Source organism: Bradyrhizobium sp. T-1 (assembly GCF_053592855.1).
Genome location: NZ_CM132115.1, coordinates 393002 through 449864, shown reverse-complemented (window position 1 = coordinate 449864; position 56863 = coordinate 393002). Strand labels below are relative to the sequence as shown.

The 56863-nt window shown below is 64.5% G+C and carries 52 protein-coding genes (1 of these 52 only partly in view); 24 read left to right on the top strand and 28 right to left on the bottom strand.

Annotated features, from left to right (window positions below; translation table 11 throughout):
* Nucleotides 1-1130, bottom strand: the 5' portion of a protein-coding gene (locus tag ACWAT4_RS02170) for an ROK family protein (RefSeq protein ID WP_212424063.1). 34 nt of this gene lie to the left of the window's left edge; only the first 1130 of its 1164 coding nucleotides appear in the window; its start codon is at nt 1128-1130; its stop codon lies off the left edge, out of view.
* A 331-nt stretch (nt 1131-1461) separates the two neighbouring features.
* On the opposite strand from ACWAT4_RS02170, the gene rplU reads away from it, so the two are divergent.
* The 3 genes from rplU (at nt 1462) to ACWAT4_RS02155 (ending at nt 2957) form a co-directional block, all read left to right on the top strand.
* Nucleotides 1462-1836 carry a 50S ribosomal protein L21 gene (rplU, locus tag ACWAT4_RS02165; RefSeq protein WP_212303127.1) on the top strand — a complete coding sequence of 125 codons (375 nt, stop codon included), beginning with the start codon at nt 1462-1464 and terminating at the stop codon, nt 1834-1836.
* Between the two features lie 102 nt (nt 1837-1938).
* Nucleotides 1939-2208 carry a 50S ribosomal protein L27 gene (rpmA, locus tag ACWAT4_RS02160; RefSeq protein ID WP_092234086.1) on the top strand — a complete coding sequence of 90 codons (270 nt, stop codon included), beginning with the start codon at nt 1939-1941 and terminating at the stop codon, nt 2206-2208.
* Nucleotides 2209-2363: 155 nt separating this feature from the next.
* Nucleotides 2364-2957 (top strand): GNAT family N-acetyltransferase, encoded by a 594-nt coding sequence (locus ACWAT4_RS02155; protein WP_212424064.1) that lies wholly within the window; start codon nt 2364-2366, stop codon nt 2955-2957.
* 65 nt (nt 2958-3022) lie between these two features.
* On the opposite strand, the gene ACWAT4_RS02150 is transcribed toward ACWAT4_RS02155, so the two are convergent.
* Nucleotides 3023-3937, bottom strand: coding sequence for a DMT family transporter (locus tag ACWAT4_RS02150; protein ID WP_212303129.1), 915 nt, complete (start codon nt 3935-3937; stop codon nt 3023-3025).
* A gap of 119 nt (nt 3938-4056) precedes the next feature.
* Between ACWAT4_RS02150 and ACWAT4_RS02145 the strand changes: the two genes are divergently transcribed.
* From ACWAT4_RS02145 to ACWAT4_RS02135, 3 genes are all read left to right on the top strand, one after another.
* A complete protein-coding gene (locus ACWAT4_RS02145; protein ID WP_212303130.1) occupies nt 4057-4539 on the top strand; it encodes a MaoC family dehydratase in 483 nt (160 codons plus the stop codon).
* Between the two features lie 85 nt (nt 4540-4624).
* Nucleotides 4625-5665, top strand: coding sequence for a GTPase ObgE (gene obgE, locus ACWAT4_RS02140; protein ID WP_212303131.1), 1041 nt, complete (start codon nt 4625-4627; stop codon nt 5663-5665).
* A gap of 235 nt (nt 5666-5900) precedes the next feature.
* On the top strand, nt 5901-7535 hold the full coding sequence (locus ACWAT4_RS02135; RefSeq protein ID WP_449729694.1) for an alkaline phosphatase family protein: 1635 nt from the start codon (nt 5901-5903) through the stop codon (nt 7533-7535).
* A gap of 130 nt (nt 7536-7665) precedes the next feature.
* On the opposite strand, the gene ACWAT4_RS02130 is transcribed toward ACWAT4_RS02135, so the two are convergent.
* Together ACWAT4_RS02130 and ACWAT4_RS02125 are read right to left on the bottom strand one after the other, a co-directional pair.
* Nucleotides 7666-8061: a hypothetical protein gene (locus tag ACWAT4_RS02130; RefSeq protein WP_212303133.1), complete on the bottom strand. Its 396-nt coding sequence runs from the start codon at nt 8059-8061 to the stop codon at nt 7666-7668.
* Nucleotides 8062-8088: 27 nt separating this feature from the next.
* Nucleotides 8089-9066 carry a Bug family tripartite tricarboxylate transporter substrate binding protein gene (locus tag ACWAT4_RS02125; protein ID WP_449729693.1) on the bottom strand — a complete coding sequence of 326 codons (978 nt, stop codon included), beginning with the start codon at nt 9064-9066 and terminating at the stop codon, nt 8089-8091.
* A 200-nt stretch (nt 9067-9266) separates the two neighbouring features.
* On the opposite strand from ACWAT4_RS02125, the gene proB reads away from it, so the two are divergent.
* Nucleotides 9267-10388, top strand: a complete 1122-nt coding sequence (gene proB / locus ACWAT4_RS02120; protein ID WP_212303135.1) for a glutamate 5-kinase — start codon at nt 9267-9269, stop codon at nt 10386-10388.
* Between the two features lie 6 nt (nt 10389-10394).
* On the opposite strand, the gene ACWAT4_RS02115 is transcribed toward proB, so the two are convergent.
* Together ACWAT4_RS02115 and ACWAT4_RS02110 are read right to left on the bottom strand one after the other, a co-directional pair.
* Nucleotides 10395-10691: a type II toxin-antitoxin system RelE/ParE family toxin gene (locus ACWAT4_RS02115; RefSeq protein ID WP_212303136.1), complete on the bottom strand. Its 297-nt coding sequence runs from the start codon at nt 10689-10691 to the stop codon at nt 10395-10397.
* A complete protein-coding gene (locus tag ACWAT4_RS02110) occupies nt 10681-10959 on the bottom strand; it encodes a type II toxin-antitoxin system ParD family antitoxin (RefSeq protein WP_212303137.1) in 279 nt (92 codons plus the stop codon). Before ACWAT4_RS02110 ends, ACWAT4_RS02115 begins: the two co-directional genes overlap by 11 nt.
* A 193-nt stretch (nt 10960-11152) precedes the next feature.
* Between ACWAT4_RS02110 and ACWAT4_RS02105 the strand changes: the two genes are divergently transcribed.
* From ACWAT4_RS02105 to ACWAT4_RS02065, 9 genes are all read left to right on the top strand, one after another.
* Nucleotides 11153-12448, top strand: coding sequence for a glutamate-5-semialdehyde dehydrogenase (locus tag ACWAT4_RS02105; RefSeq protein ID WP_449729692.1), 1296 nt, complete (start codon nt 11153-11155; stop codon nt 12446-12448).
* Between the two features lie 23 nt (nt 12449-12471).
* Nucleotides 12472-13116 (top strand): nicotinate-nucleotide adenylyltransferase, encoded by a 645-nt coding sequence (locus ACWAT4_RS02100; RefSeq protein WP_449729691.1) that lies wholly within the window; start codon nt 12472-12474, stop codon nt 13114-13116.
* A 205-nt stretch (nt 13117-13321) separates the two neighbouring features.
* Nucleotides 13322-13678, top strand: coding sequence for a ribosome silencing factor (rsfS, locus tag ACWAT4_RS02095; RefSeq protein ID WP_027515020.1), 357 nt, complete (start codon nt 13322-13324; stop codon nt 13676-13678).
* Between the two features lie 95 nt (nt 13679-13773).
* Complete coding sequence (gene rlmH / locus ACWAT4_RS02090) at nt 13774-14256, top strand: 23S rRNA (pseudouridine(1915)-N(3))-methyltransferase RlmH (protein ID WP_212424068.1); 483 nt, start codon at nt 13774-13776, stop codon at nt 14254-14256.
* A 59-nt stretch (nt 14257-14315) separates the two neighbouring features.
* Complete coding sequence (locus ACWAT4_RS02085) at nt 14316-15659, top strand: murein hydrolase activator EnvC family protein (protein WP_449729690.1); 1344 nt, start codon at nt 14316-14318, stop codon at nt 15657-15659.
* The gene (locus ACWAT4_RS02080) at nt 15656-17017 is read left to right on the top strand and encodes a S41 family peptidase (protein ID WP_212303142.1); all 1362 of its coding nucleotides are present in this window, start codon (nt 15656-15658) and stop codon (nt 17015-17017) included. Before ACWAT4_RS02085 ends, ACWAT4_RS02080 begins: the two co-directional genes overlap by 4 nt.
* Before the next feature lie 140 nt (nt 17018-17157).
* On the top strand, nt 17158-18390 hold the full coding sequence (locus ACWAT4_RS02075; RefSeq protein ID WP_449729689.1) for a divergent polysaccharide deacetylase family protein: 1233 nt from the start codon (nt 17158-17160) through the stop codon (nt 18388-18390).
* 72 nt (nt 18391-18462) lie between these two features.
* A complete protein-coding gene (locus ACWAT4_RS02070; protein ID WP_212424070.1) occupies nt 18463-18969 on the top strand; it encodes an RNA pyrophosphohydrolase in 507 nt (168 codons plus the stop codon).
* 123 nt (nt 18970-19092) lie between these two features.
* Nucleotides 19093-19593 carry an RNA pyrophosphohydrolase gene (locus ACWAT4_RS02065; protein WP_212424071.1) on the top strand — a complete coding sequence of 167 codons (501 nt, stop codon included), beginning with the start codon at nt 19093-19095 and terminating at the stop codon, nt 19591-19593.
* 116 nt (nt 19594-19709) lie between these two features.
* Here the strand turns inward: ACWAT4_RS02065 and ACWAT4_RS02060 are convergent, their stop codons facing one another.
* From ACWAT4_RS02060 to ACWAT4_RS02035, 6 genes are all read right to left on the bottom strand, one after another.
* The gene (locus ACWAT4_RS02060) at nt 19710-21368 is read right to left on the bottom strand and encodes an adenylate/guanylate cyclase domain-containing protein (RefSeq protein ID WP_449729688.1); all 1659 of its coding nucleotides are present in this window, start codon (nt 21366-21368) and stop codon (nt 19710-19712) included.
* A 151-nt stretch (nt 21369-21519) separates the two neighbouring features.
* The gene (locus ACWAT4_RS02055; RefSeq protein WP_212303147.1) at nt 21520-21927 is read right to left on the bottom strand and encodes a F0F1 ATP synthase subunit epsilon; all 408 of its coding nucleotides are present in this window, start codon (nt 21925-21927) and stop codon (nt 21520-21522) included.
* Between the two features lie 89 nt (nt 21928-22016).
* On the bottom strand, nt 22017-23450 hold the full coding sequence (atpD, locus tag ACWAT4_RS02050) for a F0F1 ATP synthase subunit beta (RefSeq protein ID WP_212303148.1): 1434 nt from the start codon (nt 23448-23450) through the stop codon (nt 22017-22019).
* An 83-nt stretch (nt 23451-23533) separates the two neighbouring features.
* A complete protein-coding gene (locus ACWAT4_RS02045) occupies nt 23534-24406 on the bottom strand; it encodes a F0F1 ATP synthase subunit gamma (RefSeq protein ID WP_212444447.1) in 873 nt (290 codons plus the stop codon).
* 174 nt (nt 24407-24580) lie between these two features.
* The gene (atpA, locus tag ACWAT4_RS02040; protein WP_212303150.1) at nt 24581-26110 is read right to left on the bottom strand and encodes a F0F1 ATP synthase subunit alpha; all 1530 of its coding nucleotides are present in this window, start codon (nt 26108-26110) and stop codon (nt 24581-24583) included.
* Nucleotides 26110-26670, bottom strand: coding sequence for a F0F1 ATP synthase subunit delta (locus ACWAT4_RS02035; protein ID WP_449729687.1), 561 nt, complete (start codon nt 26668-26670; stop codon nt 26110-26112). The genes atpA and ACWAT4_RS02035 overlap by 1 nt, the downstream gene beginning before the upstream one ends.
* Before the next feature lie 648 nt (nt 26671-27318).
* Here ACWAT4_RS02035 and ACWAT4_RS02030 point away from each other — a divergent pair.
* A complete protein-coding gene (locus ACWAT4_RS02030; RefSeq protein ID WP_212303152.1) occupies nt 27319-27825 on the top strand; it encodes a septal ring lytic transglycosylase RlpA family protein in 507 nt (168 codons plus the stop codon).
* 187 nt (nt 27826-28012) lie between these two features.
* On the opposite strand, the gene ACWAT4_RS02025 is transcribed toward ACWAT4_RS02030, so the two are convergent.
* Nucleotides 28013-30223 (bottom strand): primosomal protein N', encoded by a 2211-nt coding sequence (locus ACWAT4_RS02025; protein WP_212444446.1) that lies wholly within the window; start codon nt 30221-30223, stop codon nt 28013-28015.
* A gap of 112 nt (nt 30224-30335) precedes the next feature.
* Here ACWAT4_RS02025 and ACWAT4_RS02020 point away from each other — a divergent pair, with 112 nt between their 5' ends.
* Together ACWAT4_RS02020 and ACWAT4_RS02015 are read left to right on the top strand one after the other, a co-directional pair.
* Nucleotides 30336-31301 carry a tyrosine recombinase XerC gene (locus ACWAT4_RS02020; RefSeq protein ID WP_449729686.1) on the top strand — a complete coding sequence of 322 codons (966 nt, stop codon included), beginning with the start codon at nt 30336-30338 and terminating at the stop codon, nt 31299-31301.
* Between the two features lie 103 nt (nt 31302-31404).
* Complete coding sequence (locus ACWAT4_RS02015) at nt 31405-31998, top strand: DUF4337 domain-containing protein (RefSeq protein WP_212303155.1); 594 nt, start codon at nt 31405-31407, stop codon at nt 31996-31998.
* 79 nt (nt 31999-32077) lie between these two features.
* On the opposite strand, the gene ACWAT4_RS02010 is transcribed toward ACWAT4_RS02015, so the two are convergent.
* The 12 genes from ACWAT4_RS02010 to ACWAT4_RS01955 all read right to left on the bottom strand — a co-directional run bounded on the left by ACWAT4_RS02010 (nt 32078) and on the right by ACWAT4_RS01955 (nt 46195).
* Entirely contained in the window at nt 32078-32608 is a 531-nt protein-coding gene (locus ACWAT4_RS02010) for a hypothetical protein (RefSeq protein ID WP_212303156.1), read from the bottom strand.
* Between the two features lie 34 nt (nt 32609-32642).
* Nucleotides 32643-34043 (bottom strand): dihydrolipoyl dehydrogenase, encoded by a 1401-nt coding sequence (gene lpdA, locus ACWAT4_RS02005; RefSeq protein ID WP_212303157.1) that lies wholly within the window; start codon nt 34041-34043, stop codon nt 32643-32645.
* Nucleotides 34044-34099: 56 nt separating this feature from the next.
* Entirely contained in the window at nt 34100-34861 is a 762-nt protein-coding gene (locus ACWAT4_RS02000) for an SDR family oxidoreductase (RefSeq protein ID WP_449729685.1), read from the bottom strand.
* Nucleotides 34862-34916: 55 nt separating this feature from the next.
* Nucleotides 34917-36152, bottom strand: coding sequence for a 2-oxoglutarate dehydrogenase complex dihydrolipoyllysine-residue succinyltransferase (odhB, locus tag ACWAT4_RS01995; protein ID WP_212444441.1), 1236 nt, complete (start codon nt 36150-36152; stop codon nt 34917-34919).
* 164 nt (nt 36153-36316) lie between these two features.
* Nucleotides 36317-39274, bottom strand: a complete 2958-nt coding sequence (locus tag ACWAT4_RS01990) for a 2-oxoglutarate dehydrogenase E1 component (protein ID WP_449729684.1) — start codon at nt 39272-39274, stop codon at nt 36317-36319.
* Between the two features lie 135 nt (nt 39275-39409).
* Entirely contained in the window at nt 39410-40294 is an 885-nt protein-coding gene (sucD, locus tag ACWAT4_RS01985; protein WP_212303161.1) for a succinate--CoA ligase subunit alpha, read from the bottom strand.
* A gap of 35 nt (nt 40295-40329) precedes the next feature.
* Nucleotides 40330-40809, bottom strand: a complete 480-nt coding sequence (locus tag ACWAT4_RS01980; RefSeq protein WP_212303162.1) for a DUF1579 family protein — start codon at nt 40807-40809, stop codon at nt 40330-40332.
* A gap of 4 nt (nt 40810-40813) precedes the next feature.
* Nucleotides 40814-42010 carry an ADP-forming succinate--CoA ligase subunit beta gene (gene sucC / locus ACWAT4_RS01975; RefSeq protein WP_212303163.1) on the bottom strand — a complete coding sequence of 399 codons (1197 nt, stop codon included), beginning with the start codon at nt 42008-42010 and terminating at the stop codon, nt 40814-40816.
* A gap of 221 nt (nt 42011-42231) precedes the next feature.
* On the bottom strand, nt 42232-43200 hold the full coding sequence (gene mdh, locus ACWAT4_RS01970) for a malate dehydrogenase (RefSeq protein ID WP_091893088.1): 969 nt from the start codon (nt 43198-43200) through the stop codon (nt 42232-42234).
* Nucleotides 43201-43445: 245 nt separating this feature from the next.
* Entirely contained in the window at nt 43446-44633 is a 1188-nt protein-coding gene (zapE, locus tag ACWAT4_RS01965; RefSeq protein WP_212303164.1) for a cell division protein ZapE, read from the bottom strand.
* A gap of 215 nt (nt 44634-44848) precedes the next feature.
* Entirely contained in the window at nt 44849-45385 is a 537-nt protein-coding gene (gene thpR, locus ACWAT4_RS01960; protein WP_212303165.1) for an RNA 2',3'-cyclic phosphodiesterase, read from the bottom strand.
* 174 nt (nt 45386-45559) lie between these two features.
* Nucleotides 45560-46195, bottom strand: coding sequence for an arylesterase (locus ACWAT4_RS01955; protein ID WP_449729683.1), 636 nt, complete (start codon nt 46193-46195; stop codon nt 45560-45562).
* Between the two features lie 55 nt (nt 46196-46250).
* Between ACWAT4_RS01955 and ACWAT4_RS01950 the strand changes: the two genes are divergently transcribed.
* The 4 genes from ACWAT4_RS01950 (at nt 46251) to ACWAT4_RS01935 (ending at nt 51296) form a co-directional block, all read left to right on the top strand.
* Nucleotides 46251-46973 carry an ABC transporter ATP-binding protein gene (locus tag ACWAT4_RS01950; protein ID WP_212303167.1) on the top strand — a complete coding sequence of 241 codons (723 nt, stop codon included), beginning with the start codon at nt 46251-46253 and terminating at the stop codon, nt 46971-46973.
* Nucleotides 46970-49540 (top strand): ABC transporter permease, encoded by a 2571-nt coding sequence (locus tag ACWAT4_RS01945; protein WP_449729682.1) that lies wholly within the window; start codon nt 46970-46972, stop codon nt 49538-49540. The genes ACWAT4_RS01950 and ACWAT4_RS01945 overlap by 4 nt, the downstream gene beginning before the upstream one ends.
* 285 nt (nt 49541-49825) lie before the next feature.
* On the top strand, nt 49826-50617 hold the full coding sequence (locus ACWAT4_RS01940) for a Bax inhibitor-1/YccA family protein (RefSeq protein WP_188104580.1): 792 nt from the start codon (nt 49826-49828) through the stop codon (nt 50615-50617).
* Nucleotides 50618-50765: 148 nt separating this feature from the next.
* Entirely contained in the window at nt 50766-51296 is a 531-nt protein-coding gene (locus ACWAT4_RS01935) for a GNAT family N-acetyltransferase (protein WP_212424079.1), read from the top strand.
* 123 nt (nt 51297-51419) lie between these two features.
* Here ACWAT4_RS01935 and ACWAT4_RS01930 read toward each other — a convergent pair whose 3' ends face one another.
* From ACWAT4_RS01930 to acnA, 3 genes are all read right to left on the bottom strand, one after another.
* Nucleotides 51420-51791 (bottom strand): DUF2794 domain-containing protein, encoded by a 372-nt coding sequence (locus ACWAT4_RS01930; protein ID WP_212303170.1) that lies wholly within the window; start codon nt 51789-51791, stop codon nt 51420-51422.
* Between the two features lie 490 nt (nt 51792-52281).
* Complete coding sequence (locus ACWAT4_RS01925; RefSeq protein ID WP_449729681.1) at nt 52282-53061, bottom strand: DUF1223 domain-containing protein; 780 nt, start codon at nt 53059-53061, stop codon at nt 52282-52284.
* A gap of 217 nt (nt 53062-53278) precedes the next feature.
* A complete protein-coding gene (acnA, locus tag ACWAT4_RS01920) occupies nt 53279-55999 on the bottom strand; it encodes an aconitate hydratase AcnA (protein ID WP_212424081.1) in 2721 nt (906 codons plus the stop codon).
* A gap of 242 nt (nt 56000-56241) precedes the next feature.
* Between acnA and ccmA the strand changes: the two genes are divergently transcribed.
* Complete coding sequence (gene ccmA, locus ACWAT4_RS01915; protein WP_449729680.1) at nt 56242-56844, top strand: heme ABC exporter ATP-binding protein CcmA; 603 nt, start codon at nt 56242-56244, stop codon at nt 56842-56844.
* Nucleotides 56845-56863 lie beyond the last annotated feature (19 nt).

The following is a 56863-nucleotide window of genomic DNA, read 5'->3' as shown; positions in this document are numbered from 1 at the left end:
TTTTCCTTGTTGTTTTCCTTGGCCTTTTTCTTTCCCTCCGCAGAATCCCGGTCTTTGCCGTTGCTGCCCTCCTTGCGGCGATTGGTGAAGCGCGCATTGCCGAGGCCGGTCCCGATGGTGAGCACGCCCCAACGATCGACATCCTGCATGAACGGCACCTCGGAGAGGCCCTGAACCACGCCGTCATTGTGCATCAGGATCGCGGTGTCGTGCTCGCCGATCTGCGGAATGCCCTCGATCAGGCTCGCCGGGAGGTTGAATTTGCTGCTCTCCCAATTGCCCGGCAGGTTCTGCGCGCCTTTTTCGATCGACCCATCCGCATTGATCACGCCGGGACAGGCGATGCCGATGAAGGGCGCGAGCCTGAAGCCTTCCTTTTCAGCCTCAGCGATCAGCCCCTTCAGCATCTTGGTCAGCCGCTTCACGGCGCCCTCGCGCGTCGGCTCGTCGTCGGCATGACGCCAAAGCTCGGACTTCACGACCTTGGCCTTCGACAGGTCGTTGGCCTTCTTCCAGTTGGTCTCGACCAGGCCGCAGCGGATATTGGTGCCGCCGATGTCGACCGCGAGGATGCTGTCATGGGCCTCGAAAATCCAGGACGGCGCCAGATGCAGCGTGCCGATCAGGCCGGCGTCGTCCGGATGATGCCGGATCGGCACCATGTCGATCTTGAAGTCCTCGGCCTTGAGGATGATGTCGGTGCGCGCGATCGCGAGCTCGCCGAGCCGTGAATCGCGAAAACCACCGCCGACCACGATGCGCTCGGTCTTGGCCCAGGCCTTTGTCTTCAGGAAACGTCGCGTGACGTAAGCGAGCTCCTGGGCAAATTCCTCGATCGCACTGTGGACCACGGCAGAGGCCTCGGTGTCGTCGCCGACCAGCATCGCATCCAGCGTCTTCTTGCTGATGCTCTCCGACGGCTCCTTGCCAAACGGATCCTCGCCGGTCTTGCGCAACGGCTTGCGCCAGCGGTCGAGGATTTCGCGGAATGCGCCCTTGCTGGCGCGGTCGCCCAGGAAGCCGTCCTCGTCCTTGATCTCGATGTTGAAACTGTCGACGTTCACCGACGGCAGCCGCTCGGCGCCGTGGTGGGCGATGCCCGTCGTCTTGACCAATTCGTCCGTTGCCATGGAAGCCCTTGCCCGAATGCCAATTCGCAGAGAACAACGGTGCGGGAACCCATTGGTTGCTGGGCGGGCCGAGATTCAGTAGGGGGCGAGGAAATGGCCCAAATCCTTCAAATCCGGGCGCTTTTCGGCAGTTTTCCTTGACTCTTCGGGCCCGGCGGCTATAAGTCCGCACACCCGGCGCGGGGCGTTTCTCGCGCCGCTTGTTTTTGCGTGGGTTTTCAAAGGGATAACTCCCACCCGCGCAAAACGCAGTAAACCCATAGCGACTGACCAAAAAGCCGACCCGGACGATGTTCGTCCCGAGGCCGGGATTGAACACGGAGAAAAAACGATGTTCGCAGTCATCAAAACCGGCGGCAAGCAATACCGCGTCGTGCCGGATGATGTTCTCGAAGTAGGCAAGATCGAAGGCGAAGTTGGCACGATCATCCAGCTGAGCGAAGTTCTGGTGGTCGGCGGCGACACGCCGGTCCTGGGCGTCCCGACGGTGGCCGGCGCCTCCGTTGCGGTCGAGGTGCTCGACCACAAGCGCGGGCCCAAGGTCATCGCGTTCAAGAAGCGCCGCCGCAAGAATTCGCGCCGCAAGCGCGGCTATCGCGACGAGATTACGGTTCTGCGCGTCACCGAGATCCTGACGGACAACGCCAAGCCCACCAAGGGCCCGCGTCCGAAGAAGGAAAAGGTGGCGAAAGAAGCCGCCGAGTAACGAAAGCCGATCACGCCAATTCACGAATTGATGCGTGCGACGTTTTGAAATGATTCCGTCAAGGAATTGACCTAGAACTACGCAGGATTTCGGAGACGAGCCATGGCTCACAAAAAAGCAGGCGGTTCATCGCGCAACGGCCGCGATTCCAAGGGTAAGCGCCTCGGCATCAAGGTGTTCGGCGGGGAGCGCGTGATTCCCGGCAACATCATTGCGCGTCAGCGCGGCACCACCTGGCATCCCGGCCTCAATGTCGGCATGGGCACGGACCACACTCTGTTCGCCAAGATCGAGGGCCGTGTTGAATTCCAGGCCAAAGCCAACGGCCGCACCTTCGTAGCGGTACTCCCGCTCGCAGAGGCTGCTGAATAGACGGTGGATCTAATTTGGAGTCCGCCGGGTCCTTGACCGAACCGGCGGAGTTCCAGAGATCGTAGAGATCGAAGGCTCCAGGGGAGGCAGGGAAACCGGCCTCCCCTTTCGTTTGTCGTGTTCACTTTCACTTAGTGACTTTGACGGAGCCGGACATGTTGCAGGATTTCTCGAGCGCGACCTTGCAGGAGGCGAGACCGAGCGTCGTCGCCACCGAACGGCTGACCTTGCGGCGGCCGACCCTCGCCGACGTCAAGACCATCGCCCGCCTCGCCAACGATCGCCGTGTCGCGGAAAACACCCGTCGCCTCCCCCATCCCTATTCGCAGGACGACGCCGTCGAATTCGTCCGCGCCACCGCCGCGCTCGGCAGCGAGACCGTGTTCCTGATCGAGCACGACAGCGGGCCGGTCGGCATGGTCGGCATCGACTGCTCCGCACCCGGCAATGCCGAGCTCGGCTACTGGCTCGGTGTCGAGCATTGGGGCCGGGGCTTTGCCACCGAGGCCGCACGCGGCGCGATCGACTTCTTCTTCGAGGAGTTCGAGGACGACCATCTCTATGCCGGCGCGCGCGTCACCAACCCGGCCTCGCGCAACGTGCTGGAGAAGTGCGGCTTCCAATGGAGCGGCGTGCAGCTGCATCGTTTCCTGGCGCTGGGCTCGTCGACGCCGGTCGACTGCTTCCGCCTCTCGCGCGGGGTGTGGTCGTCGCTGAAAAGCTGGAGCAGCGCGAGAAGGATGAGGTAGGGCGGAGAGCCTGCTCCATTCACAATGTCGTCCCGGCGAAGGCCGGGACGACCGCTCGGACGCGGCTACACCGGCGGACTCACCTCTTCGCTCGGGCGCCCGAGATCACGTTCCCGCAAGTAGATGTAGAACCCGGCTCCGATGATGATCGCCGCACCGACGATCGTGGCGATGGACGGCACGTCGCCGAACACGACGAAGCCGAAGATCACGGCCCAGACGATCATCGAATACTGATAGGGCACCACGACACTCGCCGGCGCGAGCTTGAGCGAGCGGTTGACGCAGAACAACGCGGTCACTGAAATGAGACCCGCCAGTGCGAAGAACACGAGGCTGCGAGGGGTCGGCGGCACCCAGTGGAATGCCGACAGTACCGCGCCCAGCGAGAACGTGCCGATGAATTGCGAGGACGCCATCACGATGTCGGGCGTCTTGCGCAGGCTGCGAGTGATCAGCATCAGCGTCGCGAAGGACAGGCTGCCGCCGAGCGCGATCAGCGCCGGCAGGCTCACCGTCTGCGCCGACGGCCGCAGCGCGATCAACACACCACAGAAGCCGATCAGAATCGCGGTCCAGCGCCGCCAGCCGACCTTCTCGCCCAGAAAGATCGCCGACATCGCGGTGACGAAGATGGGACCGGCGAGATAATAGGTGATGACATCCGCGAGCGGCAGATAGACGGTGGCGAGGAAGAACGCGGCCACCTCCAGCGTCGACAGCACGACGCGAAACAGCTGCAGGCGCGGCCGCTCCAGATGCAGGAACAGGTCGCGCTGTTTCCAGATCAGCGGCGACAGCAGCAGCAAGGCCGCGCAGGCGCGCAGAAACAGGAGCTGCCCCACCGAATATGTCCCGACCAGGAACTTGCCCATGGCGTCGCCGAACGAGAACATGAAGATCGACAGCACCATGAGGGCGATGCCGGCCAGCCGTGCCGAGCGCTCGTCATAGGCGGAGAGATTTTTGAAGAAAGGCATTGAGCGCCGTTTTAATGAAGCAGGCGGCCGCGACAAGCCCGCGCAAGCCGAATTGAACGCATTGTCGCACTCTTCGGGCCCCGGTAGCGATAGGCCGCCTACACACAGAGAGCTTGGACATGACCGACTTCGACCCGGCCCAGCACCGCATGATCACCGCGCAACGCTGGTTTGAGGATTTCGTGGCCGGCGAACGCTTCGTGCTGCCCAGCCGCACCCAGACCACGGCGGTGTTCGCGGCATTCCAGACCGCGAGCGGCGACACCCATCCGGTGCACTACGATGTGGAATATTGCCGCGCCCGCGGCATGCCGCATCTGCTCGCGCATGGTTTCCAGACCCTGATCCACACCGCGCCCGGCGCGGGCCTGTTTCCGTTCATGGTCGAGGAGTCCCTGGTCGGCTTCCTCGAGCAGTCGAGCCGGTTCCTTAAACCCGTGTTCGCCGACGACACGATCTATCCCGCGCTCGAAGTCACCGAGCTCGTGCCCGGACGGACCACCGGCGCGGTCACGCTCAAGAGCACCGTGTTCAACCAGCGCAAGGAGCTGGTGCTTGAAGGCATGCAGAAATTCCTGATTCGGCGGCGGCCGACTGGTTAAGCAAGGGACGAAAATCGCGGAAATTCGGCCGATTTGCGGGTAAGTCCGGGTTGCCGCGGGGGACCGGCTGGCCTACCTATGGCCCATGAAATTCCTCGACGAAGCAAAGGTCTATATCCGCTCCGGTGACGGCGGGAACGGCTGCGTGGCGTTCCGCCGCGAGAAGTTCATTGAGTTCGGCGGCCCGTCCGGCGGCAATGGCGGCCGTGGCGGCAATGTCATCATCGAGGTCGCCGACGGCCTCAACACGCTGATCGACTACCGCTACCAGCAGCATTTCAAGGCCCAGAAGGGCGAGAACGGCGCAGGCTCGGACCGCCACGGCGCCAACGGCAAGAACATCGTGCTGAAGGTGCCGATCGGCACGCAGATCTTCGACGAAGACCGCGAGACGCTGATCCACGACTTCACCAATGTCGGCGAAAAGTTCGTGCTGGCCGAGGGCGGCAATGGCGGCTTCGGCAACGCGCATTTCAAGTCGTCGACCAACCGCGCGCCGCGCAACGCCAATCCCGGCCAGCCCGGCGAGGAGCGCTGGATCTGGCTGCGGCTGAAGCTGATCGCGGATGCCGGTCTCGTCGGCATGCCCAACGCGGGCAAGTCGACTTTCCTTTCCAAGGTGAGCGCGGCCAAGCCGAAGATCGCCGACTATCCCTTCACTACGCTGCACCCGCAGCTTGGCGTCGTGAACGCCGACGGCCGCGAATTCGTGCTCGCCGACATTCCCGGCCTGATCGAAGGCGCGCATGAAGGCACCGGCCTCGGCGACCGCTTCCTCGGCCATGTCGAGCGCTGTCGCGTGCTGCTGCATCTGATCGACGCCACCTGTGAGCACGCCGGCAAGGCGTACAAGACCGTGCGCAAGGAGCTCGACGCCTATGGCGGGCTGCTCACCGACAAGATCGAGATCGTCGCCCTGAACAAGATCGACGCGGTCGAGCCGGACGAACTCAAGAAGCAGAAGGACCGGCTGAAGCGCGCCGCCAAGAAGACGCCGCTGTTGCTCTCCGGCGTTACCGGTCAGGGCGTCAAGGAAGCGCTCCGCGCGCTCGTGGATGTGATCGGCGAGGCTCCGGTCTCGGCCAAGGCCAAGAGCGCAGCTGAAGCGGAGCCGTGGTCGGCTTGATTTGGCGGCCTGAACTCTCTCCCCCACGTCGTCCCGGCGAAGGCCAGGACCCATAGCCACAGGGCGCGGTTTGGCGAAGACTCGTCGTTCGGTACTGCGACCGTTCACAACAGATGGGTCACGCGGTGGGTCCCGGCCTTCGCCGGGACGACAACTGAATGTACGGCCGGGAGCTGGTTGCCATCGCGATCTCGATAGCGCAGCATCCAACAATCAAGACACGACGGGATGATGCATGGCGCGCGCAAAGAACGTTCTCTGGATCATGTGCGACCAGCTTCGCTATGATTATCTCGGCTGCACCGGCCATCCCACGCTGAAGACGCCGAACATCGACGCCATGGCCAAGCGCGGCGTGCTGTTCTCCAAGGCCTATGTGCAGTCGCCAATCTGCGGTCCGTCGCGGATGTCGTTCTACACCGGCCGCTATATGCGCTCGCACGGCTCGCACTGGAATGGCTGGCCACTTCGTGTCGGCGAGCCCACGCTCGGCGATCACCTCAAAAAGATCGGCGTGCGTAACGTGCTGGTCGGCAAGACCCACATGGCACCCGACCTGGAGGGCATGAAGGCGCTCGGCATCCCGCCGGAATCGATGATCGGCGTCCATGTCGCCGAATGCGGCTTCGAGCCCTATGAGCGCGACGACGGCCTGCATCCGACCGGACGGCCGCGCCCGAAATACGACGAGTATCTGCGCCAGCAGGGTTTTGACGCGACCAACCCCTGGGAGCATTGGGCCAATTCAGGCGCGGCGGAAGACGGCTCATTGCAGAACGGCTGGCTGCTGGTGCACGCCGACAAGGCCGCGCGCGTGCCGGACGAGCATTCCGAAACGCCCTACATGACGCGCCGCGCGATGGATTTCATCAGCAAGGCCGAGACCGACGGCCGACCCTGGTGCCTGCATCTGTCCTATATCAAGCCGCACTGGCCCTACATCGCGCCGGAGCCCTACGCGAGCATGTATTCGACCGATGACATGATCCCGGCGATCCGCTCGGAGCGCGAGCGGCAGAATCCGCATCCGGTGTTCGGCGCCTACATGGACATGCGCTACTCCCGCAACATGGCGCGTGACGAGGCCCGCGAGAAGGTGATCCCGACCTATATGGGCCTGATCACCCAGATCGACGACCAGATGGGCGTGTTGATGAAGTTCCTGGAGGAGCGCGGCCTTCTGGACACGACCATGATCGTGTTCACCTCCGATCACGGCGACTATCTCGGCGATCACTGGATGGGCGAGAAGGACCTGTTCCACGAGCAGTCGGCCAAGATTCCGCTGATCATCATCGATCCCTCGCAGGAGGCCGACGCCACGCGCGGCAGGCACAGCGACGCGCTGGTGGAAGGCATCGATCTGGCGCCGACCTTCGTCGATTATTTCGGCGGCAAGGTGCCGGGCCACATTCTCGAAGGACGCTCGCTGCTGCCGCTGCTACGCGGCCCCACGCCGGGCGATTGGCGCAAGGTGGCGTTCTCCGAATATGACTACGCCATGCAGGACGTACGGCTGAAGCTGAACCAGCCGATCGAGCGCTGCCGCCTGTTCATGGTGTTCGACGGCCGCTGGAAATACATCCACGCCTCCGGTTTCCGTCCGATGCTGTACGATCTAGAAACCGATCCGGACGAGTACGTCGATCGTGGCGACGATCCCGAATGCGCCGGCATCATCGCGCGGCTCCAGGCCGAGCTGTTCGACTGGGCGCTGCATCCGAACGACCACATCACCACGCCGCGCGAGAAGATCGCGGCCTATGCCGACAACCAGCTCCAGGTGAAGGGCGGCGTCTTGATCGGCATCTGGGACGAAGCCGAGCTCGCCGCGATCAGGGACGGCATCGCCCAGCGCGCGAAGATGTAGGCTTCATGGTGAGGAGGCGCGACAGCGCCGTCTCGAACCGTGCAGACCCTGCTGGCACAGCCGGGCCTTCCATTCTTCGAGACGCGCGCAGGAGCGCGCTCCTCAGGATAAGGGATAGAGCACCGGCTAGCTAGCAATCAAGCACGCGCCCTTCAAATTCCGGCTTACCTCGCACCAGAAAGAGTCGGTACCACTCGATATCCGCCGTGATTGCCGCATGATTGTCGGTCACCGACATGACGTGGATCCGTCCGCTTCCGGAATGAAAATGCACGCAGGTAATCCGCTGCCATTCGTCCGGCGAAGGCGGCTGATCGCTTGATATCAGCTCAATCCAATGATCGTTGAGGTCCGCTTCCGTGCCGATCATCCGGAACGCGGGAACGCCGGCAAAGCCGCGTTTGGATTTCGCAGCATCCCAGTTCCAGTCATCCTCGCTGCCAAGCGAGCTCAATGGATCGTCGCACACGACGATCTGATAATTGCTGGCAAATAATCGGGCAGCACCGAGCAAGCGCTGAGTCATGTCCAGCACCTCAGTTAAAATCGGGCTCTAATTCTCGATCTTGTATCCCGTCGCCTTCACGATCGGCTGCCAGAAGGCCGTGTTCGCGGCGAGCTCCTTGGCGAGCCCATCCGCGCTGCTCCCGACCGGGATCAGCCCGATCGTCGTGAGCTTCTCCTTCACCTCGGGCTTGGCGAGCGCGGCGCTTGCGGCCGCGCCAAGCTTGCTCGCAAACTCCGGCGGGCTGCCGGCTGGAAGCCACATGCCGTACCAGGCGTCCGCGACCAGATCGATGCCACTCTCCTTCAACGTCGGAACATCGGGCGCGAACGGCGAACGCTCCGCGCTCGACACGGCGATGATCTTCAAACTCTTGGCGCGATGCTGCGGCAGCGCGTCCGCCAACGTCGTGATGCCGAACGAGATGTGGCCGCCGATGATATCGTTGAGGATCGGCGCGCTGCCCCGATAGGGCACGCGGGTCAGCGGGATGCCGAGATCCTTCTCGAGCTTGGAGCCCATGAAGTGCGGAATGGTGCCGTTGCTCGGCACGCCGAACGAGGTCTTGTCGGGATGCGCCTTCAGCCAGGCGACGAATCCCTTGAAGTCCGCAACATCCATGGCCGGGCCAACCACCAGCGCGAACTCGAACCGCGCGAGCAGCGACACCGGCACGAAATCCTTGGCCGTATCGAAGCTCGGCGTCGTCTCGACCATCGGCAGCAGGTACATGGTGGGACCCGTCGTCACCAGCACCATGCTGCCGTCGGGGCTCGCACCCTTCACCGATTTGATGCCGATCAGGCCGTCACCGCCGGTGCGGTTCTCGACCACGATGGTTCGTTGCAGCACCGGGGAGATTTCCTGCGCGATCAGCCGGCACAGCGTGTCGCCGCCGGCCCCCGCCGCGAACGGAAAGATGATCTTGCTCAGCCCGGTCTGCGCTTGCGCTTCACCTGCCTGCGGCAGCAGCGGCAGCCCAAGATATCCCCCAAGACATCCGGCCATGAATTTGCGGCGATCCATTCGCTTCCTCTTTCAGCCCATTGTTGGTTGGCGGCATTAGAGCCGGACCGGCGTTCAAGACAAGGCCGACCTTCGCCGTTTACCGTTCCCGCCGCCTTGCGCCGGCCATCGTCCTGCTGCAAAAGCAGGCCTCGACCGGCGCCGCCTCACGCTCCGCCGTTTCCAGAGCAACTCGCAGCAACACGCCAAAACATACACACATGGCCAGCCCCGAACTCAGTCAATTCCGCCGCATCGTCGTCAAGGTCGGCTCCGCCCTGCTGGTGGATTCCGACAGGGGCGAGGTGCGCGCGTCCTGGCTCGCGGCGCTTGCGGACGACATGGCCAAACTGCACAAGGAGGGCCGCGATGTCCTCGTGGTATCCTCCGGCTCGATCGCGCTCGGCCGCAGCCGGCTCAAATTGCCGCGCGGCCCGCTGAAGCTGGAAGAGAGCCAGGCCGCCGCTGCCGTGGGCCAGATCGCGCTGGCGCGGATCTGGTCGGAGGTGCTCGGGGCGCACGACATCGGCGCCGGGCAGATTTTGGTCACGCTGCAGGACACCGAGGAGCGCCGCCGCTATCTCAACGCGCGCTCCACCATCGGCAAGCTTTTGGAGTGGCGCGCCATCCCCGTGATCAACGAGAACGACACGGTCGCCACCACCGAGATCCGCTACGGCGACAATGACCGCCTCGCCGCGCGCGTCGCGACCATGGCGAGCGCCGACCTGCTGGTTCTGCTCTCCGACATCGACGGGCTCTACGACGCGCCACCGAAGAACAACCCGAACGCCAAACTGATTCCGGTGGTCGAGAGCATCTCCTCCGAGATCGAGGCCGTGGCGGGAGACGCCGAGTCCGAGTTGTCGCGCGGCGGCATGCGCACCAAGGTCGAGGCGGCAAAGATCGCAACCACCGGCGGTACGCATATGCTGATTGCGTCCGGCAAGATCGAGCATCCCCTGCAGGCGATCGCCAATGGCGGTCGCTGCACCTGGTTCCTGACCCCGGCCAATCCCATCACGTCGCGCAAGCGTTGGATCGCGGGCACGCTGGAGCCGAAGGGGACGCTGACCATCGACGCCGGCGCCGTGACGGCACTGCGTGCCGGCGCCAGCCTGCTGCCGGCCGGCGTGATCAAGGTCGAGGGCCAGTTCGCCCGCGGTGACGCCGTGATCGTCCGCGGCCCCGACACCAGCGAGGTCGGCCGCGGCCTGATCGCCTATGATGCCGAGGTCGCCGAGCGGATCAAGGGTCGCTCGTCTCCGGAGGTGATGACCATCCTCGGCATCAGCGGCCGCTCCGAGATGATCCATCGCGACGATCTGGTGGTGGGCGGCTAAGGCCGGCTATTGCATGTCGGCGGCATCCATATCCTGCCGGCCGTGCATCACACGAATAATCTCCACCCCATCGGGCAACGGAACATAGAAGATCACGTAGTTGCCGACTGGAAAGCTACGCAAGCCTGCGCGCAATTCCCGTCGCTCTCGTCCGGCCAACGGGTTCTCCACCAGCATCTCGAAAATCTCGCCGATGCGCCCGATCTGCTTCTCGGCGGCCCGCACGCTGTCCGAAGCAATGAAGTCCCAGATCGAATCGAGATCGAGGTCTGCTTGCGGAGCCTTGCGAAATCTATTCGCCACGTTTGCGCGCTGCCAACCGCTGCCGTCCCCGCGTCTTGATGTCGTTCATCCATTCATGGATATCGACTTCTTCCATCGGTCCGCTGTCAAACCCCTTCTGGATTTCCTCGCGCAACGCCTCCAGCTTGAGCTTGCGGCGCTCCTCGCGTTCCTCGACGAGGCGAAGGCCTTCGCGCATGACCTCGCTGGCGGTGGCGTAGCGGCCACTCTCGACCAGATTGTCGATCAAGTTCTCGAAATGCTTGCCTATGCTGTAGCTGCTCGCCATGGGAGGCTCCGTTATCAAGTAATGATACTTATTGATATTCCGGCCACCTGCAAGGCTTCGCCAGGCCTCCAGCCAACCCCGGCCGTTGGCCGACCCGGGGGCGCAACCGGGAGTACCTGCCATACCCTCCCCGCCCTTCGCAGACGCGGGAATTCCGTGCTAGGACACCGCCTTAGCAGAAGGTTTTGACCCCATGGCCACCCCCCTCAAAGCCGTCGACGGCAATGCCGATCTTCAGGCTCTGATGTCCGATCTCGCAGCCAAAGCTCGCGCCGCTGCGCGCGTGCTGGCGCTGGCGCCGCCGGAGCAGAAGAACCGGGCACTGGAGGCCATGGAGCGGGCGATTCGCAGCAATGCGGCAGCGATCCTCGCCGCCAATGCCGAGGATGTCGCCGAAGCGCGCGTCTCCGGCAACATGACCTCTTCCTTCATCGACCGCCTGACGCTGACGCCGGCGCGCGTCGAGAGCATGGCCGAAGGCATCGCCGTCGTGCGCGGCATCGCCGATCCCGTCGGCAACGTCACCGAGAGCTGGCAACGGCCGAACGGCATGACCATCGAGCGCGTCCGCGTGCCGCTCGGCGTCGTCGGCGTGATTTTTGAGAGCCGGCCGAACGTTGCGGCGGACGCCGGCGTGCTGTGCCTGAAATCAGGCAATGCCGTGATCCTGCGCGGCGGCTCGGATAGTTTTCGCTCGTGTCGCGCGATCCATGAATGCCTGGTGCAGGGCCTGCGCGAAGCCGGTCTGCCCGAGGCCGCGATCACGCTGGTGCCGACGCGTGACCGCGCGGCAGTCGGCATGATGCTGTCGGGCCTCAACGGCGCCGTCGACGTGATCGTGCCACGCGGAGGCAAGAGCCTCGTCGCACGCGTCGAGCAGGAAGCGCGCGTGCCCGTGTTCGCGCATCTCGAAGGCGTCAACCATGTCTACATCGATGCCAGCGCGGACCTTGCCATGGCGAAGTCGATCGTGCTGAACGCCAAGATGCGCCGCACGGGCGTTTGCGGTGCGGCCGAGACGTTGCTGGTCGATCGCGCGGCTGCAGCGAAAAACCTGAAGCCGCTGGTCGAGATGCTGATCGAGGCCGGCTGCGAAGTGCGCGGCGACGACGCGGTGCAGAAGACCGATTCGCGCGTAAAGCCCGCCAGCGAAGACGATTGGGACACCGAATATCTCGACGCGATCATCGCGGCGAAGGTGGTCGACGGCGTCGACGGTGCGATCGCGCACATCCAGGATCACGGCTCGCACCACACCGATGCGATCGTCAGCGCGGATGAGGCTGCTGCGAAGAAATTTCTCAGCGAGGTCGATTCCGCAATCGTGCTGCACAACGCCTCAACGCAGTTCGCCGATGGCGGCGAGTTCGGCTTCGGCGCCGAGATCGGCATCGCAACCGGCCGCTTCCACGCCCGTGGCCCTGTCGGCGCCGAGCAGTTGACGAGCTTCAAATATCGCGTCCATGGCACAGGGCAGACGCGGCCGTAAGGCATGGCGCGAGGCGCGGGGCATTGAGCAACAATTTCGTCGTGCCGCATTTCGTGGCACAAGCGGTCCCGCCCTACACAGAGGGCATGCGCATCGGCCTGCTCGGCGGCTCATTCAACCCGCCGCATCAGGCCCATCGCGCGATCAGCCGGTTCGCGCTCAAGCGATTGCAACTCGATCGCGTCTGGTGGCTGGTCACCCCGGGCAATCCGCTCAAGGAGAACGGCAATCTGCATAAGCTCGGCGAGCGCATGCAGGCGGCGCGCGACGTCGCTGATGACCCCAGGATCGAGGTCAGCTGTCTCGAATCCGTCATTCGTACCCGCTATACTATCGACACGATCAACACCTTGCGCCGCCGCTTCTCGGGCCTGCGCTTTGTCTGGATTATGGGCGCCGACAATCTCGCTCAATTCCACCGTTGGCAGGACTGGCGGCGTATCGCCGGCCAGGTGCCGATTGCAGTCATCGACCGCCCGCCGCAGAGCTTTCGTGCCCTCGCCTCTCCCGCAGCCAAGGCGCTGGCGCGCTACCGCCTGCCGGAGAACAGGGCAGCGCTGCTTGCAGACCAACCGGCGCCGGCGTGGGTATTCCTGACGGGACTGAAGCTGAACCTGTCGTCAACGGGCCTGCGGAACCCGGACGGGAGCTGGAAAGGTACAATGTGAGGCGAAGTGTGCGGATGTTGTGGGGACTCCGGGCTCTCTGGCATATTGAAACCCTTAACCCCACATGATGTAGTGTAACCGGTGAGCGCTGGATTCGGCGTTCGCGATACAGTGAAAGGAATGGTCCCTGACCACATCTGTATTGTCCAAGTCTGTTTTACCGAAGGCAAAACCGGCGCGTAAAACATCGACCAAAGCTGCGGCCTTGAAGGCGCAACCCGACGCCGACAAGACGCTGAGCCTGATCCTCTCCCGCCTCGACGACATGAAGGCGGAGGAGACGGTCACCATCGACCTTCGCGGCAAATCGGCGTACTCCGACTACATGATCGTCACTACCGGCCGGGTGAACCGGCACGTCGGCGCGATCGCGGAGAACGTCGCCAAGGGCCTCAAGGAAAACGGCATCAAGAACATCCACGTCGAGGGCTTGCCCAATTGCGACTGGGTGCTGATCGATTCCGGCGATGTGATCGTGCACGTGTTCAGACCCGAAGTCCGCGAGTTCTACAATCTCGAGAGATTGTACACGCAGGGCCCAGGGGCGGCGAAGGCGATCTAGGCCTATTTGGCCGATTTCGAATCGGTTGACGCGCATGCTAGCGTCGTGCGCGCGCAATCTGCGCGCGGTCTGGAAAACACGACCCTGAAGATATCATGCGTGTTGCTGTCATTGCGGTGGGCCGGCTGAAGCAGGGCCCCGAACGGGAGCTTGCCGACCGCTATTTCGAGCGGTTCGACGAGGCCGGCCGCAAGCTCGGATTCCGCGAGCTCACGATTCACGAAATCCCCGAGAGCCGTGCGCGCGACACCGCGACGCGCATGTCCGAGGAAGCCGCGGCGATCTCCGCGCACATCCCGGACAAATCGATTCTGGTGGCGCTGGACGAGCGCGGCCAGAATCTGGACTCTACCGTATTCGCACGGCATCTCGGGCGCTGGCGCGACGAGGGTGCCGGTCATACTATCTTCGTGATCGGAGGGGCGGACGGACTTTCGCCCGAATTGCGCCGTAAGGCCAAGCTCGCGATCGCGTTCGGCTCTGCGACCTGGCCGCATCAAATGGTCCGCGTCATGCTTCTGGAACAGCTATACCGGGCCGCCACCATCCTGGCCGGCCATCCCTATCATCGCGCGTGATTCGCGCCACGACGAGCACCTTGCCCAAGAAACCTTGCCCAAGAACCTTGCCCCAACAGATGCGAGCGCCGATCCTCAATCTGCTGCTGATTGCAAGCTGCGCCAGCGCAAGCCTCTTCGCTGAAGAAAGCCTCGCGCAAGCCCAGACGGCGCCACAGGCCGCTGCCGTCTCGCCCGACGCCATCAAGCAGCGCGAGCAGGAGCTGGAAGCCGCGCGCGCCAGGCAGAAGAGTGCGGAGGAGGCTCAGGCCAAGCTCAAAGCCGAGATCTCCTCGCTCGGCCAGGATCGCACCCAGCTCAATCAGCAATTGATCGACACCGCCGCCAATGTCCGTGCCGTCGAGACCAAGATCGACGAGGCCGAGGCACGGCTGCGGACTCTGAACGGCCGCGAGCAGGAAGCGCGCTCTTCGCTCGATTCGCGTCGCGCCGACATCGTCGAGGTGTTGGCGGCCCTGCAACGCGCCGGAAGGCGCACGCCACCGGCGCTGCTGGTACGGCCCGAGGATGCGCTGCAATCGCTGCGCACCGCGATGCTGCTCGGCGCCGTGGTGCCGGAATTGCGCGGCCGCGCCGAGAAGATCGCGAGCGAGCTCGGCGAGCTCGTGGCCTTGCGCAAGAGCATCGCGAGCGAACGCGACCAGCTCGCCTCCGACCGCGACAAGATCCGCAGCGACCAGACCCGGCTCACCGCGCTGGTCGACGAGCGGCAGCGCCAGCAGGCCTCGCGCGAAAAGGATCTCGACGCCGAGAATTCGCGCGCGATCACGCTGTCAAAGCAGGTCGGCGATCTCCAGGGGCTGATCGCCAAGATGGAGCAGGACCTGCAAAGCGCCGCCAAAGCGGCGGAGAAGGCGGCCGAGGCCGCAAAACAGGCCGAGGCAAACGCGGCCGCAGCGGCGGCCAGCGCCAAGCCCGGCCCGGCCGTCTTCAAGGACCGGTCCCGGACCAGCCCGGCGATCCTGTTCGCCTCGGCCAAGGGGCTCCTGCCTTTGCCGGTTAACGGTAACAAGATCAGGGACTTTGGCGGTTCCGACGGGGTCGGCGGGGTCCAGAAGGGCATTTCGCTGGCCACCAAGCCTGGGTCCCAGGTCACCACCCCGTGCGACGGCTGGGTGGTCTATGCCGGCCCGTTCCGCAGCTATGGACAACTCTTGATCCTCAATGCCGGGGGCGGGTATCATGTCCTGATCGCCGGGATGGAGCGCATTTCGGTCAACATCGGTCAGTTTGTGCTCACGGGGGAGCCGGTCGCGACCATGGGATCGACATCTCAAGTCGCCTCCATTCTCGCCACGAACGCGAGTCAACCTGTGCTGTATGTCGAGTTCCGCAAAGACGGCACTCCAATCGATCCAGGCCCATGGTGGGCCGCAAATGAAGGCGAGAAGGTTCGCGGATGATGCGCAAGACTTCAGTTATCCTCCTCAGCGCGGCCACCGGTGCGGCGCTGACGTTGTTCGTGACCCAGCCGCGCGCAGTGTTCATGGGCTCCAGCGCGCGGGCCGCAACCGCTGACACCTATCGCCAGCTCAATCTGTTCGGCGACGTCTTCGAGCGCGTGCGCTCCGACTATGTCGAGAAGCCCGACGACACCAAGCTGATCGAGTCAGCCATCAGCGGCATGCTCACCGGCCTCGATCCGCATTCGAGCTACATGGATGCCAAGAGCTTCCGCGACATGCAGGTGCAGACCCGCGGCGAGTTCGGCGGCCTCGGCATCGAGGTCACGATGGAAGACGGCCTGATCAAGGTGGTCTCGCCGATCGACGATACGCCCGCCTCGCGCGCCGGCGTCATGGCCAACGACATCATCACCAATCTCGACGATGAGGCGGTGCAGGGCCTGACCCTGAACCAGGCGGTCGAGAAGATGCGCGGCCCCGTCAACACCAAGATCAAGCTCAAGATCATCCGCAAGGGCCAGGACAATCCGATCGACGTCACGCTCGTGCGCGACAACATCCGCGTCCGCTCAGTGCGCGCGCGCGTCGAGGCCGACGACATCGCCTATATCCGCATCACCACCTTCAACGAGCAGACCACCGAAGGCCTGAAGAAGGAGGTCGCCAACCTCTCGACCCAGATCGGCGACAAGCTCAAGGGCTACATCATCGACCTCCGCAACAATCCGGGCGGCCTGCTCGAGGAGGCCGTCACCGTCTCCGACTCGTTCCTGGAGAAGGGCGAGATCGTCTCGACCCGCGGCCGTAATGCCGAGGAGACCCAGCGCCGCACCGCGCATGCGGGCGACCTCACCAAGGGCAAGCCGGTCATCGTGCTCGTCAACGGCGGTTCGGCCTCGGCGTCGGAAATCGTCGCCGGCGCGCTGCAGGACCAAAAGCGCGCGACCATCGTCGGCACGCGCTCGTTCGGCAAGGGCTCGGTGCAAACCATCATCCCGCTCGGCTCGGGCAACGGCGCGCTGCGCCTCACCACCGCGCGCTACTACACGCCGTCGGGCAAATCGATTCAGGCCAAGGGCATCGTGCCCGACATCGAAGTGCTTCAGGACGTGCCGGATGAGCTGAAGTCGCGCACCGACACCAAGGGCGAGGCTTCGCTGCGCGGCCACCTCAAGAACGACGGCGACGAGAAGACCGGCTCGCAGTCCTACGTTCCGCCGGACGCCAAGGACGACAAGGCGCTCAAGCTCGCCGACGACCTGCTCCACGGCATCAAGAACAGCGCGTCCGCAGCGCCCACGCCGGGCAGCGACAACAAGGCCGCGCCTGCGGACAAGCCGAAAGCGGCGAACTAGGCGCGCCAACCGATCTGACGAAAAGGGCGGCTCCTGGAGCCGCCCTTTTTGCTTGGAACTCCTGGTGTCCCCGGCCTATCCCGGCCTGCCGCCGCTTGACCTCGGCGTGGTATCGTCGGTGGAGTGATTCGGGATCGCGCATGACTGAAACGGCCGATGATCTGAGCGCCCCGCTCGGACAGGACAAGCCGCGCCGGAAACGGCGGCTGCGGCTGCCGTTCACGGCCATGCAACTGCTGGCGGTCATGCTCGGCCTGTTCCTGGTCGCCTTTGCCGGCTTCGCCATCTTCAACAAGGACCCGCTCGGCGGCGAGCCGATGACACGGATTGCGATCCGCGATCCCAAGACAGCGGACAAGGCGACGGACGCGAAGCCCGCCGCGGGCCACGGCGAAGAGCACGCCCAGGAGAGCAAGGCCGCGGCCAAGGAGGCACCGAAAGAGGCCGCCTCCGGCGAGCACAAGACCGTCACCATGATCGACGGCTCGACCGGCGCACGCCATGACGTGGTGATCGGCGCTGGCGATGCCGCGGACAAGGGCGAATCTGCCTCAACCCCGCCGCCAGTCATGGCCGGAATCGACCCGAAACTGCTGGAGAAATCCCGCTACGGCATGATCCCCGCGGTCTCCGGCGATCTCAAGCCATTCAACGTCTACGCCGCCGAGGCCGACCGCGCCAAGGCCGCGAAAATGCCGGTCGTGGCGGTCGTGATCGGCGGCCTCGGCGTTGGCGCCGCCAAGACCACCGACGCGATCATGAAGCTGCCGGGCGCAGTGACGCTGGCCTTCACGCCCTATGGCGCCGACCCCGGCAAGCTCGCCGAGCGCGCCCGCGCCCAGCGCCACGAGATCTTCCTGCAGATCCCGATGGAGCCCTACGACTTCCCGGATAACGATCCCGGCCCGCAGACGCTGCTGACCTCGCTCACCGCCGACCAGAATACCGATCGCCTGTACTGGCACCTGAGCCGGATGCAGGGCTATGCCGGCATCACCAATTTCATGGGCGCCCGCTTCGTCGCGACGGAGCCGGCGATGCAGCCGATCATCCGCGAGGCCTCCAAGCGCGGGCTCGGCTTCTTCGACGACGGCTCTTCGCCCCGCAGCATCGCGCCGCAGGCAGCTGCGAGCCTGGCGGTGCCGTTCGGCAAGGGCGACATCGCGCTCGACGCGGTGCCGACCCCGACCGAGATCGACCGCGCCCTGAACAAGCTGGAATCGATGGCCCGCGAGCGGGGCGTCGCCGTCGGCACCGCCTCCGCACTGCCAGTCTCCATCGAGCGGGTCGGCGCCTGGATCAAGACATTGAGCGACCGGGGTATCCTTTTGGTGCCATTGACAACCGCGATGCTGAAATCAAAATCCAGCTAAATCAACGAATTGGTACGCCACGGGCCTGAGCGCCTGATAGCGTCCCGGCAGTACGCGAGAGGGTTTGGCGGAATGGCGCGTTATGAGGATCTGCCCTACCGGACCTGCGTCGGGGTGATGCTGATCAACACGAAGGGACTGGTGTTCATCGGCCGTCGCGCCGGCGGCATCGAGCATGTCGACGACGGCCATGTCTGGCAGATGCCGCAGGGCGGCGTCGATCCCGGCGAGGACAATTGGGAGGCCGCCAAACGCGAGCTCTATGAAGAGACCAGCGTGCGCTCGATCGAGCGGCTCGGCGAGGTGCCGGACTGGCTGATCTACGACATTCCGCGCACAGTGGCGGGGCGCGCCTGGAAGGGCCGTTACCGCGGCCAGCGCCAAAGGTGGTTCGCGGTGCGCTTCACCGGCAAGGACAGCGAGATCAACGTCGAGAAGCCCGGCGGCGGCGGCCACAAGGCCGAATTCGTCAGCTGGCGCTGGGAGCCGATGAAAAACCTCCCCTCACTGATCATCCCGTTCAAGCGCCCGGTCTACGAGCGCGTGGTGAAGGAATTTTCCGCGCTCGCGGATGAGTAAATCCGTTGCCGTCGTTCCGGGGCGATGCGACAGCATCGAACTATGGTGCGCAATCGCGCACCTGAGAACCTCGAGATTCCGGGTTCGCGCAACGCGCGCCCCGGAATGACGAAAGATGCATCAGTGACGATCGAAAAACCCTACCGTCCCAATGTCGGGATCGCCCTCTTCAATGCCGATGGCCATGTGCTGATCGGGCACCGCTTCAAGGGCGACGGCCCCGAGATCATCTTGCCCGGGCTCGACTGGCAGATGCCGCAGGGCGGCGTCGACGAGGGCGAGGTCTTGCGCGATGCCGCCATGCGCGAGCTCTGGGAGGAGACCAACGTCGTCAGCGCCGACTATCTCGGCGAGACCGACTGGCTCACCTACGAATTCCCACCGTATGACGGACCGCAGACGCATCGGCTGGCAAAATTCCGCGGCCAACGCCAAAAGTGGTTCGCGCTGCGCTTCACCGGCAAGGATGACGAGATCGATCCGCTGACGCCGCGCAACGGCCAGCCGGCAGAGTTCGATGCGTGGCGCTGGGAGCGTCTCGACCGCGTCGCCGATATCGTGGTGCCGTTCCGCCGCGAGGTCTATCGCGCGGTGGCGCGTGAGTTCGCGTCCTTCGCAAGCTGAAAACGCGAAAACAACCCCATGCACAGTAGCTGGGGGTTTTCGGCGCGATGCGCGGCGGAATCGACGAAGCTGCTGAGACAGCCGGTGAAATCAGCGCAAGCGCGCAAGCGTTCGCGTCAATTCGTCGGCCCGACCGTGAACGGGCCGATCGCAATCACATGGCACTCGCTGTCGTGCTTGGCGCAGTCGGCGAGCGCGGTGTTGACGGCGGTCTGCTCGTCAGCGGCCTTGAGGCCGAGGCCGGGGCGGCCTGCGGTGCCGACGGCGACCGCATTCCAACCCGTGCCTTCGCCGAGCTTGCGCACGACCTCGTCGCGCGCATCGGCCACGATCGAGGAATTGGTCGCGGCATGGAAGAAGCCGTTGGGCCTCAGCAGGGTCGGAATCGGCACGACGAAGACATCGTCGACCGCCACGATCATGCAGGCCGAGCCTGCAAACGCACCGCAGGATTCCAGCGAACGCCGCGTCGTTTCCTCAGGCGATGATGCCCCCAGCGCCATGAAATATTGCCCGCCCGGACCGAGCGCGACCGAGCGCGATTTTGCCGCCGGCGCGTACATGTTTTCCACGCGCGTCCTGGCCTGATCACGCAGCATCGGAAAATCTTTCGCCACGAACGGGCGCTCGGTCGTGGGGTCGTGCCGCACCCAGGGCTGCGGCGGCATTGGCGGATTGCCGCGGCTGTAGACGACCTTGTTGCCGAGCGCATAGAGCTCGCAACGCCGCGGCGATTGCGCGGCATCGGCGCGCTTCTGGCACTGGTCGAGCGCGGTATTGCGCGCAGCCTCCTCGTTCGGCTGATTGAGCGCGGAGCCGGTGAAGCCGCCTATGTTGAGGGCGAAGGCCTTGTAGTCGCCGGCGGCGGCATATTCGTTGCTGAGAGAGGCACGTTGGCGCTCGCCGATGAACGGCACCGCATCCACGGCAATCTTGCCGGCGGATGCGGCCGGCGGCGGGATCGGCGTCGGCATCGCGGCCGTCGTGGTGGTCTGCGTCGGCGTCGATGTCGGCAGGGGCGCGGGCGCCTTCTCGGCCACCGTCGGCGTCGGGCTGGGTGACGGCGCAACAGCCGGACTTGGCACGGGCGATGCCGCAGTGGATTTGACCTGCGCGGTCTCGAGCTTGGTGAAGTAGAGGAAGCCGCCGACGCCGATCGCGACGACCGAGACCACGCCGACCACCAGCGGCCACATCCAGTTCGGCGCGGGCTCCGCCTTGGCGACCTTCTTCAGCTGCGGCGTCGCATAGGATCCGTCCTCGCGCCGCATCGCCACCATGTAGGCGTGCACCGGCGTCGGGATGTTCTTCACTTCCTGCGCGCCGATATCGGCGAACTGCACCGACAGCTTGTTGGCGACCTGCTCGTGCACGGCGCGGGAGACGCAGATGCCGCCGACCTCGGCTAGCCCTTCGAGCCGCGCCGCGATGTTGACGCCGTCGCCGAGCAGATCGCCGTTGCGCTCGACCACGTCGCCGATGGTGATGCCGATCCGGAACGACATCTGCCGGCTCGGCGGATAGGCCATGTTGCGGGTTCGCAAGCTCTCCTGGATGTCGATCGCGCAGCGCACCGCGTCCACCGCGCTCGGGAATTCCGCGAGCACGGCATCGCCGGCGGTGTTGAAGATGCGTCCGCTGGCCTTGGCGATGAAGTCGTCGATGACTTCGCGATAGGATGCCAGACGCCGCAGCGTCTCTTCCTCGTCTTCCGCGACCAGCCTTGAGTAACCGGCAATATCGGCTGCGAAAATCGCTGCGATCTTGCGTTTCATCTGCTACCCGCCCCGGAACAAATTCGCGGTCGCAGAATGCCGCTAGTTCCGGCGCGGTGCAACAAAGTTTCAGCGCCCGCCACTTCCGTGACGAGCGCTGAACTTATTCAGGAATTCTAGACCCGATGCCCCGGAGCAGGTGCGCCGGGGCTTAGTGCATAGCCGTGGTATTGAGCTGCTGCTGAATGCTCTTGAAATGATCGAGCCGTGCGATGGCCTGATCGAGCTCGCCGCCTTCGTGCTCCTTCAGGCCTTCTTCCATCTCCGAGATGGTCTCGGCGAACTGGGCACGATCGAGCTCGGCCAGCGAGGTCGCGACGTCGGCGAGCACGGTCAGGCCCTTTTCGGAGACTTCGGCGAGACCGCCGAGCACGATGATCTTCTCGTGCTTGCCGCCGGTGGTGACGGTGAGGATGCCGGGACGGATCGCAGCCACGACCGGCGCATGACCTGCCAGCACGCCGAAGTCACCCTCGACGCCGGGAATGTCGACCTGGTCGACTTCGCCCGAGAACGCGAGCTTTTCCGGAGAGACGAGATCGAAGTGGAAGGTGGCCATGGGAAACCTTGCGAATAGCGAATGGCGAATAGCGAGTGGCGGGGAGGAGCAGCGAAACCATTCGCTACTCCCCATTCGCCATTCGCGCCTTAGGCAGCTTCCGCCGCCAGCTTCTTGCCCTTCTCGACCGCCTCTTCGATCGTGCCGACCATGTAGAAGGCGGCTTCCGGCAGGTGGTCGTACTTGCCTTCCACCAGGCCCTTGAAGCCCTTGATGGTGTCGGCGAGGTCGACGAACTTGCCCGGCGAACCCGTGAAGATTTCGGCGACGTGGAACGGCTGCGACATGAAGCGCTCGACCTTGCGGGCGCGGGCCACGGTCAGCTTGTCCTCTTCCGAAAGCTCGTCCATGCCGAGAATGGCGATGATGTCCTGGAGCGCCTTGTAGCGCTGCAGCACCTGCTGGACCTGGCGGGCGACCGCATAATGCTCTTCGCCGACGACCAGCGGGGAGAGCATGCGCGAGGTCGAGTCGAGCGGGTCCACCGCCGGATAGATGCCCTTTTCAGCGATCGAGCGCGACAGCGTGGTGGTCGCGTCCAAGTGCGCGAACGAAGTCGCGGGCGCCGGGTCGGTCAAGTCGTCGGCCGGAACGTAGATGGCCTGCACCGAGGTGATCGAGCCCTTCTGCGTGGTGGTGATGCGCTCCTGCAGCGCGCCCATGTCGGTCGCGAGCGTCGGCTGATAACCCACGGCGCTCGGAATACGACCGAGCAGCGCCGACACTTCCGAGCCGGCCTGGGTGAAGCGGAAGATGTTGTCGACGAAGAACAGCACGTCCTGGCCCTGGTCGCGGAAGTCTTCCGCGATGGTCAGACCCGTGAGCGCGACACGGGCGCGGGCACCCGGGGGCTCGTTCATCTGGCCGAACACCAGCGCGCACTTCGACTTCACGCTCGGATCCGGATTCTTCGGATCGGCGTTGACCTTGGACTCGATGAACTCGTGATAGAGGTCGTTACCCTCGCGGGTGCGCTCGCCGACGCCGGCGAACACGGAGTAACCACCGTGCGCCTTCGCGACGTTGTTGATCAGCTCCTGAATCAGCACGGTCTTGCCGACGCCGGCGCCGCCGAACAGGCCGATCTTGCCGCCCTTGGCGTAGGGCGCGAGAAGGTCGACGACCTTGATGCCGGTGACGAGAATTTCGGCTTCGGTCGACTGGTCGGTGTAGGTCGGCGCTTCCTGGTGGATCGCGCGCAGGCCTTCGGTCTTGACCGGACCGGCTTCGTCGATCGGCTCGCCGATGACGTTGATGATGCGGCCGAGCGTGCCTTCACCGACGGGAACGCGGATCGGCGAACCGGTGTCGGTCACTTCCTGGCCGCGGACCAGACCTTCGGTGGTGTCCATCGCGATGGCGCGGACGGTGGACTCGCCGAGATGCTGGGCGACTTCGAGCACTAGGCGGTTGCCGCCGTTCTTGGTCTCGAGCGAGTTGAGAATGGCCGGCAGGTGGCCCTCGAACTGCACGTCGACGACGGCGCCGATGACCTGGGTGACGCGACCGAGCTGGGCTGCCATTGAATGTCTCCTTCGATCCGAACTTGTAGGCCACGGTCAATTTGACCGGGATGTTGCGTTTGACGGTTACTGAAGCGTCTTGGTCAGACGGCCTCGGCACCCGAGATGATTTCGATCAGTTCCTTGGTGATCTGCGCCTGACGCGTGCGGTTGTAGACCAGCGTCTGCTTGCGGATCATTTCGCCGGCGTTGCGCGTCGCGTTGTCCATCGCGCTCATCTGAGCGCCGTAGAACGAAGCGTTGTTCTCGAGCAGCGCGCGGAAGATCTGGACCGCAAGGTTGCGCGGCAGAAGACGGGTGAGAATTTCGTCCTCTTCCGGCTCGTATTCGTAAGAGGTCGTGGCAGCGGCAGCGCCCTCCTCGACGACCAGCGGAATGATCTGCTGGGCGGTCGGGATCTGCGCGATCACCGAGCGGAAGCGGGAGTAGAACAACGTGCAGACGTCGAACTCGCCGTTGTCGAATCGCGCCAGAACTTTCTTGGCGATGTCCTCGGCGTTGACGAAGCCGAGCTGCCGAACGCTGCGCAGGTCGAGATGCTCGACGATCTGCTTGTCGAACAGGCGGCGGAGCTGCTCGTAGCCCTTGCGGCCGACGCAGAAGAATTTCACTTCCTTGCCCTGCGCCATCAGCGCCTGGGCCCGCTCGCGGGCGAGACGCACGATCGACGAGTTGAAGGCGCCGGACAGGCCGCGCTCGCCGGTGCAAACCAGCAGCAAATGAACCTGGTCGCGGCCGGTGCCGGCCAGCAGCACCGGCGCGCCGGGCGAACCCGCGGCGGCGCTGGCGATGTTGGAGATCACCGCGCTCATCTTGTCGGCATAGGGACGTGCAGCTTCCGCGGCGGTCTGCGCGCGGCGCAGCTTCGAGGCCGCGACCATCTGCATGGCCTTGGTGATCTTCTGCGTCGCCTTGGTGGAGGCGATGCGGACGCGCATGTCTTTAAGTGAAGCCATTCTTCGTTCACCCCGGCGGTTCGACGCTTATGATCGAGCCGCTAGCCTATCCCAGTCGTCATGCCCGGGCTCGTCCCGGGCATCCACGTCTTTGTCTCCACGCCGTGAAGCGTGGATGGCCGGGACGTCAATTGCGAAGACGCGCTTCGCGCTTTAGCCCGGCCATGAACGCGCTTAAGCGAAGCTCTTCGCGAAGCCCTCAACCACCGACTTCAGCTTGGCAGCGGTGTCGTCGGAGAGGTCGCGGCTGTCGCGGATCGAGTTGAGGATGTCGGCGTTCTTGCCACGCAGCAGCGACAGCAGACCGTCCTCGAACGCACGCACCTTGTTGACCGGGAGCGGATCGAGATAGCCGTTGGTGCCGGCCCAGATCACGCAGACCTGCTCTTCCATCTTCAGCGGCGAGAACTGCGGCTGCTTCAGGAGCTCGGTCAGGCGCGAACCGCGGTTCAGCAGGCGCTGGGTCGAGGCGTCGAGGTCGGAGCCGAACTGCGCGAACGCCGCCATTTCGCGGTACTGCGCGAGCTCGCCCTTGATCTTGCCGGCGACCTTCTTGGTGGCCTTGGTCTGCGCCGACGAACCGACGCGCGACACCGACAGACCGACGTTCACCGCGGGACGGATGCCCTGGAAGAACAGGTCGGTTTCCAGGAAGATCTGACCGTCGGTGATCGAGATGACGTTGGTCGGAATGTAGGCCGACACGTCGTTGGCCTGGGTTTCGATGACCGGCAGCGCCGTCAGCGAGCCGGAGCCCTGGTCCTTGTTGAGCTTCGCCGCGCGCTCGAGCAGGCGGGAGTGCAGATAGAACACGTCGCCGGGATAGGCTTCGCGGCCCGGCGGACGGCGCAGCAGCAGCGACATCTGGCGGTAGGCGACTGCCTGCTTGGACAGATCGTCATAGATGATGACGGCGTGCATGCCGTTGTCGCGGAAGTACTCGCCCATGGTGCAGCCGGTGAACGGCGCGATGTACTGCATCGGCGCCGGATCCGACGCGGTGGCGGCGACGACGATCGAGTATTCGAGCGCGCCCTGCTCTTCCAGCACCTTCACGAACTGGGCAACGGTGGAACGCTTCTGACCGACCGCGACGTAGACGCAGTACAGCTTGATGTTCTCGTCGGGCTGCGCGTTGAGCGGCTTCTGGTTCAGGATGGTGTCGAGCGCGATCGCGGTCTTGCCGGTCTGACGGTCACCGATGATCAGCTCGCGCTGGCCGCGGCCGATCGGGATCAGGGCGTCGATCGCCTTGAGGCCGGTCGCCATCGGCTCGTTCACCGACTTGCGCGGAATGATGCCCGGCGCCTTGACGTCGACGCGCATACGCTTGTCGGCCTGGATCGGGCCCTTGCCGTCGATCGGGTTGCCGAGGCCGTCGACCACGCGGCCGAGCAGACCCTTGCCGACCGGCGCGTCCACGATGGCGCGGGTGCGCTTGACGGTCTGGCCTTCCTTGATCTCGCGGTCGGCACCGAAAATAACGACACCGACGTTGTCGGTTTCGAGGTTCAGCGCCATGCCGCGGGTGCCGTTCTCGAACTCGACCATTTCACCGGCCTGGACGTTGTCCAGACCGTAGACGCGGGCGATACCGTCGCCGACGGACAGCACCTGTCCGACTTCGGAGACTTCAGCTTCCTGGCCGAAATTCTTGATCTGGTCCTTGAGGATCGCGGAAATTTCCGCGGCGCGGATGTCCATCAGCCTGCCTCTTTCATCGCGTGCTTGATCGAATTGAGTTTGGTGCGAAGCGAACTATCGATCATGCGGCTGCCAAGCTTCACGACGAGGCCACCGATGATCGAGGGATCGATCTTCACGTTGAGCGCGACGTCCTTGCCGGTCACCGACTTCAGGGCAACCTTGAGAGCGTCGAGATTCTTGTCAGAGAGCGCTTCCGCCACCGTGACGTCCGCGGTCGTCTCGCCCTTGAACTTGGCGACGAGGGCGCGGTAGGCGCGGATGACGTCAGCCACCGCGAACAAGCGGCGGTTGGCGGTCAGCACCTTGAGGAAATTGGCGGAGATGCCAGCAATGCCCGCCTTGTCCAGAACGGCCGAAAGGGCCTTGGACTGGGCGTCAGCCGCGAAAACCGGACTACGGACGAGACGCTTCAGATCGACGCTCTCGTTCAGCAGACCCTCGAACTTGTCGAGATCGGCCTTGACCTCGTCGACCAACTTCTGGTCGCGGGCCAGTTCAAACAAGGCCGTTGCATAACGGCCCGACACACCTGAAACGGACGTATCTTCTGCAGCCACAGACGCGCTCTTTTTGCTGTCAAATTCGCAAGGGAAAAACCGTCGCCACAACGCGGCGCCTAGCGATCCAAGCCCTTGGAATTCAAGCGGGACTTCGATTTTCGACCGACACGGGAAGTGCCGGGCTCGTTAAAATCGCGGCTTTGCTAACATAGCAGGCGCGCACGTGCAACATGACGCCAAACTAAAGGCACGACGTTCTGTCGCCAGTTCGTCGCAGATTGCGACACCTTCCGGAGCGGCCACGCGGCGGGCTGCCATGTCACGGAATTGCCGTGAGCGTTACGGCGGCCAGGGGCACTTTTGTTCCTGCCCTGAACGCATAGCGGCCATGAACACAGCTCGCTGAGGCGTGACTGCAACCGCGCCCGCCTGGGCCGCCGAATACTTACCCAATTCTAAACATGAAGAATAACAACTTCGCTTTACAGTATTCGCAAGTAATTATCTAGTTAACGAATCGTTAAAGGATAGGAACACGAAACATCGTTCGAATATCGATTCAGATCACAAGATATTTCAGCGGGGCTCGGAACGGATTTACTGCCCAATTCATGCCTCATTAGGAATCGAAACGCCAACCCGCTCACAAACTGATAGGGGCTCCACTAGCCACATATGTGGCAATACTATCGTAGGGACCATTAAATGCTGTCTTTGAAGACGCTGGGCACCGTGACCCGGCCGCGTACGGCGATTGCATTCGTCGCCGCAACTCTCATCGTCGGTGGAACTGCCACCGAGGCTTCCGCCAAATCCCGGCATCACCACAGGGCCTCTCACCATCACCGGCATCACGCCCAGAACGATTCCAACGCGACCTCCGATTGGCGCAATGCCAATGCGTCGATGACGCCGACGTCGGGCACGGGCCGCAGCTTCTCGGGCATGGCTTCCTATTACGGCAACGAGTCCGGCAGCCGGACCGCGTCGGGCCAGCGCTTCAACCAGAACGCCCTCACCGCGGCGCACCGTTCGTTGCCGTTCGGCACCAAGCTGCGCGTCACCCATGGCGGCCAGAGCGTCATCGTCACCATCAATGACCGTGGCCCGTTCGTGCGCGGCCGCGTGCTCGATCTTTCCACCGGCGCTGCCCGCGCCATCGGCCTCACCGGCGCCGGCGTCGGTCGCGTCACCGCGGAAGTCGTCTCCTAACGGCGCGCTTCGCGCCTGATCTCACACGCGTAGTTTCCTCATCGTCCGCAGCGACATGAGCAGTTTGATGCGCGCGTGAAACAAGCCCGTGGTCTTGGGGGACCGCGGGCTTTTTTATGTTCTGTCATTCCAGGGCACGCGAAGCGTGAACCCGGAATGACGACAAAGGAGGTGGCGACGGCGGAGCCTACAAGAAGCTCTGCGGATCGACATCCACTTCGAGCTTCTGATTCCCCTTCGGCTTCGGGCACACCGCAAGCCAGTTGCGCAAATAATCCGAGAGATCAAAGCCGCGCGCCGATTTCACCAGGATGCGGAAGCGGTAGCGGCCCTTGATGACGGCGAGCGGGGCTTCGGCCGGGCCGAGCACGACCACGCGCTCGTCGCGCGGCGCCAATGCCACGAGCTTGCGGCCGAGGCCCTCCGCGCTCGGACGGTCGCCTGCGGAAATGATCAGGCTCGCGAGCCGGCCGAACGGCGGATAGAGCGTCTTCTCGCGCAAATCGATCTCGCTGTCGTAGAAGGCCTCGCGGTCGCAGGCGATCAGCGCCTTCATCACGGGATGATCGGGCTGATGCGTTTGCAGGTAGCCGACGCCGCGGCCCTGCTCGCGCCCGGCGCGGCCGATCACCTGGTTGAGCAATTGCCAGGTCCGTTCCGCCGCGCGCGGATCGCCATTGCTGAGGCCAAGATCCGCATCGACCACGCCGACCAGATTGAGCCGCGGGAAATTGTGCCCCTTGGCGACGAGCTGCGTGCCGATGATGATGTCGACGCGCCCTTCCGCGATTTCGGCAAGCTCGCTGCGCATCGTCTCGATCGAGGTGATGAGATCGCTCGACAGCACCATGGTGCGGGCATCGGGGAATAGCGCGGCCGCCTCCTCCTGCAGGCGCTCGACGCCGGGACCGACGGCAACCAGCGATTCCTCCGCTGCGCAATGCGGACAGGTCGGCGGACGCGGCATCGAGAAGCCGCAATGATGACAGACGAGGCGCTGGCGAAAGCGGTGATCGACCAGCCAGGCATCGCAGATGGTGCAGGCGAAGCGATGGCCGCAACCGCGGCACAGCGTCAGCGGCGCATAGCCGCGGCGATTGAGGAACAGCAGCGCCTGCTCGCGCTTTTCGATCGCCTTTCTGATCTCACCGGCGAGCCGCGGCGAGATGTAGCGGCCGCGCGCCGGCGGCTCGCGGCGCATGTCGATGGCCTCGATATGCGGCATGTGCTGGCCGCCGAAGCGCGAGGGCAGCGCGACGCGCTGATAGCGGTTCTTGCGCGCATTGACCTCGGATTCGACCGATGGCGTGGCGGAGGCCAGCACGATCGGGATCTTTGCGATATGCGCGCGCACCACCGCCATGTCGCGGGCGTGATAATGCACACCCTCGTCCTGCTTGTAGGCCTGGTCATGCTCTTCATCGACGACGATGAGGCCGAGATTGGCGTAGGGCAGAAACAGCGCCGAGCGGGCGCCGACCACGACCGGCGCGGTACCTTCCGAAATCGCGGCCCAATTGCGCGCGCGGGTGCGCGGCGTGAGCTCGGAATGCCATTCGATCGGTCGTACGCCGAAGCGCTGCGCGAAGCGATCGAGGAACTGGCCGGTGAGCGCGATCTCCGGCATCAGGATCAGCGACTGCTTGCCGCGCCGGATGGCTTCCGCCACGGCCTCGAAATAGACCTCGGTCTTGCCCGAACCGGTGACGCCGTCGAGCAGCGCGACGTGGAAGGTGCCGTTGGCCGCGAGCGCGCGCATCGCATCCACGCCGGCACGCTGCAGCGGCGAAAAATCCGGCCGGCCGAATTCCGGATCAGGGGCCGGCGGCGGGGGCGGCGGCGGCATCGGCTCGACCGTGAGCGTGCCTTCGTCGACCAGGCCGTCGATCACGCCGGCGGACACGCCGGCTTCCTTGGCGGCTTCCGACTTGCCGTGCAGCAGCCGGTCCGACAGCACCTCGATCACGCGCGCCCGGGCCGGCGTCAGCCGCCGCGGAGGATCGCCGACCAGGCGCACACCGGCGCGCACGCGCTCGGGGCCGAGGTTCTCGCCCATCCGCAGGCACATGCGCAGCACCATGCCGCGCGGGCTCAGCGTGTAATTCGCGACCCAGTCGACGACGGAGCGCAGCTCGGGTTTCAAGGGCGCAACGTCGAGCTTCTCGCTGACCTCCTTGAGGCGGTTGTGCAGGCGCGGATCGGGATTGGCGTTTTCCGCCCAGACCACGGCGAGCACCTCGCGCGGACCAAGCGGCACACCGACGAGATCGCCCGCCTTCAGCTCCATGCCGCGCGGCACCTTGTAGGAATAGGTCTGGTCGAGCGCGACCGGCACCAGCACGTCGACCATGCGGGTCGTGCTGGCGGGAGCAGTTTGGCTGCGCGTCGAATGATCCATGAACAGAGAATCGGAACCTGGGGACCTCAAGGCTAGCGCCGTGGAGCCGCCTTAGCGAACAGTAAACTTGTGTGATGCGATATACTGTGCGGAATCATTCCGTCCAGAGCGCATGAGCAAAGCAGCCGCCCCGCCACTCGAGCTCGCCAGCGCCGATCCCTCGATCGCGCGGGAGATGGCGCGCTGGCTGTCGCATCTCGGCGCCGAGCGGAGGCTGTCGCCGAAGACGCTGGAGGCCTATGGCCGCGACTTGCGGCAATGCCTGGATTTCCTGTGCAGCCATTGGGGCGAGCGCGTGACGCTGGCGCGGTTCGCGAACCTCGAAGCCACTGACGTGCGCGCCTTCATGGCGATGCGCCGCGCCGACGATATTGCCGGCCGCTCCTTGATGCGCGCGCTGGCGGGCCTGCGCTCGTTCGGACGTTTCCTCGAGCGCGAGGGCAAGGGCAGGGTCGGCGCGCTCTCCGCCATCCGTGCGCCCAAGGTCGCGAAAAGCCTGCCGAAGCCATTGCCGATGGCGTCGGCAAAACGCCTCGCTGACGCCGACGAGCGCGCCGGCGAGGATCGCGAGACCTGGATTCTGGTCCGCGATGCCGCGGTGATGGCGCTGCTGTATGGATCAGGCCTGCGCATCTCCGAGGCGCTGGGGCTGAAGCGCCGCGAGGTGCCGAAGGCGGGCGAAGGCGACGTGCTCGTCGTCACCGGCAAAGGCAACAAGACCCGCATGGTGCCGGTGCTGCAGAACGTGCTGGCGCTGATCGACGAATATGTCGCGTTGTGCCCGCATGCGCTGCCGGCGGAGCGGCCGATCTTCGTCGGCGCGCGCGGCGGTCCGCTCAGCCCGCGCATCATCCAGCTCGCGATGGAGCGGCTGCGCGGCGCGCTCGGCCTGCCCGACAGCGCCACGCCGCACGCGCTCCGCCATTCCTTCGCCACACATCTGCTCTCGCGCGGCGGCGATCTGCGCGCGATCCAGGAATTGCTCGGCCACTCCTCGCTCTCGACCACGCAAATCTATACCGGCATCGATTCCGAGCGCCTGCTGGAAGTCTATGCAAGCGCGCATCCAAGGCGCTGACGAGCTCGCTCATTCCCTGACATGAAGCTGTCACAGCGCGCGTGCCTCTTGCGCGGCGCCCGCGGTTCGGTCAATCGTGGGGAACTTCAGACAGGAGGGACTTATGAGCGCACACGAGAGCATGGAGCACGCCGAGCATGCCGAGCACGCATCGGGCGAGAACAAGAAGATCGCCCTTCTGATCGCGGTGCTGGCGCTGTTTCTGGCGATCTCGGAAACGCTCGGCAAGGGCGCCCAGACCGAGTCGATCAGCAAGAACGTCGAAGCCTCCAACCTCTGGGCATTCTTCCAGGCCAAGAGCATCCGCCGCACGGTCGTGCAGACCGCCGCCGAGCAGGGCAAGCTGACGCTGGGCACCGCCTCCGACGACGCCATGAAGGCCACGGTGCAGAAGCAGATCGACGACTGGCAGAAGACCTCGGCGCGCTACCGCTCCGAGCCCGAGACCGGCGAAGGCACCGAGCAGCTCGCCGAGAAGGCCAAGCACGCCGAGCACGAGCGCGACGAGGCGACCGCGAAATATCATCACTTCGAGCTGGCCTCGGCCGCGTTCCAGATCGGCATCGTGCTGGCATCCGCCACCATCATCACCGGCATGCTGCCGCTGGCCTGGATCGCTGGGCTGTTGACGCTCGCCGGCCTCGGCATGACCATGCTCGGCGCATGGGCGCCGCATCTGTTGCATCTGCACGGGTGAAGGGGCGCCACTCGCTCCGCTGTCATCCCGGCCCACGTTGCGCAATTGCGCACCAGGCCGGGACGACACCCGAGAAGGTTCACCGCGCCTCGTGCACGCTCTTGCGGAAGCGCTGGATCAGACGGAGCGTGCGTGAGGACCAGCCTTCGCCGTTGCCCTTGATCAGTTCGCGGATGCGCTGCTTGACCGGCGCGACCAGCTCGGTCGCCTTGGCGCGCACTTTCAGCACGAGCTCGTAGAGCCGCCCGAACCAGTGCATCTCCAAAAGCTTGTCGCGCGTGACGTCGAACACGAAGGCGGTGACGCCGACGCCGAGCATCTTCGCGAACAGGATCGTGAAGACCGCGCTGGTCCAATATTCATGCGTGAGCAGCCACAGGCCGACCAGCTTGAGCGGAAACAGCGGGATGATCGGGACGGCGAAGACGATCAACGTCATCGCCGGCGACAGCGCGTCGACGCGCTCGGCCAGCCATGCCTTGAACCGGGCGAGCGGGATCAGTGCGACGACCCGCGCGACGATCGGCTCGAGATGGTCCCACAGCCAGGCTTCGATCAGGAAGATGATCGCCAGCAGGACCCAGACCGGTTGAAGAAGGCGGCGCAGCATATGTTTCCCGCCCGATCCAGCGCTGGGCGCGTGCCTACATATGGATGGCCCGCTTGCCGACTGCAAGCGCGGCTTCCTTGACGGCCTCCGAGCGGGTCGGGTGCGCGTGGCAGGTGCGAGCGAGATCTTCCGCACTGCCGCCAAACTCCATGAGAACGCAGGCTTCATGGATCATTTCGCCGGCCTCAATGCCGATAATGTGCACGCCGAGCACGCGATCGGTCTTCGCATCTGCGAGAATCTTCACGAAACCATCGGTCGTTTGGTTGACCTTGGAGCGGCCGTTGGCGGTAAAGGGAAACTTCCCGACGGTGTAAGCGACGCCGGCCTGCTTCAGCTCTTCCTCGGTCTTGCCGACGGAAGACACCTCCGGGGTGGTATACACGACGCCCGGGATCACGTCGTAGTTCACGTGGCCGGCCTGACCCGCGATGATCTCCGCAACGGCAACGCCCTCATCCTCGGCCTTGTGCGCGAGCATCGGGCCGGCGACGACGTCGCCGATGGCATAGACGCCCTTCAGGCTGGTGGCGAAATGCGGATCGATCTGCACGCGGCCGCGGGGATCGAGCGCAACGCCGGCTTCCTTCAGCCCGAGACCGTCGGTGTAGGGCACGCGGCCGATGCAGACGAGCACGACGTCGGCTTCCAGTGTCTCGGCGGCGCCGCCGGCGGCCGGCTCGATCGTCGCCTTCAGCGTCTTGCCCGAGGTGTCGACCGCGGTGACCTTGGCGCCGAGCTTGAACGCAAAGCCCTGCTTCTCGAGGATGCGCTGGAATTGTTTTGCAATTTCGCCGTCCATGCCGGGCAGGATGCGATCGAGGAATTCGACGACGACGACTTCGGCACCGAGCCGCTTCCACACCGAGCCGAGCTCGAGGCCAATCACGCCGGCGCCGACGATCAGAAGCTTGCCCGGGACCTTGTCCAGCGACAGCGCGCCGGTCGAGGACACGATACGCTTCTCGTCGATTTCGATACCCTTGAGCCGCGCGATGTCCGAGCCGGTGGCAATGACGATGTTCCTGGTCTCGATCACCTGCGACTTGCCGTCGGCGAAGACTTCGACCTTGCCGGTGCCGAGGATCTTGCCGGTGCCCTTGAGCACGTCGACCTTGTTCTTCTTCATCAGGAACTCGACGCCCTTGACGTTGCCGTCGATGCCCTGCTGCTTGAAGTTCATCATCGCCGGCAGCTCGAGCTTCGGCGCGGAAACGTTGACGCCCATCTTGGCGAAGGAATGCCCGGCTTCCTCGAACATTTCGGACGCATGCAGCAGCGCCTTCGACGGCATGCAGCCGACATTGAGGCAGGTGCCGCCGAGGGTTGCGTTCTTTTCGACCACGGCGACTTTCATGCCGAGCTGGCTTGCGCGCACCGCGCAGACATAACCGCCGGGTCCGGTGCCGATGACGACGAGATCGTAGGTAGCCATGAGAGAAAGTCCCGTAAGTTTAGCGTGATGAGGATGTGTCAGCGTCCGTCGGCGCGTCAGCGTCCGCCGGACACATCGAGAATGGCTGAGGTGATGTAAGAAGCATCGTCCGACAGCAGCCAGACGATGGCCTTGGCGATTTCGTCCGCCGTGCCGACGCGCTTCATCGGCACCATGTGGGCCAGACGATGGGCGCGGTCGGGCTCGCCGCCGGCGGCGTGGATCTCGGTGTCGATCAGGCCAGGGCGAATGCCCGCAACGCGAATGCCTTCGCCTGCGACCTCATAGCCGAGGCCGATGGTGAAGGAATCGATCGCGCCCTTGGACGCGGCATAGTCGACATAGGTATTGGGCGAGCCGAGCTTGGCGGCGACCGACGACAAATTGACGATGACGCCGCCCTTGCCGCCATGCTTGGTCGACATCCGCTTCACCGCTTCGCGCGCGCAAAGGATGGAGCCGGTGACGTTCACCGCCATCACGCGCTGGATGCGCTCCGCCGACATCTCGTCGACGCGCACGCCGCTCTTGCCGACGATGCCGCCATTGTTGACGAGCGCGCCCAACGTGCCGAACTTGTCGGCTTCCTTGAACAGGCTGAGGATATCGCCTTCCTCGGCGACGTCGCACTTCACCGCGATCGCCTTGCCGTTGCTGGCCTCGATCTGCGCCACGACCTCGTCGGCGGCCTGCTTGTTGCTGGCATAGCCGACCACGACACGGAAGCCGCGTGCGGCCGCCGCAAGCGCGGTCGCACGACCAATGCCGCGGCTGCCGCCGGTGATGACAACGACCTTATCCGTCACGCGCGCCTCCATGGTTCGACACGCGCCGTCGCACCAAGGGACGACGGCGCTCGCAGAGCATCAGGGATCAGAGATCGAGCACCAGGCGCGCCGGATCTTCCAGGCTCTCCTTGACGCGAACCAGGAAGGTGACGGCTTCCTTGCCGTCGATCACGCGGTGATCGTAGGACAGCGCCAGATACATCATCGGACGAACCTCGACCTTGCCGCCGACGACCATCGGGCGATCCTGGATCTTGTGCATGCCCAGAATGCCGGACTGCGGCGCGTTCAGGATCGGGGTCGACATCAGCGAACCGTAGATGCCGCCATTGGTGATAGTGAAGGTGCCGCCCTGCATCTCGTCGATCTTGAGCTGGCCGTCACGGGCGCGGCGACCGAAATCGGCGATGCCCTTCTCGATGTCGGCGATCGACTTGTGGTCGCAATCGCGCACCACCGGCACGACGAGACCCTTGTCGGTGCCGACGGCTACGCCGATGTGGTAGTAGTTCTTGTAGATCAAATCGGTGCCGTCGATCTCGGCGTTGACGGCCGGGATGTCCTTCAGCGCCTGCACGACAGCCTTGGTGAAGAAGCCCATGAAGCCGAGCTTGCTGCCGTGCTTCTTCTCGAACGCATCCTTGTAGTGGGCGCGCAGCGCCATGACGTTGGTCATGTCGACCTCGTTGAAGGTCGTCAGCATGGCCGCGGTGTTCTGCACGTCCTTGAGGCGGCGCGCGATGGTCTGGCGCAGGCGGGTCATCTTGACGCGCTCTTCGCGGGCGGCGTCATCGGCCGGCGAAGCGCTGCGCACCTGCACGGCGGCGGCGGGCTGGTTGACCGGGGTCGGCGCCGAGGCCGCACGCTCGATCGCGGCAAGCATGTCGCCCTTGGTGACGCGGCCGTCCTTGCCGGAGCCCGGAACGGTCGAGGCGTCGACGCCACTCTCGGCGGAGAGCTTGCGCACGGATGGCGCCAGCGGCGCATCGGCCGGCGGCGCCTTTGCGGCGGGAGCCGGCGCGGCAGCAGCCGGAGCCGGGGCCGCCGCAGGCTTTGCGGGAGCAGCGGCGGGCTTTGCACCAGCAGCACCTTCGGTGATCTGCCCAAGCAGCGCGCCGACCGCGACGGTCGTGCCGTCGGCGGCGATGATCTCGCTCAGCGTGCCGGCGGAGGGTGCCGGGACTTCGATGGTGACCTTGTCGGTCTCGAGCTCCACCAAGGGCTCGTCGACGGCGACGGCATCGCCGGCCTTCTTGAACCAGCGGCCGATGGTGGCCTCGGTGACGGATTCGCCGAGCGTCGGCACACGAATTTCAGTCATGGTCTTTTCCTTAAGGGGATCGCCAATGCGGTCATGAATTCCGGATGTCACGGCCGACGAAAAGCAGGCCATCCAGCAAGCCGGGACGCATCGCATTCACGAGGACGTCACGTCTTGCTGGATGCCCCGCCTTGTCGGCGGGGCATGACGCAGTTCGAAAAAGCTCAGCTCAATGCTTCGTCCAGGAACGCCTTCAGCTGCGCCTGATGCTTGGACATCAGACCAGTGGCGGTCGCGGCGGAAGCGGCGCGGCCGACATAACGCGGACGCCTGCTCGCACCGTTCACCTGGTTCAGCACCCATTCCAGATAGGGCTCGATGAAGTGCCACGCACCCATGTTACGGGGCTCCTCCTGGCACCAGATCACTTCGGCCTTCTTGAAGCGGGACAGCTCGGCCACCAGCGCCTTCAGCGGCACCGGATAGAGCTGCTCGACGCGCATCAGATAGATGTCGTCGATGCCGCGCTTCTCGCGCTCTTCGTAGAGGTCGTAATAGACCTTGCCCGAGCACAGCACGATGCGGCGGATCTTTTCATCCGGAACGAGCTTGATGGCTTCGCTCGGCAGCATCTGGGCGTCATCATAGAGGATGCGGTGGAAGGTCGTGCCCTTCGCGAGCTCCTCGAGACGGGACACCGCCCGCTTGTGACGGAGCAGCGACTTCGGCGTCATCAGGATCAGCGGCTTGCGGATCTCACGATGAAGCTGACGGCGCAGCACGTGGAAGTAGTTCGCCGGCGTGGTCGGATAGACCACCTGCATGTTGTCTTCCGCGCACATCTGCAGGTAACGCTCGAGGCGCGCCGAGGAGTGCTCCGGTCCCTGGCCCTCATAGCCGTGCGGCAGCAGGCAGACGAGACCGGACATGCGCAGCCATTTGCGCTCGCCCGAGGAGATGAACTGGTCGAACAAGACCTGCGCGCCGTTGGCGAAGTCGCCGAACTGGGCTTCCCACAGCGTCAGCGTGTTCGGCTCGGCGAGCGAATAGCCGTATTCGAAGCCGAGCACGGCTTCTTCCGACAGCAGCGAGTTGATGACCTCGTAATGGCCCTGCTCGTGACCGAGATGGTTGAACGGCGTGTAGCGGCTCTCGTCCTCCTGGTCGATCAGAACCGAGTGGCGCTGCGAGAAGGTGCCGCGCTCGCAGTCCTGACCAGACAGGCGGACATGGTGGTTCTCGTTCAGCAGCGAGCAGAACGCCAGCGCTTCGCCGGTCGCCCAGTCGATGCCGTTGCCACCGTCGATCGCCTTGGAGCGGTTTTCCAGGAAACGCTGGATGGTGCGGTGAACGCGGAAACCGTCCGGCACCTTGGTGATCTTGCGGCCGATGTCCTTCAGGATCGGCAGATCGACGCCGGTGACGCCGCGACGCGCGTCCTCTTCCTGGTCGGCGATCTTGAAGCCCGCCCACTTGCCGTCGAGCCAGTCGGCCTTGTTCGGCTTGTAGGAGGTGCCGGCCTCGAACTCGGCATCGAGCCGGGCGCGCCAATCGGCCTTCAGCTTGTCGGCCTCTCCCTCGGTGACCACGCCTTCGGCGATCAGGCGCTTGGAGTAGAGCGTGAGGGTCGAGGGATGAGCGGCGATCCGCTTGTACATCACCGGCTGGGTGAAGGCCGGCTCGTCGCCCTCATTGTGGCCGTAACGGCGATAGCACCACATGTCGATGACGACGGGCTTGTGGAACTTCTGCCGGAATTCGGTCGCGACCTTGGCCGCGAACACGACGGCTTCCGGATCGTCGCCGTTCACGTGGAAGATCGGCGCGTCGATCATCTTCGCCACATCCGACGGATAGGGCGAGGAGCGCGAGTAACGCGGATAGGTGGTGAAGCCGATCTGGTTGTTGACGATGAAGTGCACGGAGCCGCCGGTGCGGTAGCCCTTCAGGTCCGACAGGCCGAAGCACTCCGCGACCACACCCTGGCCGGCGAACGCAGCGTCGCCGTGCATCAGGAGCGGCATGACGGAGATGCGCATGTCCGGCGGATCGCCGTGCTGGTCCTGCTTGGCGCGGACCTTGCCGAGCACGACGGGGTCGACGATCTCGAGATGCGAGGGATTGGCGGTCAGCGACAGATGGATGCGGTTGCCGTCGAACTCGCGATCCGAGGAGGCGCCGAGGTGATACTTGACGTCGCCCGAGCCTTCGACCGCGTCAGGGTTGGCCGAACCGCCCTTGAATTCGTGGAACAGGGCGCGATGCGCCTTGCCCATCACCTGGGTCAGCACGTTGAGGCGGCCGCGATGCGGCATGCCCAGCACGATTTCCTTCACGCCGAGATTGCCGCCACGCTTGATGATCTGCTCGAGCGCGGGGATCAGGGATTCGCCGCCATCGAGGCCGAAGCGCTTGGTGCCGGTGAACTTGGTGTCGCAGAATTTTTCGAAGCCCTCGGCCTCCACCAGCTTCATCAGGATGGCGCGGCGGCCTTCGCGGGTGAAGGAGATTTCCTTATCGGGTCCCTCGATGCGCTCCTGGATCCAGGCCTTCTGCGCCGCATTGCTGATATGCATGAACTCGACGCCGAGCGTCTGGCAGTAGGTGCGCTCGCAGATCGCGGTGATTTCGCGCAAGCTGCCATATTCGAGGCCGAGCACATGGTCGAGGAAGATCTTGCGGTCGAAATCGGCTTCGCTGAAGCCGTAGGTGCGCGGGTCGAGCTCTTCGCGGTTGCGCGGGGCTTCGATACCGAGCGGGTCGAGCTTGGCGTGGAAGTGACCCCGCATGCGGTAGGAGCGGATCAGCATCAACGCACGGACGGAGTCGCGCGTGGCCTGGAGCAGATCGGCGGAGGAGATGTCGGCGCCCTTGGCCTGCGCCTTGGCGGCGATCTTGGCGCCGACCGTCTTCTCGACCTCGGCCCAGTTGCCGTCGAGGGCGGAGGTGAGATCGTCCTTCGGGGTCAGCGGCCAGTTGGCGCGCTCCCAGGACGGGCCCTCGGCGTTCTTCCGGACGTCAGCGGGCTGGTCGTTGAGGCTCTTGAAGAACTCCTGCCACTCAGCGTCGACCGAGGATGGGTCCTTCTCGTAGCGGGCGTAGATTTCGTCGATGTAGCTGGCGTTGGTGCCCTGCAAAAATGATGACAGGGCAAAGGCTGCGTTCGCGTCCTGGCGAGACATACTGGGTTCCTGGCGATTTCGGTTCGCGCATAACAAACGGCGCTGGCGCCGAGCTCCCCGACAGGGCTCGACGCGACAGGCACCCTTTACCCCATTTGCTGCGAAACTTCGCCCGGAAAAGCACGAAGAAGTGAATTAGCCTTTCAACTTTTCGGCAAGCGTATGGCCGAGGCGCGCCGGCGACGGTGACACTGTAATCCCTGCGGATTTCATCGCGTCGGTCTTGGAACCGGCATCGCCCTTACCGCCCGAGATGATCGCGCCGGCATGGCCCATGCGGCGGCCGGGAGGTGCCGTGACGCCGGCGATGAAACCGACCATCGGCTTCTTGCGGCCGCGCTTGGCCTCGTCCTTCAGGAACTGGGCGGCGTCTTCCTCGGCGGAACCGCCGATCTCGCCGATCATGATGATCGACTCGGTCTTGGGGTCGGCCAGGAGCATTTCCAGCACGTCGATGAACTCGGTGCCCTTGACCGGGTCGCCACCGATGCCGACCGCAGTGGTCTGGCCGAGGCCTTCCTGGGAGGTCTGGAACACGGCCTCATAGGTCAGCGTGCCCGAGCGGGAGACGATGCCGACCGAGCCGGTCTTGAAGATGTTGGCGGGCATGATGCCGATCTTGCACTCGCCGGCGGTCATGACGCCCGGGCAGTTCGGCCCGATCAGGCGCGACTTGGAGCCGATCAGCGAGCGCTTCACGCGCACCATGTCGACGACGGGAATGCCCTCGGTGATGCAGACGATCAGCGGGATCTCGGCGTCGATGGCTTCGCAGATCGCATCCGCTGCGCCCGGCGGCGGCACGTAGATCACCGATGCATCCGCACCGGTCTTTTCACGCGCTTCGCGCACGGTGTCGAACACCGGCAGGTTCAGGTGGGTCGAGCCGCCTTTGCCGGGCGAGGTGCCGCCGACCATCTTGGTGCCGTAAGCAATCGCAGCCTCGGAATGGAAGGTGCCGTTCTTGCCGGTGAAGCCCTGGCAGATGACCTTGGTGTTCTTGTCGATCAGGATGGACATGAGGTCTGCTTTCGCGAAACTAACAGAGTGAGAGGTCAGTGGATGCGGCGGTAGACGCCGGTGAGCACGTCAGCCCAGCCTTCCGCATCCGGCGAGAACTGAATCTTCAACGAGTAGGAATTGTCGTCGATGATCTCGTAGACGTGGCGCGCATTGCCGCGGAGCGAGCCGCGCACCAGCGTCAGGGTCTTGCCGACCCACCCGCCGGAAGCGGGCGAGGGCGGCGTGTAGCCGAGTGAATCGTACCAGAACAATTTGTAGGTCCGGTCGTCGCGGTCGAAGGTGAAGATGCCGTGGGTGGCGAAGCTCTGCTTGCCCTCGCGCATCTGGACACTGTCCTGGATCAGGTAGAACCCGTTGAGGTCCATGCGCGCGACGACGTGCGACGTGGCCGGCCCGCCTTCCGTCCAGCGCGACGGAAAGACCACCTCTTCACCATTCCATTCGCCGGCGAACGCCGACAGGCGCATGTGCTCGGTGAGCGGAGATGATGCGGAGAGATGGTCCTGGGCCATGGCCTTAGCCTCCCTTGACGGCCTTCACGATCTTCTGCGCGGCGTCGTCGAGATTGTCCGCGGGCACCACGTTCAGGCCGGATTCACGGATGATCTTCTTGCCGAGCTCGACGTTGGTGCCCTCGAGGCGAACCACCAGCGGCACGCCGAGGCCGACCTCGCGCACGGCTGCGGTGACGCCCTCGGCGATCACGTCGCACTTCATGATACCACCGAAGATGTTGACCAGGATGCCCTTCACGTTGGGATCCGCGGTGATGATCTTGAACGCGGCTGCGACCTTCTCCTTGCTGGCGCTGCCGCCGACGTCGAGAAAGTTCGCCGGCGCCATGCCGTAGAGCTTGATGATGTCCATCGTCGCCATGGCAAGACCGGCGCCATTGACCATGCAGCCGATGTTGCCGTCGAGGGTGACGTAGTTGAGGTCGTACTTGGACGCCTCGATTTCCTTGGCGTCTTCCTCGGTCTCGTCGCGCAGCGCGAGCACCTCGGGGTGGCGGAACAGCGCGTTGTCGTCGAACGACACCTTGGCGTCGAGCACGCGGAGCTGGCCCTGCTTGGTCACGACCAGCGGGTTGATCTCCAGCATCGACATGTCCTTGGCGACGAAGGCCGCGTAGAGCTGCGCGGTGAGCTTCTCAGCCTGCTTGGCGAGATCGCCGGAAAGCTTCAGCGCGTTGGCGACGGTGCGGCCATGGTGTCCCATGATCCCGGTCGCGGGATCGACCGAGAAAGTGACGATCTTCTCGGGCGTGTTGTGCGCGACGTCCTCGATGTTGACGCCGCCTTCGGTCGAGACGACGAAGGAGACGCGCGAGGTCTCGCGGTCGACCAGGATCGAGAGATAGAACTCCTTGTCGATGTCGGAGCCGTCCTCGATGTAGAGGCGGTTGACCTGCTTGCCGGCCGGGCCGGTCTGCACGGTCACCAGCGTGGCGCCGAGCATCTGCTTGGCGAATTCGGAGACTTCCGCGGCGGACTTGGCGATGCGGACGCCGCCCTTGTCGCCGGCTGAAGCTTCCTTGAACTTGCCCTTGCCGCGGCCGCCAGCGTGGATCTGGCTCTTCACCACGTAAACCGGACCGGGAAGAGCCTTGGCGGCAGCTTCCGCGTCGGTGGCCTTAAGGACCGGCACGCCCTTGGAGATCGGGACGCCGAACTCGTTCAGCAGCGCTTTGGCTTGATATTCATGAATATTCATATGGTCGCTCCCTGAACCCGCGGGCGGTGACCCCATGGGCCCACCTCAGTCTTGTGGCTGGCATACCATATACCACAGGAACTGCAACCCGGATTCTTTGACTTCGAGATCTCTGGACTGCCGAACCCGGAACCCGCCAGCCTTCAGTGAGGAATGCAGCGAGGCCCGGAAATGAAACCGCCGAAGACCGGTTTTTTGGCCTTCGGCGGGATTGTTTGCCCTTAGCGGCCGAGAAGATCGGGGGCGATCTTCTTGCAGGCGTCCACGAGGCCCTGCACGGCACCGACTGACTTGTCGAAGGCCTCGCGGTCCTTGCCCGCGAGCTCGATCTCGACGACGCGCTCGACACCCTTGGAGCCGATCACAACGGGCACGCCGACATACATGTCCTTCACGCTGTACTCGCCGTTGAGATAGGCGGCGCAGGGCAGCACGCGCTTCTTGTCGCGCAGATAGCTCTCCGCCATCGCGATTGCCGATGCGGCGGGAGCGTAGAACGCCGAGCCGGTCTTGAGCAAATTGACGATCTCGGCGCCGCCGTTGCGGGTGCGGTCGACGATCTCGTCGAGGCGCGCCTGCGAGGTCCAGCCCATCTTGACGAGGTCGGGCAGCGGAATGCCGGCGACGGTGGAGTACTTCACCAGCGGCACCATGGTGTCGCCATGGCCGCCGAGCACGAAGGCGGTGACGTCTTCAACGGAGACGTTGAACTCGTCGGCCAGGAAATAGCGGAAGCGCGCGGAGTCGAGCACGCCGGCCATGCCGACGACCTTCTTGTGCGGCAGGCCCGAGGCCTTCTGCAGCGCCCAGACCATGGCGTCGAGCGGGTTGGTGATGCAGATGACGAACGCGTCGGGGGCGTACTTCTTGATGCCGGCACCGACCTGCTCCATGACCTTGAGGTTGATGGAGAGGAGATCGTCGCGGCTCATGCCGGGCTTGCGCGGCACACCGGCGGTGACGATGCAGACCTTGGCGTTGTCGAGCGCTTCGTAGGAATTGGCGCCGCTGTAATGCGCGTCGAAGCCGTCGACCGGCGAGGACTGCGCGATGTCGAGCGCCTTGCCCTGCGGCACGCCCTCGGCGATGTCGAACATCACGACGTCGCCCAGTTCTTTCAGGCCGATGAGGTGAGCCAGCGTTCCGCCGATCTGACCGGAGCCAATCAAAGCAATCTTGTCGCGCGCCATGTGAACCTGTCCTTTAGACACGTTAAGGAGGGGAAAACTGAGAGGGTGGTTATCCCTTTCGCCTCCGCCGTTCAAGTCGGTGGATGCCCAATTGTCGGGCTTGCCGAGTTAGCAGCCAACCTACTGACGCCGTCATTCCGGGGCGCGCGTAGCGCGAGCCCGGAATCCATACTCCCGATGGTGGTTATGGATTCCGGGCCTGCGCCTGCGGCGCATCCCGGAATGACAGCGCTGACAAATAGGACTTAAGTCTCCACCAGGCCCTTGGTCGAGCCGCTGGCGGTGGAATCCTTGCGGCCGTGAGCCAGCGCCAGGTAGGATTCCGAGCTCATTTCGATCAGGCGCGACGAGGTCCGCTTGAACTCCATGGCCTCGTTGCCCTCGGTGGCGAGGTAGAGCGAGATCGGGTTGGCGTCGGCGGACGCCATCAGCTTCACGGCATTGTCATAGAGCGTGTCGATCAGCGTGATGAAGCGCTTGGCCGCATTGCGCTGGGAGAAATCCATCACTGGAATATGGTCGACCAGGATGGTGTGATAGTCGTGCGCCAGCCTGAGGTAGTCGGATGCACCGAGCGGCTTCTCGCAGAGATCGGCGAACGAGAACCGCGCGACGCCATGGGCCGAGCACGGCACGTGCAGGATGCGGCCCTTGATCGAAATGTCGCGCGACTTGCACTTGGCGTTGCCGGTCATCTTTGCCCAGGCGCGATTGAGCGCGGCGTCGGCATCGCCGTCCGCCGGCGTCAGCCACATCGGCACGCCCTGAAGCTTCTCCAGCCGGAAGTCGGTGCGCGCGTCGAGCCGCGAGACGTCCATGTGGTCGTTGATCTGCTTGATGAAGGGCAGGAACAGCGCGCGGTTCAACCCGCCCTTGTAGAGATCGTCGGGCGCGACGTTGGAGGTCGCGACCACGACGGTGCCGAGCTCGAACAGCTTTGCAAAAAGGCGCCCGAGGATCATCGCATCCGCGATGTCGGTGACGTGGAATTCGTCGAAGCAGAGCAACCAGCTTTCCTCGAAGATCGCGTTCGCGGTCAGCGCGATGACGTCGCCATCCGGGATCTGTCCGCGCGCGATGCCCTGGCGATAATCGTAGATGCGCTCGTGCACGTCGGCCATGAATTCATGGAAATGCGCGCGGCGCTTGTGCTCGACGGTTGCGTGCTGGAAGAACAGATCCATCAGCATGGTCTTGCCGCGACCGACCTCGCCGTGGATGTACAGCCCCCGCGGCGCCTCATCCTTGTCATTGTTGCTGAACAGGCGGGCGAGCAGGCCCTGCTTGCGCTGCGGCTTGTAGTTCGCGAGCCGCAGATCCAGCGCGGCATAGGCCTCGGCGACTTCGGCTTGCGCGGCATCGGGCTCGATCGCGCCGGAGGCGATCTGGGCCTGATACGCGTCGCTGAAGGAGGAATTTTGGGTGGAGAGCATCGCCCTTTACCGCCAGAGACCGGCGGAAATTGCAAGCCGTCAAATGGTGCGGGGCGCTATGCGCTTTCTTCTCCCTCGCGCCGTTCTTACGGGGAGAGGGTTGGGGTGAGGGGCCTCTCTCAACGCTTGAGATCGCGGTGAGACCGGTACCCCCTCACCCGGATCGCAAGAGCGATCCGACCTCTCCCCGCAGGCGGGGCGAGGTGAAGAGGGAGCTACTCACACAATTCGTAGGCATCCTCGACCACATACGGGCCGCCACCGGTCGATGCGCGCGACGAGAACAGCACGAAACGTTCGGCCGTGAACGCCTTGCTCGGGAAGTAACCGCGGATCGAGAGATAGTCGGCGACGTCCCGGTCGGTGGCGTCGTGCAGCCGGGCCAGCGTGACATGCGGTATGAACTTGCGCCCCTCCGGATCGAGGCCGATCCGCTGCATCATGCGTTCGAGCTCGGCCTGCAAATCCATCAGCGGCTTGCTCGGCGCGATGGTGGCGACCACCGCGCGCGGCTTGCGGCCGCCGAAGCTTTGCAAGCCCTGCACCTTCACCTCGAACGGCTTGCGGTCGACGCGAAACAACATCGATGCGATCTCGTTGGCAGAGACGCCGTCGATGTCGCCGATGAAGCGCAGGGTGACGTGATAATTTTCGGGATCGATCCAGCGGGCGCCGGGAAGGCCACCTCGCAAATTGGAAAGCGTCTGGCAGACCTCTGCCGGGATTTCCAGACCAGTGAACAAACGCGGCATCGTTTCGCACTCCCGATGCTTGGGCACGATCCCTGGGAAGGATCATATCCAAATTTTAGAGCCGGCGACGAATCATCTGTACTCTAATTCCTATCGCAGTTGTGTGACTCTGCGAAGTGTTGCCGAGGCTACACCGGGAAAACCCTGGGTGTTAGGGTTAGCGTTGCCTGATTTTCAACGGCGCTGCTCGCCGATCGTGCGCACGAATGCCTCCACCGTGGGCAGCAACTTGTTGACGATGATGTCGACGCCTTCGGCGGTCGGGTGAATGCCGTCGGCCTGGTTGAGCCTGGCGTCGGCCGCGACACCGTCGAGGAAGAACGGATAGAGCGGCACGTCGAACTGCTTCGCCAGATCCGGATAAATCGAATTGAAGCGCGCGCCATAGTCGGCGCCGAAATTCGGCGGCGCCAGCATGCCACACAGCATCACGGCGATCTTGCGCGCCTTCAGACGCTGAACGATGTCGGTCAGCGCCGCCCGCGTCAAGTCGGGATCGATGCCGCGCATCGCATCATTGGCGCCGAGCTCGAGGATCACACCCTCAGTTCCATCCGGCACCGACCAGTCGAGCCGGTCGCGGCCGCCGGACGAGGTGTCACCCGACACGCCGGCATTGGTCATGTCGACGGCTATACCTTTGGCCTGCAAGGCTTTTTGCAGCTTGGCCGGAAACGCATCCTGGGCCGGGAGGCCGAGACCGGCACTCAAGGAATCGCCTAAAACGACAAGCTTGATCGGTTTTGTCGTGTCCGCCCAAACCGGATGGGCGAGCGTCATCAAAGCGAGCATCAACACGGCTATGTGCATGAACAATCCGTAACGCCTCTCGACCGCGCCAGCGGAGTTGCCATATGACCGGACCATGGACAGTCGCATCGAAACCTCTTCGCTCGCCGGCACCGTGCCGGACACCATCGCCATCTCCAACGTCAATCTGTCATTGGGGTCGGGCGCGGCACGCGTTCACATCCTCAAGGATATCAGCTTGCGCGTCGGCTCGGGGGAGACGATCGGCCTGATCGGCCCGTCAGGCTCGGGCAAATCCACGCTGCTGATGGTGATGGCGGGGCTGGAGCGTCCTGATAGCGGAGAGGTGGTAGTCAACGGCACGCCTTTCAATGCCCTCGACGAGGACGCGCTGGCCCGCTTCCGCGGCCGCCAGGTCGGCATCGTCTTCCAGTCCTTCCATCTGATCCCGACCATGACGGCGCTGGAGAACGTCGCCGTGCCGCTCGAGCTCGCCGGCAATCCCGACGCCAGCAAGCGCGCGGCCGAGGAGCTGCAATCGGTCGGGCTCGGCGATCGCCTGCATCATTATCCGACCCAACTCTCCGGCGGCGAGCAGCAGCGCGTCGCGCTCGCGCGCGCGCTGGCGCCCGATCCCGCCATCCTCGTCGCCGATGAACCGACCGGCAATCTCGACGAGGCCACCGGCAAGCAGATCGTCGATCTGCTCTTCACCAAGCATGCCGAGCGCGGCATGACGCTGGTGCTGGTCACGCACGATTCCTCGCTCGCGCATCGCTGCGATCGCGTGATCCGGCTGCGCTCGGGCCGCATCGACACGCAGACGACCAAAGCATGAGCATCGCCGTCGAACCGTTTGCGAAGCCGAACGGCATTGCCTTGTCGCTGCGTTATGCCTTGCGCGAATTGCGCGGGGGCCTGCGCGGCTTCTACGTCTTCATCGCCTGCATCGCGCTCGGCGTGATGGCGATTGCCGGCGTCGGCTCGGTCTCGGCGAGCCTGAGCGACGGCCTCGCACGTGAGGGCCGCACGTTGCTCGGCGGCGATGTGTCGTTCGTGTTGTTCCAGCGCGAGGCGAAACCGGAGGAAGTCGCCTTCCTGCGCTCGCGCGGCACGGTCTCGACAGCGGCCACCCTGCGCGGCATGGCGCGCTCGGCCGAGGGCAAGCTGGCGCTGGTCGAGATGAAGGCGGTCGACGACACCTATCCGATGCTCGGCCAATTGACGCTGGCGCCGCCGCTGCCGTTGTCCGATCTGCTCGCGGTGCGTGACGGCGCATTCGGCGCGGCCGCCGATCCGACGCTGCTGGCGCGGCTCTCGCTGAAGGTCGGCGACCGCGTCACCATTGGATCTGCGACCTTCCAGATCCGCTCGAGCGTCGAGGCCGAGCCCGACAAGCTCGCCGGCGGCATCGGTTTTGGTCCGCGCTTCCTGATCAGCGAGGCGGCCTTGCGCGCCACCGGCCTGATCCAGCCCGGCAGCCTGGTGCGCTGGGTCTACCGCGTCAAACTGCCTGACACCGCCAACAGCGACCGCGCCACCGACGCTTTCATCGCGGATGCGCGCAACGCCGCGCCGCAGGCCGGCTGGGAGGTCCGCAGCCGCTCCAATGCCTCGCCACAGCTCGAGCGCAATATCGGCCGCTTCACGCAATTCCTGACCCTGGTCGGCCTCGCGGCGCTCCTCGTCGGCGGTGTCGGCGTCGCCAACGCGGTGAAGAGCCATATCGACCGCCGGCTCGAGGTCATCGCGGCATTCAAGGCCGTGGGCGCGACGGGCCGCGACGTGTTCGGCATCTATCTCGCGCAGGTCGTCCTGCTCGCCGCGATCGGCTCCGTCATTGGCCTCGCGCTCGGCGCGGCGATGCCGTTTGCCATCGTCGGCCTGTTCGGAAAACTGCTGCCGCTGCCGGTGGTGCCGGCCGTGCATGCCGACGAGCTCGCGCTGTCCTTCGTCTACGGCCTCTTGACCGCGCTCACCTTCGGGCTGTGGCCGCTCGGACGCGTGCATGACGTCCCGGTCGCCGCGCTGTTCCGCGACACCATCAGCTCGGAATGGCACCGGCCGCGCTGGAGCTATCTCGTGTTGATGGCCGTCGTCGTCGCGCTGCTCGTCGCCGTAGTGATCGGACTGTCCTTCGACAAGCGCATCGCCACGGTGTTCGTGGTCTCCTCCGTCGTCGTGTTCGCAGTGCTGCGCGGCGTCGCCGCCGTGCTGATGGCGATCGCGCGGCGTCTGCCGCGCACGCGCTTCACCATGCTGCGGCTGGCGATCGCCAACATCCACCGGCCGGGCGCGCTGACGCCGTCGGTCGTGCTGTCGCTTGGCCTTGGCCTCGCCGTGCTCGTCACCATCACCCAGATCGACGGCAATCTGCGCCGGCAGTTTCTCGCCGCGCTGCCCGATCGAGCGCCGTCGTTCTACTTCATCGACATTCCGAGCCCGCAGGCCGCCGAGTTCGACGGCTATCTGCGCCAGATCGCCCCTGGTGCGAAGGTCGAGGACGTGCCGATGCTGCGCGGGCGCATCGTCGCCGCCGGCGGGGTGCGCGCCGAAGACCTCAAGCCCACCACCGATTCCGAATGGGTGCTACAAAGCGATCGCGGCCTGACCTATACCGGCGAGCTTCCGAAGGGCTCCAAGGTGGTCGAAGGCGAGTGGTGGCGTGCGGACTATTCCGGACCGCCGCTGGTCTCGATGGAGAAGAAGATCGCCGACGGGCTCGGCCTCAAGCTCGGCGACGAAATCGTCGTCAACGTGCTCGGCCGCGACATCCCGGCGAAAATCGGCAATCTGCGCACCATCGACTGGCAGGGGCTCGGCATCAATTTCGTGCTGGTGTTCTCGCCCAACGCCTTCAAGGGCGCGCCGCATACCCACATCGCGACGCTGACCGAAGCCGGCGGGGATGCGTCCGGCGACGGCAAGATCATCAAGCAGGTGGCCGACGCCTTTCCGATGGTGACGAGCGTGCGCGTGCGCGAGGTGATGGAAACCGTCGGCTCGGTGGTGACCAATCTCGCGCTCGCGATTCGCGGCGCCAGCGCCGTGACCCTGATCTCGGCGATCCTGGTGCTCGGCGGTGCGCTCGCCGCCGGCCATCGCCACCGGGTCTATGATGCGGTGATCCTGAAGACGCTCGGCGCCACGCGGCTGCGGCTGCTCGGCGCCTACGCGCTCGAATATCTCCTGATCGGCTTTGCCACCGCCGTCTTCGGCGTGATTGCCGGCAGCATCGCAGCCTGGATGATCGTGACGCGGCTGATGACGCTGACTTTCGTCTGGCAGGCCGGCAGCGCAGCGGGCGTGGTCGCGGCCGCCCTGGTCGTCACGGTCGGGCTTGGGCTCGCCGGCACGCTCCTGGCGTTGAACAAGAAGCCCGCCACGGTGTTGCGGAATTTGTGACAAAAGGTAGCGGATGGCGGCACTGGATCGAAATCGCACGATTCCTGCGGTTAACCACGTCTGCTTGTCAGGTTCTCGTCAGGAATGCAGGTGGAGGGCGACATTCGGCCGCGCGTGGACGGTTGCAGCGAATGTGTTAGTTTCCCACATATCGGATGGGTTCGGAGCCCCGATTGTTAGCCAAAATTAATGTCGGCAGACATCGGTGCCCGAGATAGAATTTTGACGAACCGGCGGCATGGCGACCCTCGTGCCGGAACCGGACCAACCAACGGGAATTCGACCATGTCGGACCTAGACCGCAATTACGCTTCTCCTTTCGGCCGGGCCGCCGGGCGTGTTGACGCCGCGACGGTCGACGCCGGTCTGCGCGCCTACATGCTGCGCATCTACAATTACATGAGCATTGGCCTCGCCATCACCGGCCTGGCCGCGCTTGGCGTTTACATGGCTGCCGTGACCGACGTTCCGACTCCGGAAGCCGTGCGCGTCGGCAAGCTGTTCCTGACGCCGTTCGGCTACGCGATGTTCGTGAGCCCGCTGAAATATCTGTTCATGCTGGCGCCGCTCGCCATGGTGTTCGTGATCTCGGCCGGCATCAACCGTCTCGCCCCCTCGACCGCCCAGATCCTGTTCTGGGTGTTCTCGGCGCTGATGGGCATCTCGCTGTCCTCGATCTTCCTGGTGTACACGCACACCTCGATCGTGCGGGTGTTCTTCATCACCGCGGCGACCTTCGGTGCGCTCAGCCTCTACGGCTACACCACCAAGCGTGACATGAGCGGCATGGGCTCGTTCCTGTTCATGGGCCTGATCGGCATCATCATCGCGAGCCTGGTCAACCTGTTCCTGGCCAGCACGGCACTGCAGTTCATCGTCTCGGTGGTCGGCGTGCTGGTGTTCGCTGGCCTCACCGCCTGGGATACGCAGCGGCTGAAGAACGACTACATCTACGGCTACGCTTCGGCCGGCGGTGACATCGCAGAGCGCGCAGCCATCACCGGTGCACTGTCGCTGTACTTGAACTTCATCAACCTGTTCACGCTGCTGCTGCAGCTCCTCGGCCAGCGCGACTAAGCGCAAGACCAGACAGAACGGACACGAACCCCGGCCGCGAGGCCGGGGTTTTTGTTTTGGGGGGTCTCCGTCATGCCCGGGCTTGTCCCGGCCATGACGCATGCGGAAATGGCGTTGCTCACAGTAAGGCCCCTGCTAATCTCCGCCCATGTCCGCACCTGAAATCAGGCCCACCCTTGAGGCCGACCTCCCCGCCGTCACCGCCATCTACCAGCAGGCCGTCCGTGAGGGCACCGCAACGTTCGAGCTGGAGCCGCCCGACCTCGCCGAGATGACGCGCCGCTATCGCGCGCTGGTCGATGGCGGCTATCCCTATTTCGTCGCCATCCTCGACGGCCGCGTCGCCGGCTACGCCTATGCCGGCGCCTACCGGCCCCGCCCCGCCTACCGCTTCACGGTCGAGAACTCGATCTATCTCGATCCGAGCTTTCACCGCCGCGGCATCGGCTCAAAGCTGCTGGAGCGGCTGATCACCGAATGCGAGGCACGCGGTTTCCGCCAGATGATCGCGGTGATCGGCGATTCCGCCAATGCCGGCTCGATCGGCGTGCACACCAAAGGCGGCTTCAGGATGATCGGCACGCACCCGAATGTCGGCCTGAAATTCGGCCGCTGGCTCGACACGGTGATGATGCAGCGCGATCTCGGCGAGGGCGCGAAGACGGTGCCGGGGAAGTAAAGCACCCGTCATTCCGGGGCGCGCGAAGCGCGAGCCCGGAATCCAGAGGTTATGTGCGCGTATTGCGGAGCGAGATTCCGGGTTGGCGACTTCGTCGCGCCCCGGAATGACGACCGGAGGTCGTCACACCACCGCCAGTTTGCGGTCGATCACCAGCAGCACGCGGTCGAGCTCGTGGCCGCGGCGCAGGATCAGGCCGGTTGCCGAGATCACGCTGTACATGCCCTGTTTGCGGGCGAGCCGCGGATCCTTCTCGATCCGGTAGATCGGCACTTCGGAGGCGCGGCGAAAGACCGAGAACACCGCGCGGTCCTTGAGGAAGTCGATGGCATAGTCACGCCACTCGCCGTCGGCGACCATGCGGCCGTACAGATTGAGAATTCGGTTCAGCTCGAGCCGGTTGAACGTCACACCGCTCGGCTGGGCATTCGCAGTGGCAGGGCGCGCCACTGCGCGCTGCTCGCTCGGGTCGGCATCCTCCGACGTCAAACTCATGGGGCGCCTCCTGTCGCATCAGCATGACCGCCTCCGCGAAGACCGTCCCCGGAACCGCGGATCATGACAATTGCATGATTGCGCCAACTGTTCCCCGCCGCAAGAGGCTCTTGATCGGTCCCTTGAAGACCCTCGCCTCGCCGATCCGGTGCGGAGCATGACACACGCAACGGTGGAACTTCTCAGCGGCAAACCGTCACGGGATCGTTAGCAGGAATCACAGGATCGCCGCTTTTCCGCCCATCGCCTGCCGCCCTGCACTGCGAAAAGACCTGTGTGCGTTGACCCGGTCCTTTCGGTTCCGGATTCCTCAGCCCCCAGCCCCCCGGGGTCGGACAGGATCGGGTCTGTACGCGCGACAAGGAGGGCCAACGCGAGTTGGTCCTTTTTTGTTTGTGTCGGGATGTTTCGCACCACCGTCATTGCGGGGCGCACGAAGCGCCCCGGAATGACGAAGACGAGTTTTGCGGAGGCGATCTGAGCGCTTGCTTCAATGCAGCGACGTGTACGCCGCACCGAGCATCGCACCCGGCTTCTCGCGGCTGCCATCCTGGACGTAAACCACCGCGCCGTCGACGCCGTCGCGCGACGTCAAGTTCTCGAGCGGCACGGTCCAGCTTTCCGGATGTCCGTTCCAGTCACCAACCTTGAGCAGATTGCGCACGACGTTGTGGTAGGTGATCTGCTGTCCGCGGTTCTCGCCGCGGCCGATCTCGATCGGCACCGATTTCGCGATCGAGCAGATCCAGACCTCGCCATGCGAGACTGCCGGCTCCTTGCTCGCGGCCACCGACACGTTGATCTGCTTGCCCGCCAGCGACATCGTCACGGGCACGCTCATGACGCCCATGCCCATATCGGTCTTGCCGATCGCGGTCTCGATGCCGGCGCGATCGCTGCCGATGACATGCGTCGCGCCGTTGACGACGACTTGCGGCGTATAGACCTCGCGGTCACCGCGCATGCGCGAATAGGCGCGCTGCCGGGCCGAGAAACGTGAATCCGCCAGCGTGTCCTTCCAGCCGAGATAGTCCCAATAATCGATCGGCATGCTCAGCGCGATGATCGAGGGATCCTTGGCGAGGTCGCCGATGACCTTGTCGGCGGGCGGGCAGGAGGAGCAGCCCTGGGAGGTGAAGAGTTCGACCACGGCGCGGGGATCGGCCTCGGCGGGACGGATGATGGCGACGATGGCGCAGATACCGAGGGCTCCCGACCAGAGTGCACCGGACCAGCGCGAAATCAGATTAGGAGTCGTCATTGCTGTCATGTCGAACGTCACACATCGTCATTCGTTGGGGAAAGCTTATCGCCTGATGGTCACCGTAGTCTTACGGGGCGCGGCATATTCAACCGTCTCAGCGGGATTTCCGCCGGGCGAGCCCATCTGAAACATGCCGCAAACGCGCGAAGGCGGCCTTGTGATAGGCCGCCTTCGTTTAACCTTCTACTCACGTCGCAGTGAGCCACCGTTCACAAATTCGCGCTTAGGCCGCGAGCTTGCGCAGCACATAGTGCAGGATGCCGCCGTTCCGGTAGTAATCGAGCTCGTCCAGCGTATCGATGCGGCAGAGCAGCGAAACGCGCTGCAACGAACCGTCGCCGGACACGATCTCCGCGGTGAGCTTCTGGCGCGGCTTCAGGTCGCCGACCAGGCCACGCAGCGTGACCTTCTCGTCGCCCTTCAGGCCGAGCGACGACCACGAGGTACCGTCCTCGAAAGTCAGCGGCAGCACGCCCATGCCGACCAGGTTGGAGCGATGGATGCGCTCGAAGCTCTGGCAAATCACGGCGCGCACGCCGAGCAGACGCGTGCCCTTCGCAGCCCAGTCGCGCGAGGAGCCATTGCCGTATTCGGCACCGGCGAACACGACCAGCGGCACCTGCTCCTGCTGATACTTCATCGCAGCGTCGTAGATCGACATCTGCTCGCCGTCGGGCCAGTGCTTGGTCAGACCGCCTTCCGGAATGTTGCCGTCCGCGCCCTTCAGCATGAAGTTCTTGATGCGGATGTTGGCGAAGGTGCCGCGCATCATCACTTCATGATTGCCGCGGCGCGTGCCGTACTGATTGAAGTCGGCGGGACGCACCTGGTGCTCGCTGAGATATTTGCCCGCGGGCGAGGTGAGCTTGATCGAACCGGCCGGCGAAATGTGGTCGGTGGTGATCTTGTCGCCGAACATCGCGAGGATGCGCGCCTCGACGATATCGGTGACCGGCTCCGGCTCCTTCTTCATGCCTTCGAAGTAGGGCGGGTTCTGCACATAGGTCGAAGACATGTTCCAGCGATAGGTCTCGCTCTCGACCGTCTTGATCTTGCGCCAGTTGGTGTCGCCCTTGAACACGTCGGCATACTTCTTCTTGAAGATCGACGCGGTCACGAACTTCTTCATGAAGGCGTTGATCTCCTTGGTCGTCGGCCAGATGTCCTTCAGGTACACCGGCTTGCCGTCCTTGCCTTCACCGAGCGGCTCGACGGCGAGGTTCTTGGTGACGCTGCCGGCGAGCGCGTGGGCGACGACCAGCGGCGGCGAGGCGAGATAGTTCGCCTGCACGTCCGGCGAGACGCGGCCTTCGAAGTTGCGGTTGCCGGACAGCACGGCGGCGGCCACGATGCCGTTGTCGTTGATCGACTTCGAGATCTCCTCCGGCAGCGGGCCGGAATTGCCGATGCAGGTGGTGCAGCCGAAGCCGACCAGGTTGAAGCCGACCTTGTCGAGATCTTTCTGCAGACCGGAATCGGCGAGATAGCCCGCGACCACCTGGCTGCCCGGGGCGAGCGAGGTCTTCACCCACGGCTTGGCCTTGAGGCCCTTCGCGGCGGCGTTACGTGCGAGCAGGCCCGCGCCGATCAGCACGCTCGGATTCGAGGTGTTGGTGCAGGACGTGATCGCGGCGATCACGACATCGCCATGGCCGATCTCGAAGTCCTTGCCCTCGACGGCAAAGCGCTTCGCCGGCTCCTCGGCCTTCTTGTACTCCGTGCCGAGTGCGAGCGAAAAACCTTCGGCGACCGACGGCAGCGCGATGCGGCCTTCGGGACGCTTCGGGCCGGCCATCGACGGCACGACGTCGGCGAGGTCGAGCGTCAGCGTTTCCGTGAACACGGGATCAGCCGACTTGGCGGTGCGGAACAGCCCTTGCGCCTTCGCATAGGCCTGCACCAGCGCAACGCGCGGTGCGGCACGGCCGGAGGTCTTGAGATAGTCGATCGCGGCCGCATCGACCGGGAAGAAGCCGCAGGTCGCGCCATATTCGGGCGCCATGTTGGCGATGGTCGCCTTGTCGGCAACCGAGAGGTTGTCGAGGCCGGGGCCGAAGAACTCGACGAACTTGCCGACCACGCCAAGCTTGCGCAGCATCTGCGTGACGGTCAGCACGAGGTCGGTCGCGGTGACGCCTTCCTTCATCGCGCCCTTCAGCTTGAAGCCGACCACATTGGGCAGCAGCATCGACAGCGGCTGGCCGAGCATGCAGGCTTCCGCCTCGATGCCGCCGACGCCCCAGCCGAGCACGGCGAGACCGTTGACCATGGTGGTGTGCGAGTCGGTGCCGACGAGCGAGTCCGGATAGGCGACCTCGAAGGTGCCGGTCTTCTTGCCGACCGTCATCTTCTCCTTCTTGGTCCACACCGTCTGGGAGAGATATTCGAGATTGACCTGGTGGCAGATGCCGGTGCCGGGCGGCACGACGGAGAAGTTCGAGAACGCCTTCTGGCCCCACTTCAGGAACTCGTAGCGCTCCTGGTTCTGCTTGTACTCTTCGGCGACGTTCTTGCCGAAGGCCTTGTTGTCGCCGAAGAAGTTCACGATCACGGAGTGGTCGATGACGAGATCGACGGGGACCAGCGGGTTGATCTTCTCGGCATCGCCGCCGAGCTTCTGCATCGCGTTGCGCATCGCGGCGAGATCGACCACGGCCGGCACGCCGGTGAAGTCCTGCATCAGCACGCGCGCCGGACGGAAGGCGATCTCATGCTCCAGCGACTTCTTGCGCAGCCACTTCGACACCGCGACGATGTCTTCCTTCTTGACCGAGCGGCCGTCCTCGTTGCGGAGCAGGTTCTCGAGCAGGACCTTCATCGAATAGGGAAGTTTCGAAATTCCCTTCAGACCATTCTTCTCGGCCGTGGGCAGGCTGTAATAGACATAGGTCTTGGCGCCGACCTTGAGGGTCTTTTTGCATTTGAAGCTGTCGAGCGAGGTCATGTAGGAAATCCCAATTGTTAGTTATACCCGGCAAGGGGTATTTTAACACCGTCAGCGATTCCGGCTGGGTCGCTTGCAGGGGCAGGTTGAGTTGCTGCATCAAGTAGTTCCGGGCTTATAGAAGCTTTCTAACCGCGCCGCCACAGCCACAATCGAACCCAGCAAGTCGCGAGCCACAAATTCTGATGCGCTACCCCAAGTTTTCCTGAGGCCCGGCTTTGAACGGTTTGGTACGAGGCAAGATGCAGCTGTCCGGACGCGGGGTCGCTTGCGTGCGCGGCGGGCGCGAGGTTTTTTCCGGGCTCGATTTCGGGGCCGCGTCCGGCGAAGCCGTGGCGGTCGTGGGCCGCAACGGATCGGGCAAGACCTCGCTGTTGCGGCTGATCGCCGGCCTGCTCGTTCCGGCGGGCGGCACGATCGCGCTCGACGGGGGCGATGCCGAGCTGACGCTACCGGAGCAATGCCACTATCTCGGCCACCGCGATGCCCTGAAGCCGGCGCTCAGCGTGGCCGAAAACCTGGCATTCTGGGCTGATTTTCTCGGCGGCGAGCAGCGTGACGCGGCGGAAAGTCTCGCCACCGTCGGGCTCGACCACGCCACCCATCTGCCCGCGGGCTTCCTGTCCGCCGGCCAGCGCCGCCGGCTCTCGCTGGCCCGCCTCTTGACGGTCCGCCGCCCGGTCTGGCTGCTGGACGAGCCGACCAACGCGCTGGACGTCGCCGGCCAGGACATGTTCGGCGGCCTGATGCGGGAGCACCTCGCCCGCGGCGGGATGATCATCGCGGCCACCCATGCGCCGCTCGGCATCGAATCGCGGGAGTTGCGGATCGGGGGGGCGGCATGAGGATCGCGGACCCTCAGTT

Bases quoted from the DNA above. Each gene is read 5' to 3' on its own strand.
- rplU (WP_212303127.1), top strand. From the start codon at position 1,462: ATGTTCGCAGTCATCAAAACCGGCGGCAAGCAATACCGCGTCGTGCCG.
- rpmA (WP_092234086.1), top strand. From the start codon at position 1,939: ATGGCTCACAAAAAAGCAGGCGGTTCATCGCGCAACGGCCGCGATTCC.
- ACWAT4_RS02155 (WP_212424064.1), top strand. From the start codon at position 2,364: ATGTTGCAGGATTTCTCGAGCGCGACCTTGCAGGAGGCGAGACCGAGC.
- ACWAT4_RS02150 (WP_212303129.1), bottom strand. From the start codon at position 3,937: ATGCCTTTCTTCAAAAATCTCTCCGCCTATGACGAGCGCTCGGCACGG.
- ACWAT4_RS02145 (WP_212303130.1), top strand. From the start codon at position 4,057: ATGACCGACTTCGACCCGGCCCAGCACCGCATGATCACCGCGCAACGC.
- obgE (WP_212303131.1), top strand. From the start codon at position 4,625: ATGAAATTCCTCGACGAAGCAAAGGTCTATATCCGCTCCGGTGACGGC.
- ACWAT4_RS02135 (WP_449729694.1), top strand. From the start codon at position 5,901: ATGGCGCGCGCAAAGAACGTTCTCTGGATCATGTGCGACCAGCTTCGC.
- ACWAT4_RS02130 (WP_212303133.1), bottom strand. From the start codon at position 8,061: ATGACTCAGCGCTTGCTCGGTGCTGCCCGATTATTTGCCAGCAATTAT.
- ACWAT4_RS02125 (WP_449729693.1), bottom strand. From the start codon at position 9,066: ATGGATCGCCGCAAATTCATGGCCGGATGTCTTGGGGGATATCTTGGG.
- proB (WP_212303135.1), top strand. From the start codon at position 9,267: ATGGCCAGCCCCGAACTCAGTCAATTCCGCCGCATCGTCGTCAAGGTC.
- ACWAT4_RS02110 (WP_212303137.1), bottom strand. From the start codon at position 10,959: ATGGCGAGCAGCTACAGCATAGGCAAGCATTTCGAGAACTTGATCGAC.
- ACWAT4_RS02105 (WP_449729692.1), top strand. From the start codon at position 11,153: ATGGCCACCCCCCTCAAAGCCGTCGACGGCAATGCCGATCTTCAGGCT.
- rlmH (WP_212424068.1), top strand. From the start codon at position 13,774: ATGCGTGTTGCTGTCATTGCGGTGGGCCGGCTGAAGCAGGGCCCCGAA.
- ACWAT4_RS02085 (WP_449729690.1), top strand. From the start codon at position 14,316: ATGCGAGCGCCGATCCTCAATCTGCTGCTGATTGCAAGCTGCGCCAGC.
- ACWAT4_RS02080 (WP_212303142.1), top strand. From the start codon at position 15,656: ATGATGCGCAAGACTTCAGTTATCCTCCTCAGCGCGGCCACCGGTGCG.
- ACWAT4_RS02075 (WP_449729689.1), top strand. From the start codon at position 17,158: ATGACTGAAACGGCCGATGATCTGAGCGCCCCGCTCGGACAGGACAAG.
- ACWAT4_RS02070 (WP_212424070.1), top strand. From the start codon at position 18,463: ATGGCGCGTTATGAGGATCTGCCCTACCGGACCTGCGTCGGGGTGATG.
- ACWAT4_RS02060 (WP_449729688.1), bottom strand. From the start codon at position 21,368: ATGAAACGCAAGATCGCAGCGATTTTCGCAGCCGATATTGCCGGTTAC.
- ACWAT4_RS02055 (WP_212303147.1), bottom strand. From the start codon at position 21,927: ATGGCCACCTTCCACTTCGATCTCGTCTCTCCGGAAAAGCTCGCGTTC.
- atpD (WP_212303148.1), bottom strand. From the start codon at position 23,450: ATGGCAGCCCAGCTCGGTCGCGTCACCCAGGTCATCGGCGCCGTCGTC.
- ACWAT4_RS02045 (WP_212444447.1), bottom strand. From the start codon at position 24,406: ATGGCTTCACTTAAAGACATGCGCGTCCGCATCGCCTCCACCAAGGCG.
- atpA (WP_212303150.1), bottom strand. From the start codon at position 26,110: ATGGACATCCGCGCCGCGGAAATTTCCGCGATCCTCAAGGACCAGATC.
- ACWAT4_RS02030 (WP_212303152.1), top strand. From the start codon at position 27,319: ATGCTGTCTTTGAAGACGCTGGGCACCGTGACCCGGCCGCGTACGGCG.
- ACWAT4_RS02025 (WP_212444446.1), bottom strand. From the start codon at position 30,223: ATGGATCATTCGACGCGCAGCCAAACTGCTCCCGCCAGCACGACCCGC.
- ACWAT4_RS02020 (WP_449729686.1), top strand. From the start codon at position 30,336: ATGAGCAAAGCAGCCGCCCCGCCACTCGAGCTCGCCAGCGCCGATCCC.
- ACWAT4_RS02015 (WP_212303155.1), top strand. From the start codon at position 31,405: ATGAGCGCACACGAGAGCATGGAGCACGCCGAGCATGCCGAGCACGCA.
- ACWAT4_RS02010 (WP_212303156.1), bottom strand. From the start codon at position 32,608: ATGCTGCGCCGCCTTCTTCAACCGGTCTGGGTCCTGCTGGCGATCATC.
- lpdA (WP_212303157.1), bottom strand. From the start codon at position 34,043: ATGGCTACCTACGATCTCGTCGTCATCGGCACCGGACCCGGCGGTTAT.
- ACWAT4_RS02000 (WP_449729685.1), bottom strand. From the start codon at position 34,861: ATGGAGGCGCGCGTGACGGATAAGGTCGTTGTCATCACCGGCGGCAGC.
- odhB (WP_212444441.1), bottom strand. From the start codon at position 36,152: ATGACTGAAATTCGTGTGCCGACGCTCGGCGAATCCGTCACCGAGGCC.
- ACWAT4_RS01990 (WP_449729684.1), bottom strand. From the start codon at position 39,274: ATGTCTCGCCAGGACGCGAACGCAGCCTTTGCCCTGTCATCATTTTTG.
- sucD (WP_212303161.1), bottom strand. From the start codon at position 40,294: ATGTCCATCCTGATCGACAAGAACACCAAGGTCATCTGCCAGGGCTTC.
- ACWAT4_RS01980 (WP_212303162.1), bottom strand. From the start codon at position 40,809: ATGGCCCAGGACCATCTCTCCGCATCATCTCCGCTCACCGAGCACATG.
- sucC (WP_212303163.1), bottom strand. From the start codon at position 42,010: ATGAATATTCATGAATATCAAGCCAAAGCGCTGCTGAACGAGTTCGGC.
- mdh (WP_091893088.1), bottom strand. From the start codon at position 43,200: ATGGCGCGCGACAAGATTGCTTTGATTGGCTCCGGTCAGATCGGCGGA.
- zapE (WP_212303164.1), bottom strand. From the start codon at position 44,633: ATGCTCTCCACCCAAAATTCCTCCTTCAGCGACGCGTATCAGGCCCAG.
- thpR (WP_212303165.1), bottom strand. From the start codon at position 45,385: ATGCCGCGTTTGTTCACTGGTCTGGAAATCCCGGCAGAGGTCTGCCAG.
- ACWAT4_RS01955 (WP_449729683.1), bottom strand. From the start codon at position 46,195: ATGCACATAGCCGTGTTGATGCTCGCTTTGATGACGCTCGCCCATCCG.
- ACWAT4_RS01950 (WP_212303167.1), top strand. From the start codon at position 46,251: ATGGACAGTCGCATCGAAACCTCTTCGCTCGCCGGCACCGTGCCGGAC.
- ACWAT4_RS01945 (WP_449729682.1), top strand. From the start codon at position 46,970: ATGAGCATCGCCGTCGAACCGTTTGCGAAGCCGAACGGCATTGCCTTG.
- ACWAT4_RS01940 (WP_188104580.1), top strand. From the start codon at position 49,826: ATGTCGGACCTAGACCGCAATTACGCTTCTCCTTTCGGCCGGGCCGCC.
- ACWAT4_RS01935 (WP_212424079.1), top strand. From the start codon at position 50,766: ATGTCCGCACCTGAAATCAGGCCCACCCTTGAGGCCGACCTCCCCGCC.
- ACWAT4_RS01930 (WP_212303170.1), bottom strand. From the start codon at position 51,791: ATGAGTTTGACGTCGGAGGATGCCGACCCGAGCGAGCAGCGCGCAGTG.
- ACWAT4_RS01925 (WP_449729681.1), bottom strand. From the start codon at position 53,061: ATGACAGCAATGACGACTCCTAATCTGATTTCGCGCTGGTCCGGTGCA.
- acnA (WP_212424081.1), bottom strand. From the start codon at position 55,999: ATGACCTCGCTCGACAGCTTCAAATGCAAAAAGACCCTCAAGGTCGGC.
- ccmA (WP_449729680.1), top strand. From the start codon at position 56,242: ATGCAGCTGTCCGGACGCGGGGTCGCTTGCGTGCGCGGCGGGCGCGAG.